Raw genomic sequence first — 57,671 nt, forward strand, 5'->3', positions numbered from 1 at the left:
GCTCTTTTGTCTCAAGATGTAAATGTAGTTAAAATTTTTGCACCCGAGCATGGTTTCAGAGGAAATGCCGATGCCGGAGAGCAGGTTGCCGATGGCAAAGATGTAAAGTCGGGTATACCCTTGATGTCGTTATATGGTAAGAACAAAAAGCCGTCAGCCGAAATGCTAAATGGTATTGATGTCGTGATTTTTGATATTCAGGATGTAGGAGCACGATTTTATACCTATATAAGTACAATGCACTATGTAATGGAGGGTTGTGCCGAAAACAAGAAGGAATGTATAATACTAGATCGTCCTAATCCACATGATTATATTGATGGTCCGGTTTTAGAATTACCCTATAAATCATTTGTCGGGATGCATCCTATACCTGTATTGCACGGTTTAACGGTTGGTGAGTTGGCTCAAATGATAAATGGTCAGGGTTGGTTAAAAGGTAAACTAATATGTGATCTGAAAGTTATTACAGTAAAAGGCTGGAAACATGGCGATCCTTATTCATTACCTATCAAGCCATCACCCAATTTGCCAAACGATCAGGCAATAAAGCTATATGCTTCTCTTTGTTTCTTCGAAGCTACGGGAGTGAGTGTTGGTAGAGGAACTTATTTTCCGTTTCAGGTAGTTGGTTATCCAAATCCTAAATTCGGGTCGTTTACTTTTACACCTGTTTCTTTACCCGGCTTTGAAAAGAATCCGTTGCAAAAAGACAAGCTTTGTTATGGGCATGATCTTCGAAATATTCCGTTTGATAAGGGATTAACGCTTTCCTATTTGCTCGACTTTTATAAGAAATCGGGATTAGGAGTAAAGTTTTTTACATCTCCTCGTTTTATGAATCTGCTATCGGGTACAAGTAACCTGCAAAAGCAGATTATAGCAGGTCAATCGGAAGACGCTATTCGTAAAACATGGCAAAAGGGATTGGATGACTATAAACAAATGAGAAAGAAATATCTTCTGTACGAAGATCAGTACTAAATAAATTGAACTGTATAAATTGCTGTATTTCTTAGCCATGGCTAAGAGTTGCGGTTTAATTATTGAAAACAATAAATAGGTCTGAGACCAGAATTGAAACGAATACCGTAATCGGATAAACATATGTCAGATAGTAAGCAGTGCCCATTTTGTAGCAGACCTATAAGAGAGGATGAAAATATTTGTGAAGAGTGTAAAGATCATATGGATCATCAGTACACTACTGATTTTTTAGATGGAAATTTACCTACGCAGTCAGACAGCGAACCCAAAGCTGAGTCTGAAGAGGTGGTAGAGCCATCAATAGAGATAGAGAATGAAGCAGAAGAAATAATTGTTCCTGTATCAGAAACAACAACTAAGAAACGTTCTAAAATATCTAAAGGTGTTCTCTTTTTAATTTTCGGATCTATCCTTCTTATTATTATAGGAGTTATAGGTGCTTTAAATATTGCTCATACCCGCGATTCGGATGAGCGTCAGGAAATGTTCTGGATGAAGTGTGTTGAAGAGAATACACCATTATCATATTCTAAATATTTGGTGAGATATCCCGAGGGTAACTTTGCCGAAGAGGCCGAGAAACGAATAAGAGCATCGCGTGAAGCCGAAGTGCAAGCATGGGAAAAACTACGAAAATCGTCAGATATAAATGCGTTTTATGCATATCTGAGCGAGAATCCTAAAACACCACATTTGGATCAGATCCGTATAATTATGGATTCGCTAAGCTGGAATACTACGTTGAAAGATAATACAGCGGATGCTTATAAGGCTTATCTGGAAAATATTGATCTAGGTAATATTACAGGTTCTCATAAAAATGAAGCAAAAGAGAAATACGACTATCTGTCTCAGATTGTAGTATTGAGCGGAGCATCACTCGAAAGTCTAAAGCTCGATTTAGGCGATTTCTTTAAAAAACTATCGGAGAATAAGCCGAAAGATTTACTTAAGAAGTTTGCACCTAAAGCATTCTATTATACAGCCGAAATGAGTAGTACCGAGATTGTAGCTACAATAACAAAAGAATACTCGGATAAAAAGATAAAGAAGGTAACTTATACTCTTCAACCTGAATCTATATTGGCTAAGCAAGATAATGCTGGCGTTGTTTTCGTTGAATTGTCTGTGGGAAAAGAAATTGTTTACGACATAAAAAAGAAGAAAAACGACAATTTAAAACAAAACCTGCTACTTGAGTTCAATAGTGATAAGTTAGTACAATCAATAAAAGTAAAAGGTTCTAAATAATATCACTTTGTGTTTAGTTTACTGTTTATAGAACTATAGTATAAACAGGCTTCTGCCTGCTTCCATCCTAAAAATGGCTTCAAATTTTGCTTGTCTCGTTAATGGTTGGTTAAACAATTAAAAGGAAAAATCAAAGATCTTTATAGTTAATTTATGTTTACGGAAATATAAAAAGTGTAAATTTGGTTCGTTTGAGAAAATAACCTCCAAGTATATAGTATGCATCCAGATAATTATTCCGTTCTTTCGTACTAGAAGCAAAAAGTTTATTTTGTTCTTTCTCTTCATTACTTTTCTTAATGTAAACTATTAAGTCTTCTATTGTTGAAATTAGACCTTATTCTACTTCTTGTTTTTAAAATCACTTAATTAAATTATATTGTTATGAACATTTATGTTGGAAATCTTAGCTACGAAGTTAAGGAATCAGATCTACAAGCATTAATGGCCGATTTCGGTCCAGTTGTTTCTGCTAAATTAATTATCGATAGAGCTTCAAATAGATCAAAAGGATTTGGATTTGTTGAAATGGAAAACGAGGCAGATGCAAAAAACGCTATCCAAACACTTAATGGAAAAGAGCATTTAGGTCGCCCTATGGTGGTTAAAGAAGCTATTCCAAAAGTATAATTTGCTTCGCCTTAACGGCTATTTAAAAAATTTAAAGAAGCTTTGGATTAACCAATACAGACAAATTCTGGGCATCTAGATTTGTCTGTTTTTATATTATATATGAAATCATTTTATATAGGAAACTTAGAAATTAAACTTCCAGTTATTCAGGGAGGTATGGGAGTTGGTGTGTCTCTATCGGGGTTAGCATCAGCAGTAGCTAACGAAGGCGGCATCGGGGTTATCTCATGTGCTGGTTTGGGACTTATGTACCGACAACCTGCTTCAAACTATTTGAGCGATTGTATTTGGGGATTGAAAGAAGAAATCAGAAAAGCAAAAGAAAAAACAAAAGGAGTAGTAGGTATCAATATAATGGTAGCCCTTACTAATTTTGCAGACATGGTACGTACATCTATTGCCGAAAAAGCGGATGTGATTTTTGCGGGAGCAGGTCTTCCTCTTGATCTACCGTCTTATCTTAAATCTGATAGCATCACTAAACTGGTGCCTATCGTATCCTCTTCGCGTGCAGCAAAAATAATTTGCGATAAATGGTTTACTAACTATAACTATTTACCGGATGCTATTGTAGTTGAAGGACCTAAAGCCGGAGGGCACTTAGGGTTTAAAACTACACAACTTGAGGACGAGAAATATTCGTTAGAACAAATCGTTCCCGAAGTTGTAGAAGTTGCAATGTCTTACAAAGAGCATAAAAATATACCTGTAATTGCTGCCGGAGGAATTCATTCGGGACAAGATATGTATCGTTTTATTGAAATGGGAGCATCAGGAGTACAAATGGGTACTATTTTTGTGACCACAGACGAGTGTGATGCATCACTTACCTTTAAGAATGTATTTATAGATTCTAAAGTGGAAGATATTAAAATCATTAATAGCCCCGTAGGTATGCCCGGAAGAGCAATCGATGGAATATTTATCAAGAAAGTGGAAAGCGGATCGGAAGTACCCAAAAGCTGTCCATACCATTGTATAAAAACCTGCGATTACTCTAAAAGTCCCTATTGTATTATTTTAGCGCTTTACAATGCTGCTAAAGGAAATATGAATAAAGGATATGCTTTTGCCGGAGTAAATGCCCATTTGGCAAACAAGATAATCAGTGTAAAAGAAACGATTGCTTTGCTTAAAGCTGAGTTTTTACTTGCTAAACAAGCTGTTTTGTAAGTGATTTAGAATTGCACTTGAGATAAAAAATGAGAGGGAGCGAATAATAATATTCACTCCCTCTTTCTCGTATAAAACACTAACACTAGAAAACATAAACTATAAAGAAAAAGGTGAGTTTACTTTTGAATGAAAAACTCGTAATGATGTGGAACACTCTTTTTTTGCTGTGAGAGGCGAACGAATCTCTTTAGCTGTTGTTCCGATTTTCTGAGATACTTACCTCCTTTCATAAGAAAATTAAGTACATACAGTTCGCTCTTTTTTTGTCTCAGTTATTTACCCTCTTTTACTTTGACTTCTTTAATCCCTTTTTCTATCTATTAAACATTGGATCAGTAAGATTAGTTTTAAAAAACGCTTTTTTTTCTAATTGATTTTTTTGATTTATCAATTGATTTTTTTGTATAACTATATGCTCTAAAATAGAAAAAGCGGGGAAAGTCTTTTCCTCGCTTATCTTTAACAATTATAAAATGGTTCAATGAGTTTTATTCTTTTTCAACAAACTTTTTCTTAGGGGTAACTTTAACTAATTTGAAAAGCTTGTCCGATGGACGAATTTTATCAGTAAGCTTTATTGAGAACTTTTCGCCCTTCACAGTTTCTTCTACCGAATTAAGATCTACACGTATTTCATCCACTATTTGAGTAACTGCACCTGTTGTAGGACCGGTGATCAGAATTTCGTCTCCAATCTTCAATGATTGAGTTTCCATTAAGAATTCGGCAACACCAATATTCGAAAAATACTTAAGTCCTTTACCTATATATATCTTTCTTTTGGTTGCTTCCGATCCGTAGTTCATCGACCATTCACCTAAACGTTGTCCCAAATAATAGCCGTCCCAGAATCCTCTGTTGAATACTGTTGCCAAACGTGTATCCCAATCAGCAATCTTCTCTTCTGAGAATGTGCCTTCGCAATGTGCCTTAACTGCTTCTTTGTAGCATTCAACAACTGTGCGTACATATTCTGCACCGCGCGCGCGTCCTTCTATTTTAAAGACACGTACACCTGCATCCATCATCTTGTTCATGAAGTGGATTGTCTTTAGGTCTTTGGGCGACATTATGTATTCGTTGTCTATCTCAAATTCCATATCACTTTCCTTGTCTTTCACAATGTAGCCTCTGCGACACATCTGATTACAAGCACCTCTGTTGGCTGAAAGATCTTTTTCGTGTAGGCTCAAATAACATTTACCCGAAACAGCCATACATAAAGCTCCATGGCTGAACATTTCTATTCGGATAAGTTCGCCGCTTGGTCCTTTTATATCTTGTTCTATTATATCATTATAAATATCAGCAACCTGATCGAGTGTAAGCTCTCGTGCCAATACTACTACATCTGCAAATTGTCCGTAGAATTTTAATGCTTCCGAATTTGTTATATTAAGCTGCGTCGAAAGGTGAACTTCTACGCCTATGCTGCGTGCATACATCATAACCGATACATCGGATGCTATAATTGCCGACAGATTAGCTGCTTTGGCTGCATCTACAATTTTATGCATGAGGCTAATGTCATTATCATAGATAATGGTGTTGACGGTCAGATAACTTTTCATGTTATTCTCCTGACATATCTTAACGATGTTTTTTAAATCGTCCAGTGTGAAATTGTTAGACGATTTGGCGCGCATATTTAAACCTTCGATACCGAAATAAATAGAATCGGCTCCACCTTGTATTGCCGCAGCCAGTGAGTCGTATGACCCAACGGGTGCCATGATTTCGAAATCAGCAATATTTTTCATTCAGAAATGCTATTATTAAGTAGTGTAAATAAAATAGGTCGTTGACCTTAAATCGGATGCAAAGATATAAATAAAAAAAGAGTCGCCCGATTACTCGTTCGACTCTTTACAATATTATATGGAGTGATCGTCCTATCTATTCCCAAGTTTGGGTTTATGGTTTACTTTAAATTTAATCTTTTTGGATATTATGTCGGAAAGAACAATCAGCGAAACGGATATTACAATGAGCAGGATTCCCAATGCCAAATTTTTGGTGAATACTTCCTTGAATGCGAAAATTCCTACACAAACAGCCGTTACCGGTTCCATGGCTCCAAGTACTGCGGTAGCGGTAGACCCAATGTACTGAACGGAATATACCATAGCAATGTTTGATACTACGGTTGCTAATAGTGCTAGCATGAGCAGATCGACTAGGCTTATTGCATCGGGAAACGCTTCTACTCCCCCCGATAAGGATGCTTTTACGAGAAAGAATAATGAACTGAAAATCATTGCATAAAGAGTAAGCTTATATCCAGACATGTTTCTTACGCTCGATTTATTGACTATCACAATATATATGGCATAAAAGAGTGCCGAAAGGAGTAATAGCCCGACTCCAAATAGATTCAACGAAGTACCATTTTCTCCTTTATATAATAGCGACACTCCCAGAAATGCAATGATGATAGCCAGTTGCGACACCTTTGGTATTTTTTCTTTAAAGAGAATAGCCATTAGCAAGGCTACAAATACGGGATAGAGAAAAAGTATGGTGGCAGCAGTGCCTACTGCTATAAATTGATATCCCCAGAATAAGAACTGTGCAGACATAGCAAAGAGTATCCCCAGAGAAACAAGGGGGAGTAATTCTTTCTTGGTGATTGCAAAAGATTCTTTTTTGACCAACATCAGCAAGGCAATCAGTAAAGATGTGCAGGTGAAGCGGTAGAATAATACCGAATCGTAAAGCATTCCTTTCTTTAGTATCGGAATGGCAAATAGGGGAATCAGACCATATGTTGCTGATGATAAACAACCCCAAAAATAACCTTTAACTCTCATTTTTTTTTATAGCCGCTTGATAAATTACTATCAAATAAATACACTATATGATATGCGGTGCAAATTTAGAATTTCTTTCAGATTTCGATCATAAAAATCAGTAATATTTATGAGTGTATTCAAAATTAAAAAGTAGCGGCGAATTTTAGCACAAAAAAAGAGTTGATTCAGAAATACGAATCAACTCTTTTACTCTAATTGTGAGTAGTTTATTTTATTATCCTTTCTTGAGGAAACAAGTTTTGAGAACAATACTTGAACCATCTATTTTGCAATCTACCTCTTCAGGATTTTCTGTCAATCTGATGCTTTTTACTTTTGTACCTCTTTTAATAACCATCGATGAGCCTCTTACTTTAAGGTCTTTTATAACCGTTACAGCATCGCCGTCTATAAGTTCTGCTCCATTGCTATCTCGTGGTGTGTCGTCTGCTTCTACATCATTGCCATCGGTAGACCATTCGTTACTGCAATCAGGACAGATGTATACTGTTCCGTCGAAATACGTATTTTCCATGTCACACTGTGGACAATTAGGTGCTTCTGCCATTCTTTTAAAGTTTTATTAATGAGTTAATGAACTGCAAATATACGGCAAAATGAGATATGAGGCAAATCTTAGTTATTTCAATAAATTGAAGTTATCGATATAATCTATCGTTAATAGATGATTTTCCTGTTTCATAATATTTGTCTTGATTTAATTGTTAAAGCTGTTTCTTTTTGTGGGTTTTAACATTTTAAAAGTGTTTTGTAATTAAAAAAGCGAAAAACAATAGATGTTGTCTATTAAGGTAGGCGACTTATCCTTTGTGCGAATAGAATATATGCATATATTTGTAGTATTAAAATCGCGTATGCGGCAATGATGACAACAATATTTAAAAAGTAGACTAACTGGCAACATGTAAAATTAAACAGCCTACTGGTATCCCATTGTGTTAAAAGTATTAGGTGCATAATTGTTTTTATTCAAGTAAGTTTGAATATATTAACGTGCTATGCTCTTCTCTTTTATGCCTGAACTATCTTTTGTTAAAATAATTGTATACTATTCGACCTTCTTATTGTCGTTTAGCTAATGTATTCTTATGCCCCTATTGATATTGAGATCAATAGAAACTAGTCTTGAGGTTTAATCCCGTCAATTGTTTCTATCGCAATTGCTGGTCAATATATTACAATAACTGTATAGGAAAACTATTTTTTTTGATGATAAACTTATTCTTATGTACTGGTATAGTTGTGTTTAATCAGATTAGAGTAAACATTACTTACCTAAAAGCTTTATTTGATTTTCGGGCATCTATCGTAGATGCTGCTACTTCCGACGATCTTATGGCTTCCTGTCTTGCATTGACTCAACTGGCATCAAAAAACAACAGATGCTTGGTCGCCTCATCGGGTACTTTGGTTTATTAAATAAAGCCTAATATAATTTCCTGTGATTTTGAATATTAGAAACAACCTTTTAAAATAAATATAAAAAAAACTGTTTATGAAGAAAGTATTATTACTACTATCGCTGTCGATTTCTTTGTGTATGCAAGCGCAGGTAACCGTGGGGGTAGGAGAGGCTGCAAACCAGAGTGCCTTATTGGAGTTAAGAGAAAATACGGATGGAACATCCAATAGAGGCTTACTGCTGCCTCGTGTTAAATTGTCATCCTTAAGCCTTTCGTCTCCATTACCCGGACACGTAAATGGTATGACAGTTTTTAATATTGATGGAACGAATGTTCCTCAGGGATTCTATTACAATGATGGTACACGTTGGATACAGATGGTACCTCAAAACAGCATTTTCTTTTATGCTCCGTCTATTGTATTGCCCACTTCTGTGGACGATCCATCTTATAACAAGGATACTCAGGTATTTACTGCTTTTATTTATAATGTCTATAAGAGCCAGTTCGGTATGGGCGATCCTCTTAGCTCAGCCAAAAGTCCTTCGGCAGGAGTTTTACCGATTCTAAAAAGTAATGAACTGGATTATTTTGTGACTTACTACGATAATGCCGTTTTCTCCGAATTGAAAATAACCAATGACGGTATACTTAGCTATAAGATGAAATCGGGGTTTGTTATTACAGCAAAAACATTCGTAAATATTGTGTTTAAAGTACGATAAAAGCTACTTTGTATTTTACAACAACAACTAACTAAGGATTATGAACAAATGTATTGTAGTAGCTACAATTAATATAGTTGAGAGAACGGCTCCGGTTGTTCCTGCCGAACCGGCGGTTGAGATATGCAGATTACCCGTTAACTACTGTTTTGGTAAATGGAGCGGGTTATTACGTTACGCAAACTAAGGATAATTGCGAAAGTGCGCGTGTATATTTTACCGTGAAACTTAGGAATTGTATAAATGTTTATGTGAATCCCAATCTAAGGATGAGAGTTCCATTTTGAATAATATATAATAGTTTTATACTGGGTAACACGTCTTTTAATGGAATTTTTCATGTTAACACTCTACGCTCATCTATAGATCAATAAAAAAGATATTTGTCATTTAAAGCAAATTTCAAATTCTAGATAAATACAAATAATATGTATATCTTTGTTGTGTTAAAATAGCTTTTATAGGAAGAACGACGACAACATCTAAAAAAAGTGGACTAACCGGCAACAATTAAAATAAGATTGACTATTGGTATTCTCTTATGTTAAAAGCATAAAGAGCTTAATTGATTCTATCCAAATGAATTTGGGTATATTATGATATTATGCTTCTTTGTTTCATGCCCGATTTTTCACACTGGTATTAACAATCGTATTTTGTGCGGGGTTATGTCGGTTATCCGCTAATGAACTCTTAATCTTTTATTTGATTGCACAATCAATAGAAATTAGTCTTCAACGTTTTTCTCCAATTGGCTTTTTACACTAATCTTTAACAAGGATATATAAGAGAACACTATGAGGAAATTATTTTTATCGCTAAGCTTATTCTTATGTGCAGGTGTAGCTGGGTTTGGTCAAGTTGGAGTAAACACCGTTGACCCAAAAGTATCGCTCGATGTTCAGGCATTTAACACTGACGCTACTACCGCCGAAGGTTTTATGGCTCCTCGTCTAACATTAACTCAACTGGCTTCTAAAGATGGAAAATATCTGGCTGCTCAAACGGGTACTATCGTTTACGTAACAGATGTAACGGGAACAACTACTGCTAAAACAGTAAAAGTTACTCAGGCTGGTTACTATTATTTTGATGGTACTATCTGGCGATCGGTAGGGTCGGGTGCAGGCTTACAGTTTTTTTATATGCCTCCCTTTAATTTGCCTATAACCGCTGTAGCCAATAATGTAACTTTCGATTTGTATGCCGAGTATAAGAAGCAATTTACTAAAACAGGCAATTCTACTTATATAAGCAGTAATGCAGCTCTGGCTACTATACCCAATTTATATACTGCCGATAAACTCGATTTTGTAGTAACCTATTATGATAACACAGTTGTTAAAGTGAATAGTATATCGGCTGCCGGAGTGCTTAATTACAATGTTCTGAAAACCGAAATTGATGCCGGATCATTTATTACTATCATATTGGTTGTAAAGGATTGAGGTTATGAATGAAGTGATGAGAAAAATATTTTCGTTGAGTGTCTTATTTATGCTCTGTTTAGGTGCAACAGCACAGAAGGAGATTTATAACTGGCATTTTGGTAGCAATTGTGGTATTACTTGGAATGCAACTCGCGATCTCTTAGCTACGGGCTTGTTTGGTGCAAGTGATGTGGTGCTGACGGGGTTACCTACTAATTTAGTAGGTTCTAAAATATCAGCGAGCGAGGGATGTTTCAGTATATCAGATACCGAAGGCAATTTGTTGTTCTATTCGGATGGAAGAACTGTCTGGAACAAGCAAGACTTGCAGATGCCCCTAGGTAGTGGTTTGTTGGGCGACGCCTCTTCGGCCCAAGCGGGTATTGTATTGCCATATCCCGGTAGTACAACTAAATATATAGTAGCCACAGTAGGGCAACAGGGCGCAGATAATGCTGCATACTCTGTTGTTGATATGACAACAAACCCTTTAGGTGAAGTGATGGCTGCATATAAGAATATCAGATTTCAAGGATCAATGGGTATAACGAGTGAAACTATAACATCTATCCGCCATTCCAATAGGCGCGATTATTGGGTGATTGCTCCGGGCGTAGGTAGTCCGGCTTATATGAATGCTTGGTTAATGACTGATGCCGGTGCTGCTGCTCAACCGGTAATATCAGAAGTGCCAGGAGCTGTTACTTCTCTCTCCGCAGGAGGTTATCTAAAAATTACCCCTGATGGTAAAACTTTTGTTTGGGGTAGTAATACCAGTGCAAAACTTGTATTCGGAGACTTTAATAATACAACAGGAGAATGTACTAATATTAGAATGATCTCGATGGCTAATCCCTACGGAGTTGAATTCTCTGAGTCTATGAAATATTTATACATTGGTACGGTTACGGGTTTAGCTGTTTTCGATTTTAGAGCTTTACTTGCGGCTGCCGATCCTTCTAAAGTTCTACCCAAAACTTATGTGATTGGAGGATCGAGTGTGCGTGCTGTACAATTAGGACCCGATGGTAGGATGTATATTCCCGCTCGCAGCACTAAATCTCTTACTGTAATTGATAATCCCGAAGAGGGAGACAATTTGAGAATATATCAGCTTCCTGCCGATTTTTTAACAGGAACTGCTCAGTTTGGTTTACCTTCTTTTGCTGCCTCGTGGTTTAAAGTAGCAATCGATGGAAATAAAACACCTTGTATTGATGGTGAAACCGATTATTCAACTGAGATTAATTATTCGATAGCCGATTCGAGGTACGATAATTTAAGATATTTTGAGTGGAGCTGGGGAGACGGTTCTGCTACCGAAAAAGATTATAATGTTTCGGTAGGAGCAAATCAGCATCGTACACATATATATAGATCGGGTGGAGCAAAAACACTTACTGTAACTCCTTATGTTGAGAACTCACCGGGTGTATTCACTCCTTTGATTAATGCAAGCAGTATAGTGATAAATCCTCGACCTTGTTTCTTACCAGTGAATCCGCATTTACATTCGAATTTTAAGAAATAAATAGTTCAGAATAAATTTTAAAGAAAGAGGATATTTATATCCTCTTTCTTTGTTTTGTGATTTCTGAAATGTTAAGTAAGAATTACTTGGTAATACTCTTTGTTAGTGTTAATCTAATATTAGAGTAGATAATTGCCTGTTTTTACAATAAGATTTGTTTCTGGAATATTTATACAGTTTATGACTAGCGATATGATATAGATGAATAATTATTCTGTTTTATCTGATTAAATTGTATATTAATTCAATTTTAAGCTCTGATTATTAGTTGATTAAGGGTGTTTTTCTTCTTAATTTATTAAAAATAAAATGTTACTTTTTTAATATAGCATGGGGTATTTTGTGTAATCGCAAATAACTTCATATATTTGTCTCTTGGAATGGCTTTTATAGCTAATAATGACAACAGTAATAACAATAACATCAAATAAGAGGGTCGAAGCTCACGAGTAATAGTTAATACACTAACTGCTACATCTGCTTTATTATGTTAACAACATAATGATTCAACTAATTTTGTCCGCACCTAACAGTCTGCGAAAAAAAATAAAATTGAATTAATAGTATACTCTTGTGTTTTTTTTAACGTGTCTATTTTACATATTTGGACATTGTAATGAAAATGATTTTTATGGTTACTTCTCTTGAATTAAGAATTTTAGAATATAGATTTTCTTAACTGTTAATCTGTTTTTTATCTCCTTAGTAGAGTACTGTTTTAATATACTGAAACTAAAATCACTAGAAATAAACATTTTACACTTCAAATTTATTACTAACTATTTATGAAGAAAATATTATTGTTATTGTTGGTATTGATACCTTTATGCACTTATGCGCAGGTGACGATTGGTACCGGAGAAGTTGCAGATAAGAGCGCTTTGTTAGAATTAAGAGAAAATGCAGATGGTACATCGAGTAAAGGGTTATTATTTCCTCGTGTTAAACTAACGTCTCTTACTCTTTCCGCTCCATTAGCTACACACGTGAATGGGATGACCGTTTATAATATCGACGGAACAAATATTCCTCAGGGTTTATATTATAATGATGGTACGCGTTGGATACGTATGGTACCTCAAAACAGCGTATTCTTTTATGCTCCATCTATTGTGTTACCTACTTCGGTCGATGATCCTGCTTACAACAAAGCTACTCAGGTTTTTACCGTTAATATGTATGATATCTACAAAAGTCAGTTTGGGATGAGCGATGCAGCTAGTTCTACAAAAAGTCCTTTGGCAGGATCTTTACCAGTTCTTAAGAGCACTGAGCTTGATTATTTTGTGACCTATTATGACAATAAGGTCTTCACTAATCTGGCAATATCCAATACAGGTATACTTACTTATAAAATTGTTGCAGGATCTGCCATTACTGCAAATACATTTATAAACATAATTTTCAAAGTACGATAAATAGCTATTCTGTGTTTTTCAATAACACCATAAAATAAAATTATGAACAAATTTTTGCTGGTTTTTATTTTTTGTGTTCTGACATCCTTTTCTGTATTTGCAGCCGATTACTATTGGGTAGGCGGTGGCGGTAACTGGTCGGATATCAACCATTGGCGAACCTCTTCGGGAGGGACAGGTATACCGGGTGTAGTACCAGGTCCTACGGATGATGTCTTCTTTGATGCCAATTCGGGATTTACTGCCTCATCTAAAACTGTAACTATAAATGTGGTTGCTAATTGCCGTAACATAACTTTTGCCGGATTAACTATTCTGCCAACTGTGACTTCGGGTTCAGCAAATCATTTAAATATATATGGCTCATCCGTATGGCAAACTGGTATGACGATTAGTACAAGCCAGATAAATTATCAGAATACAGGCACTAATAAAACAATAACCAGCAATGGTGTTTCATCGGGACGAATTGTCTACTTTTTAGAGACTAGTTCGGTTTCGCTTATGGATGATTTTAAAATAACTTCTAACATCTACTTCAATGCAGGTGTTTTCAATACCAATAATCATAATATGGATATTGGGGGTTCTTTTTATGGAGACCAAGGTACTGCTCCTCGTACATTGAATCTGGGCAGTTCCGATATTTACATTCGTAGTTTTTATATGTACATGAACTCAACGCTATTGACACTTAATGCAGGTACATCTACTGTTCACTTCGTTGATAGTAATATAGCATATCTTCACTCAGCAAAAGGACAGACCTATTACAATGTCTTCTTCGAAAACCCAAATTCCACATTGTCAAGTATTCAGGCAGGTGGTGGTACAGCTGCCGATAATGTGAAATTTAATCGTGTAGAGTATAAAGGAGACGGCTCTATCTATGGATATAATACTTTTAAGGAACTTGTTTTCGCTCCAAGTAAAAGTTATTTGCTGGTAAGCTCAGCTACTCAGACTATTACCGGTTCCTTAATTGCCGAATCCGAATGTGTGGGTTGGATTTCTATCCAGTCTGCTACTGAAGGAGTTAATAGTACCTTATCTATGGCTGCTACTGCAGAGGTAAAAGTTTCAGGCGTTGTGCTTACCAATATTAGAGGTATAGGAGGTGCTAATTTTACAGCTAATAATTCGGTAGATAATGGGGGGAATACAGGGTGGACTTTTATTACTTCACCTAGTCCCGATTTGTATTGGGTAGGAGGCTCGGGAGATTGGAACGACAAGGCTCATTGGTCGCTAACTTCGGGTGGTGTTGGCGGCGTCTGCGTACCCTCTCCAACTACTAATGTCTTTTTTGATGCAGGTTCGGGCTTCACATCAAGTTCAAAAGAGGTAACATTTAGAGGGTCTGTATACTGTCGTAATATTGTGTTTGATGGATCAGCAGTTCCACCTACCGTAAATAATCCGAATGTAGTATCAACAATAAATATATATGGCTCATCAGTGTGGCAAGCGGGTATGAAATTCGATGCATATTATGTATATTACAAGAGTACTGGTGTGCCTAAGACCATTAAGAGCAATGGTGTTACAACTGGTGTCTATTATACTCATTTCAACGAGGCAAGTTCTATATCATTATTGGATGATTTCAAAACACCTGTTTATTTGTATATTAATGCAGGTACTTTCAATACCAATAATCATAGAGTAGAGGTGTCTCAGCTTATTGGAAATGTTGGTACTGTCCGTAGAACACTTAATCTGGGTAGCTCACATCTATATATTGATGCTCATTTAAATTTAGCTACTGCTGTTGTAACGCTCAATGCAGGTACTTCGCATATTCATTTCACGGGTACTTCCGGGATTTTTTATCCTTATGCAGGTCAGCAATATTATGATGTAACCTACGAAAATGTAGAGGCTTCTTCGGGAAGCATTGCTGCTTCTACGGCAGGTAGTGTAACTAATACTGTAAAATTTAATCGTGTAGAGTATAAAAGAAGTGGTTATATTTCGGGCTATAATACATTTAATGAGCTGATACTTGCACCGGGAAGAATTTATACGGTACAGAGTGCTACTAACCAAGAGTATATTCAAACTATAAACAAAGGTTTATTTGTTGAAGCGGAGTGTTTGGGATGGGCAAGTATAAAATCATCAGTAGCAGGCTATCCTGCTACCCTGTCTATGCCTGCCTCTGCGCAGGTGAAGGTGTCGGGTACTCTGCTGACAGATATTAAAGCTACGGGTGGAGCTAATTTTACAGCTCGTAACTCGCTAGATAACGGGGGTAATACAGGGTGGACTTTTGTTACTTCAGCCTCTCCCGATTTGTATTGGGTAGGTGGTGCAGGGGAGTGGAACGATGCCAGCCATTGGTCGTTTACTTCTGGCGGTACAGGTGGCGCTTGTGTACCCTCTCCAACAAGCAATGTTTTTTTTGATGCCGGTTCGGGCTTCACACTTACCTCTAAAATAGTAACAATAGAAGGAGCAGCTTATTGCCGTGATATAACATTTGCAGGTGCTGCTACTCCGCCTACTATAAGTGCTCTGAGTTCTACTATGTCACTAAATATATATGGGTCATCCGTATGGCAAAGAGATATGGTTATGGATATTTATACTACTAATTACCAGAATAATGGAACTCCTAAAACCATTACAACAAATGGTGTTAAGGCAGGTCTGAAGATTGGCACACAGAGCTCTGTGCAGATATATGAAACAAGTTCAGTTTCTCTTCTTGATGACCTCTATTTATATGGTCGCTTTCTTTTATATGCGGGTACTTTTAATACTAATAATAATAGGGTAGATGCTCATTACTTTTTTAGTGGGAGTGGTACTGCATCAAGAGCAGTCAATTTAGGTAGTTCTGATATATATGTGTTTAATACATTTAATACAAATAGTTCCTATATCACTGTAAATGCAGGAACTTCGCATATTCATATGACGAACTTAGAAGCAAATTTTATTGCATATACGGGACAGGTATTTTATGATTTAACGTTCGAGTATAAATTTCCTAATATAGCATCTATCACAACTGCATTGACTTCACCAGGAAAAGAGGTTCAATTCAATCGTGTAGAGTTTAAAGGCACATTAGGTTCTCTATCAGGGCATAATGTGTTTAATGAACTATTCTTAACGGCAGGTGGCACCTATACATTAACATGGGGCGAATATGTGCAAACGGTTAAAAACAGACTAACTATGTCGGGAAATACCTGTCAGGTGTTATTTGTGAAAAGTTCGTCAGCAGGTCAGCAAGCAAATTTGAATCTGTTGGGAGGTCGTAGTGACTTTAACTTTGTGAATATAAAAGACATTAATGCAACAGGAGGTTTAACGCTACATTTTAGAGATAAAAGTACCGTTGCTGGTCAGAATAATACTAACATTACTTATGATGCCTATAACTCGGGAGAGTTTAATGGTTTTCCTTCAGATTGGACTTGTCACTTTATAGATACCGATATTTCTACGAGTTACACTCTAACAGCAGACGGTTTCTTTGGAAATGAGTACACAGAGTATATTTGGACAAAGGTTGGAGATCCCAACTTTCCCGATGTAATAGGTACAGAATCCTCTATCGATCTGCGTATATTGGGTTATGGTACTTATAGGGTGCAGGTTAAATACAATGCCACTTGTATAGTATCGGGTTTGGTTACAATAATAAAGAGAACAGACAATGTAGATGGTGGCGTTCAACCAAGTAAAGTTTGTTTGTTACCGGTAAATACTTTAGCTAATGTAAGTGTGGTTGGTGAAAATCTAAAGTGGTATGCAACAGCAGTTTCAACATATGTTTTACCCTTAACGACTGTTCTGAAAGATGGAGCTACTTACTATGTTACTCAAACAATAAATAACTGCGAAAGCGGACGTGTGCCCATTACTATAAGAATTGGTGATTGTACAAGCGTGTATGTAAATCCTAATCTAAGAATGAGAGTACCCATGTAATAGTATAGCTAAAATAATAAAAAAACTGCTATTTAATGTAATATATGTTATTTTGGATAATCGCAAATATCTTTATATATTTGCCGCTTATAATAGATTTTATATATCATAGGTTGATGAACGGCGACAATGACAACAGTAACAACATTAACATTTTATAGAAAGTGAACTTATGAGCAATAGTTAAATAGTTCACTGCTCAGTCTTATCCTTTTGTGTTAATAACAAAAAGATTAGTTAGATTCTATCTAATATAATCGATGTGATAAACAAATTATAATTTCAGTATACTCTTGAATAGATATTCCTATGTCTTTTTTTGAATGACTGTAGATTGACCTAAGTGTTAATCTGGTTTTATCAGTATTGCTAAATTTTCGAAAACGAAATTTTGCGATATAGTTCAATACGTATTGATGTTTTTATAAATGTACTGAAAATAAAACACTTAAAACAATAAAATGATATTTCAAACTTTATTACTTTAACTATTTATGAATAAGATACTATTACTACTATTAGTATTGATGCCTTTGTGCATGCAAGCACAGGTAACTATCGGAGTTGGAGAAGCAGCCAACAACAGTGCTTTATTAGAATTAAGAGAAAATACAGATGGAACATCCAACAGAGGCTTACTTTTACCTCGGGTTAAATTATCGTCACTAACACTTGCCTCTCCATTGCCGACACACGTAAATGGAATGACTGTTTTTAATATTGATGGAACTAATATTCCTGAAGGATTATATTACAACGATGGTACACGTTGGATTCAGATGGTACCTCAAAACTCAATCTTTTTTTATGCTCCTTCCATAGTATTACCTACTTCTGTGGATGACCCTGCTTATAATAAGGCTACAGAAACTTTTACCGTTGATATGTATAACGTCTATAAGAGCCAGTTCGAGATGAGCGATGCTCTGAGTTCAGCAAAAAGTCCTTTAGCTGGAGCTTTGCCGGTTCTTAAAAACAATGAGCTTGATTATTTTGTCACCTACTACGACAATAAGGTTTTCACCAGCTTAGCTATATCCAATATTGGTGTGCTTACTTATAAAATGGCATCAGGATTTACTATTACAGCAAATACATTCATAAATATAGTGTTCAAAGTGCGATAAAACGATCGCTTATATTATCTAAAAACAACACACATAAAAATGAAAATGAATAAGCTACTGTTATTTTTTGCTATACTCTTTTTCTCTTCTCTCTCAGCTTTTAGCGCCAATTATTATTGGGTGGGAGGTTCGGGTAACTGGTCGGATATCAATCACTGGCGAACGTCTTCGGGCGGAGCGGGTATACCAGGTGTAGTACCGGGACCTACTGATGATGTGTTTTTTGATGCCAATTCGGGATTTACCCTTTCTTCTAAAACTATAGCGCTCAATGTGCCTGCTAATTGCCGCAATATTACTTTTGCAGGAGCAGCTATTCCACCGCTTTTAACTTATTCGAGTACTACTGCAAATGCATTAAATATATATGGCTCATCTGTATGGCAGGCGGGTATGACAGTGAGTGTAAACCAGATTAACTATCAAGATACAGGTATACCTAAAACTATTACAAGTAATGGTGTTACATCGGGAGGTAATGTCTATTTATTCGAAACTAGTTCCGTTTCACTTGTAGATAATTTTAAAATTAGCACTAATTTAATTATAAATGCCGGAATCTTTAATACCAATAATAATCGAATAGACGTTGGTTATTATTTTCATGCCACTCAAAGCTCTACTCCCAAGACTCTTAATCTGGGGAGTTCCGATATTTACATTAATTCTTATTATATGTATATGAACTCGGCGTCTATTACACTCAATGCAGGTACTTCTACTATTCATTTCATGGGTACCACAGCATATCTTTATCCTTACGAGGGTCAGGTATATTATAATGTTGTTTTTGAAAACGAGGCTTCCTCCACTTCATGTATTCAATCTGGTGGTACAGCTACTAAAAATATTAATTTTAACCGAGTCGAATTTAAAGGAGATGGGCTTATCTATGGTTATAACACCTTTAAGGAAATGATCTTCTCTCCAGGTAAAACCTACCTGTTGGGTAATAATGTAACTCAGACAATTACGGGTTCATTGTCAGCCGAATCAGAATGTGTAGGGTGGCTTCCTATCCAATCGTCTACAGCCGGAAGCCCAGCTAATCTGTCTATGCCTACTGGTGCAGAGGTAAAAGTCTCAGGTGCTGTATTGACTGATATCAAAGCCTCAGGTGGCGCTACTTTTACTGCTAATAACTCAATAGATAATGGAGGTAACACTGGTTGGAACTTTATAGCTTCTGCTTCTTCCGATTTGTATTGGGTAGGGGGAACGGGCGTCTGGAACGACCCTGCCCACTGGTCTCTCACTTCGGGTGGTGTAGGCGGAGCCTGTGTACCTTCTCCTAGTAGTAATGTATTTTTTGATGCCAATTCGGGCTTTACCTCAGCTTCTAAGACCATAACGGTCAATGGGACTGCCTATTGTCGCAACATTACATTTTCGGGAGCAGCCGTTCCTCCTACTGTAACCTATACAGGTACAGCTTCATTAAATATATACGGTTCGTCAGTTTGGCAACAGGATATGATATTTGGTGTGTATACTATTAATTACAAAGATACAGGTGTACCTAAAACAATTACCAGCAATGGAGTTTCAAGTCTAGGGAATAATGTATACTTCTATGAAACCTCTTCTATTTCTCTCACTGATAACTATAAAGTGGATGGCACTTTGTATTTATATGCGGGGACTTTTAATACGAATAATAATCGAGTTGAGATTGGTTATGCATTTTATGGCGATAGAGGCACTAGTCCTAGAACTCTTAATCTGGGTAGTTCCGAAGTATATATAAGTAATTATTGGTATTCAAACGTTGCTCTTTTAACGTTAAATGCAGGTACTTCGCATATTCATTTCAAGAATACCACTGCAATTCTTTATCCTGCTGCAGGTCAGGTGTATAATGATGTTACTTTCGAACATCCCCTTGCCTCAACAGCATCTCTTGCTTACGCTGGTTTAGCGACTAATAATGTTAGATATAATCGCGTAGAATTTAAGGGTCTTGGAGCTATCTCTGGGCATAATACTTTTAAAGATCTGATATTTGCTCCGGGTAAAAACTATACCATGCAAAGTGCATCTAATCAGGCGTATACTCAGACGATTACAGGAGTTTTTTCTGTAGAGTCAGATTGCTTGGGCTGGGCAGCTATACAATCGACTACCGCTGGGTATGCTGCTGTTGTATCTATGCCCGTTGGTGCTTTACCTAAAGTATCTGGAGTTATGATGAAAGATATTAAAGCCATTGGTGGAGCCTCTTTTGTCGCTAGTAATTCAATAGACAATGGAGGTAATACAGGTTGGAATTTTGCTACATCGGCCTCACCTGATTTGTATTGGGTAGGTGGTAGTGGTGTATGGAACGATGCCAGCCATTGGTCGTTTACTTCCGGAGGTCAGGGTGGAGCTTGTGTTCCCTCACCCAATAGTAATGTGTTTTTTGATGCTGGTTCGGGCTTTACGTCTGCCTCTAAAACTGTAACTATAGAGGCAACTGCCTATTGTCGCAATATTACATGTGCAGGTGCAGTTACTCCACCAACTTTAACATCGACTAGTTCCACTAGTATTTCGTTCAACATATATGGCTCCTCAGTTTGGCAGTCGGGTATGACAATGAGTGTTTATATTGTAAACTACCAGAATACAGGAATACCTAAAACAATTACCAGTAATGGTGTTAAAACCGGTACATATAATGTATATATATATGAAACCTCTTCAATTTCATTGGTGGATGAGCTTAAATTAGGTGCTACTTTATCTATAAATGCAGGTGTTTTTAATACCAATAATAACAGGGTTGAGGGAACTAGTTTTTATATTAATTCAGGTATTGTAGCCCGAACCCTTAATCTGGGTAGTTCCGATATATATTTTACATCAAGTGTTCTATTAAATAGTCAGTATTTAACTGTTAATGCAGGTACTTCACATATTCACCTAACGGGTTCTTCAGGTAATCTTAGTGTGTACGCCGGACAAATATATAACAATGTTACGTTCGAAAATGCAAGTCCTTCTGGTGCAACTCTACAAAGTACTGGTACATCGGTTGGAAAAGAGGTGCAATTTAATCGTGTAGAGTTTAAGGGCACAGTTGGTTCTCTCTCCGGGCATAATATGTTTAACCAATTATTTTTAACCGCAGGTGGTACATATACATTGTCGGTAGGAGGGGATATTCAGACTGTTAAAGAAAGATTGACCATGTCGGGGAATACCTGTCTGATATTGTTTGTGAAAAGTAGTACATCAGGTACACAGGCAAATTTAAAATTATTGGGAGGTCGTAGTGACTTTAACTTTGTCAACATAAAAGATATCAATGCAACAGGGGGGATGACGCTTCATTTCAGAGATAAAAGTACAGTTGCCGGTCAGAATAATACCAATATAACTTATGATGCCTATAACTCAGGAGAGTTTAATGGTTTTCCTTCCGACTGGACTTGTCACTTTATAGATGCTGATGTTCCTGCAAGCTATACTCTTACAGCAGATGGATTCTTTGGTACAGAGTACACGGAGTATGTATGGACAAAAATAGGAGACCCAAATTTTACTGGTACAATAAGTACAGCTTCATTTATTGACTTGCGTACATTTGGCTATGGTACCTATAGGGTGCAGGTTAAGTACAATGCTACTTGTATTGTAACAGGTACAGTTTTAGTCGTAAAAAGAACCGATTCGGTAGATGCTGGTGTTCAACCAAGTAAGGTTTGTCAGTTACCGGTAAATACATTAGCTAATGTAAGTGTAAATGGCGAAAATATAAAATGGTATGCCACAGCTGTTTCAGCAGGAGTTTTGCCCTTAACGACTGTTTTGGTTGATGGAGCTACTTATTATGTGACGCAAACAAAAAATAACTGCGAAAGTGGACGTGTACCAATCACTATAAAAATTGGCGATTGTACAAATGTGTATGTAAATCCTAACTTAAGGATGAGAGTACCCATGTAATATAAATGCAGCTATAACTATAAGAAACCCCGAAAGCAATATATTGGCTTTCGGGGTTTTTCTGTATTGTGAATAAAGTAAACGTAGAGTTACTCAAACAATTTCATTAAATCGAGTTCAGACCAATAGATGTGAGTATAGCCTGCAATTGTATTCTTATATCTTATAAGTTTGGTATCCACCTCAGTTCCTTTAGCATTATGTATTTGGGTTACAGTAGACGTATTGTTGTGGGGGTCTTCTACTTTCGAATAATGAAATTCGTGACCTTTGATACATTGCCCCTTGTAAGTGAAAGATCTGTATCCCAGTTTTAATCTCATGTGTTGCATGGTGGCAGTTTGCTTAAGAATGTCAACCATAGGATATTCAATACCCTCCTTGTCTGCAATCGAAGTACAGAGATACATCATACCACCACATTCGGCTATCAATTTACCCTCGTTTTCTATATATGATCTGATACTTTCGAGCATTGATGTATTACTACTCAATTCCTTCAAATATAATTCGGGATAGCCTCCCGGTAGATATACCAAATCAGAATTTAGAGGTAGTTCTTTATCTTTTATAGGGCTAAAAAATGAAACATTGCCTAGTTTTTTCAGATGCTCAATATTCTCGTGGTAGATGAAATTAAAAGCTTCGTCATAAGCCACAGCAATATTTAGATTACCTTTTGCTTTTTCTTCTTCTTCTTTCGAGGCGTTGGTTATTTTATTGGTCGCAGTAATTTCGAGTAGACGATCAACGTTTATGTGTTTTTCGATAAGTGCAGCCACCTTGTTGGCAAACTCATCAAATATAAATTCCTTTTCGATATTTAATCCCAAGTGACGCGATGGGATTTCAACATTCGTATCCTTCGGTAAATACCCTAAAGCCTCTAGTCCTACATCTTCACAAGCATCTTTCAGATAACTGTAATGACTATCGGAAGCTACAAAGTTAAAGATGACACCTACTACATTTATATTCTTATAGAAGTTCTTGAAACCAAAGAGTAGAGCAGCGGCAGAGTAAGCCATCGATTTAGCATTGATAACGAGCACAACAGGTATATCTAGCAATTCAGCTATCTGGGCACTGCTTCCCTGCATGCGGTTATAGCCGTCATATAAGCCCATGACGCCCTCAACAATACAAGCATCTTTGTTGGTTGCATACTTCGAATAGAGCGATTCTACATGATGCGTGGAGGCAAGAAATACATCGAGATTAATAGAGTGATTACCCGAAGCCATGTCGTGGTACTTAGTATCAATATAATCAGGACCACATTTAAATGGTTGAGTTTTGAGTCCTCTATTTTTCAATGCTCTCAAAAGACCCAGAGTAAGGGTGGTTTTGCCCGAACCGGAGGTTGTAGCCGATATAAGGAAACGAGAAGTCTTATCCATATATAAGTAATTGTGAATATTTAAAGTTTTATCTCGCTGTAATACTGTTGTTTACAGCTAAAAAATTTATGGCTTTATAATTATTATTGTATTGCAAAAATATAAAATTTACATCATAAGCTGTATCTATGATGTTATTTGTTTTATTTATTTTTCTGAATACCGTTTATTTAAAATAGATTAAAAGTATCTTTGCGGTCGTTAAGGTGATGCTGTGAGACACTCGTCTCTCGCATTTAAAAGGGAATTCGGTCAGAATCCGAAACAGTGCCCGCTACTGTGAACTCTTTAAAATTTTGAACAATTCTTTTGCCACTGTTCTACAGCATGAATGGGAAGGCGTTCAAAATAGAGTGAGTCAGGAAACCTGCCTAACAAACCAGTTATTTATATATTCTCGGGGTCAAGAATATTATTATAAACAATTTATTTTCATTTTATAATGAGAAAGAAGCTATTGCTAACAGCACTTGGGTGTTGTATAGTAAGTCTTGCGTTTGCTCAGATGACCTTGAAAGGAAAAGTTCTTGATGAAGAAGGTCAGCCTGTATTGTGTGCAACGGTTCGTTTGGAGAGAACTACAATCGGTGTAGTAACTAACGATCAGGGCGAATTTATGTTTAAAGATGTGCCCAATGGAGAGTATGTGATGCGGACGAGCCGGATGGATTTTGAGACTCAGAAGCAAAACGTAAACCAATCGGATGACAAAATGGTTATCCAATTAAAGAAATCTTACTTAAATCTAAATGAGGTAGTTGTTACCGGAACCGGAACTTATCACCGGTTAAAAGACACACCTGTACCTGTTGAAGTGATTACTGCTAAGGAGATCAGTAATACAGGAACTCTCAATTTCGAAGATGCTTTGGCTGCTCTGTCTACTTCTATTGCAACCAAAGGAGCTTACAACATTGTAATGAATGGTCTTAGAAATAAGCAAATTCTTATTCTAGTTGACGGTAAACGTTTGGCCGGAGACGTGGGTGGCGATAACGATCTGGAACGTATTGATATGAGTAACATCAAGCGTGTAGAAGTTGTAAAAGGAGGAGCTTCCTCTCTATATGGTTCGGAGGCTATGGGTGGTGTAATTAATATTATAACCAATACTCCACAAAGTACTGTAGATGTTGTATCTGCAACACGAGTTTCTAAGTATGGACAATTCAACCAGAATACCAACCTAGGGTTTAAAGTAGGCAAGCTGTTTTCTCAAACTACCTACCAACGCCGACAAACCGAAGGGTGGCAATTGAGTCCGTATGAGATTAAATCTCTGAGTAAACCCACTCGAGATACCTTAGTAGAAACAGGTAAGCAGGCTATGGCAGCTTACAAATCGAATACCGTATCTCAGAAGTTTATGTATAATCCGACCAAGAAATCGTCGATCTATACCAAAGGAGTTTATTTCGATAAGAAAACCGATCGTCCTTATGCTGACTATGCATACGATATGTTTTACAAAGATTACAACTTTGCTCTAGGAGGAGATTATCATTTCAGAAAACACGTCAATTACATCACATTCGATTCCTATTTCGATAACTACGAGTATTATAAAGATTACTTGAAGAAATCAGGAAAGTTTGAAGCCGGAGATCGTGACCTTACCAAGCGTCAACGTCTTTTCAATACCACGATAAAAGGCGTATTCAGCCTCGGTGAAAATCATAAATTAAATACGGGACTCGATTTCATGAACGAGTATATGAAAAATCCCGAAAGTCTAGCAGAGTCCAAATCGGCATATACAATGGCATTTTATGCTCAGGATGAAATCAAGGTAATAGAGCGTTTATCGGTCGTTGCCGGATTTCGTTTGCTGCATCACGAAACATTCAAAAATAAATTCAATCCAAAAGTTTCGGCTATGTATGCTTTAGATCATTTCAATTTCAGAGCATCCTATGCCGCAGGATTCAGAGCCCCCAATCTGCAAGAGTTGTATTACGATAAAATATCGGGAAGCATGGTTAGTCAGGGAAATACAAATCTGAAACCTGAAAGATCTAATTACTACTCTCTTAATACCGAGTATATAAGCGATCATTTTACCCTTTCGATAACAGGTTATATCAATAATATAAAAGATATTATCGACAGACAAGTGCAACCACTCACTCCCGAAGATGAGGCAGGCGGTATTAAAACCCGTTATATGTACAACAATGTATCTAAGGCACGTACTCAGGGTGTAGATGTTTCGATGAATACATTTCTGGGAGAAGGTTTTTCGATAGGCTTGAATTATAGTTACCTGGATGCTCGTAACAGAGTCGAAAATAAACCACTATTCGGGTCGAGTCGCCATACAGGAATTGTAAACGGAAACTGGATGAAGGAATGGAAAACGTATCGTTTGAATGTGAACTTGAATAGTCGCTTACAAAGCGAAACATACTATTCGGACATGAATGCCCGCCCTTTTCAATTGTGGAATCTGGCAACAAGCCATTCGTTTACAGGAGCAAAAAAACTAATTTTTGAACCCGGATTTGGAATCGAAAATATATTCAATTTCAGAGACGAGAAACCTTTTGGAAGTAAATATGCAACTACTTCTCCCGGAAGAACTGTATTTGCAAGCTTAACCTTAAAATTTAAGAACTAATGAAAAATCTACTTTTTATACTGTTAATGCTCGCAGCAATGGTAAATGTATCTGCTCACGGAGGTAAAAACCACGAGCATTCTAATATATTCGAAAATCTGCAAGGACACGATAAAGCAGCAATACTAATGGTCCATTTTGGTACTACACACGATGATACCCGTGCGATGACTATCGATGCCTTGAACAAAAAAGCTCAGGCAGAGTTTCCCGGTGTGGAAGTGCGTGAGGCATATACTGCACGAATTGTAATAAAGCGTTTAGGCGAACGTGGCATCATGAAGCAAAAACCACAAGATGCGTTGGCGCAGTTGAAAAAGGACGGTTATACCCATATTCTAATTCAGCCATCCACTATAATCGATGGAGTAGAAATGGAGTCTATACAGAAAGATGTCGCAGAGATGCGATCGGACTTCAAAGAAATCAGAATTGGAGATCCTTTGCTTTATAGCCCTGAGGATTATGAGAACCTAATAGGTGTATTAACCAAAAATATTGACCCTAATACTGCTTATGTTTGGGTGGGACATGGTACATCCGATTCTAATACTGCTCAGTATGCTATGCTCGACTATATGTTGAAAGCCAAAGGTCACAGCAATTGTTTTGTGGGAACTATTGAGGGATACCCTTCTTTTGATGATATGCATCAACAATTGAAAGCTTCGGGATTGAAAAAAGTAGTACTTGTACCACTTATGTTTGTTGCCGGAGAGCATGCCAAAAATGACATTGCAGAAGACTGGAGAAACGACCTCGAAAAAGAAGGCTATTCTGTGGACGTGAGAATGGAAGGATTGGGACAAAACCCCGAAGTACAAGACTTATACATCTCTCATCTGAAATTTAAATCAGCACATCGTAAAATCGGTATCATAGAAAAGAAAGCAATCTATGAAGTGACCGGCGAAAAGATGGAATAAGGTTGATTTACCTTTTTTATTTAAATACAATAATATACCCATAAACAAGAAATAGGTCTGAGACCTTTTTACAATGGAAATCATGAAAAAAGTAATTTTCTCTGCTATCGCATTGATGGCAGTGAGTGGTATGTCAGCTCAGAATAAGAGCATGGTAGATACAGTATATTCTATCAGTGAAATTGAAGTAGTAGACTTTAGCCGAAAGAAAACAGAAATAGGCAAGCTGAATGTTCCTTTGGAATACTTGCCGATGACAATAAATACAGTTTCTTACAAAGACCTCGAAATAAGAGGGATCGTAAATATAGAAGATGCCGTAAAATTCCTTCCCGGAGTGCGTATGCAAACCTCTTACGGATCGTTTCAAACACTTACGGTACGTGGTTTTAACTATACGCCTATAATGGTGGATGGTATAAGAGATGAGCGTACGATGATAAATTCATATCCCGTAGCAGACCTTACAGATGTTGAATCGATGGAATTATTGAAAGGTCCAGCATCAGTTCTTTACGGACAATCGGTTATAGGTGGCGTTTTGAATATTGTAAGAAAATCGCCAACACCTTACAATGTAGTGAATGCACGCATGGTTTATGGTAGCTGGGACAACAAACAGGCTTCGATGGACTTTGGTGGAAAGCTATACAAATCGGTTAATTATAGAGCCTTGCTAAATTATGCAAATCAAGATGGATGGAGAGATAACGGAAATAAACGTTTTTCAGGTTATTTTGCATTAGCTTCTAAAATAGATGCAACAAGTAATATTGATGTTCGTGCAGGTTTCAATAGAGACTGGTATGGTACCGAGATTGGTTTACCACCCAATATGACAAACGATGTATTTAATACCAGCGATGGTGCATTGTTTTTGAATAAAGGGCAAATGCAACCGGGTTTGAACAGAGAGTCACGCTACAACAGTCAATCTGATTTCTTCAAAAACTACGGATGGAATGTGACTGCAAAATATGATAAAAAGTTTAGCGATCATTTGAAACTGCAAAATCATGCCTCTTATTTTGATGATGATATCAATTATTTCGGAACCGAATCTCTTAAATATCTGGAAAGTGATAAGGCTATTTATGATCACTATTATATGACTAAAAATAAGGCAGGCGAACAGGTGAAGAAATACATTTGCCTCGATAGTGTATACTTAGCATCGCCTTTGAGATTCTCTCACATGGCAAAGACATTCAGTAATCAGCTTGAACTTTCTGGCGATTTTTACACCGGTAGTATCAAGCACAATTTTATTGCAGGATATACATTCTCGCTAATGGCTCGTAACTCTTACACAGGTTATACTCTTGCACCCATAACCGATCCTCTTAATAGCAAGTACGATGTATATGGACCGGGACTTTATTCGCGTGTTGCAGTAAACAACCCTCAAAGTATGGGGTATATGAACTCTTCGTTCAGTAAAGCTATCATCACCAAAAGTTATATGCATAGTATCTACTTTCAAGACTTAGTAGAACTTGATGATAAATGGAAAGTGATGTTGGCAGGTCGTTACGACTTCTTTAAATATATGAGAGCAAATGCGCCTACTTACGATGGTGGAAGACAATACCACAAATCGGAACAGACAGCATATAGTATTAACAATACCTCGTCGTTTACTTATCGTGCAGGTGTTGTATATATGCCAACAAAAGATCTTTCGGTATATGGTTCGATGGCTTCATTCTTTAATCCTTATCGCGATTTTTATGCTGAAAATGTAATCTATATAAACTCAAACGGTGATAGATTTCACCCATCAGATGGTAAGGAAATATTCAAGCCTCAAACAGGTTACCAAGGTGAAGTGGGAGTTCGCTATAACTTGGGAAAATATGTACAGGCAACGGGTAGTGTATTTTACATAATCAGAAACAATGAAAAGAAGACATTAAAGACAGATGAGGTTGATGAGGATGGCATCACTAAATCGGTAGTAGGACAAGTTGGTTCATCCGGATCTAAAGGTTTCGATCTTGATATTACAGTCTTTCCTTTACAAGGTCTTAATGTAATGTTAGGTTATGGCTATACAAATGCTACTATTCGTGAAATGAAAAAGAATGATTATATGGAAAGCGAAGTTCTTAAAGGTAAAAAATTGACGGGTGTTCCTCAAAATACATTTTTTGCAGCAGCCAATTACCTTATACAGAAAGGTGCATTCAAAAACTTAGGATTTGTGACTACCGTTTCGTATATGGATAAAGTATATCGCAATACCGATAACACATCCGAATATCCTTCGTATTGGTTGGTAGATATGGGTGTTTCGTATAAGTTGAAAAACAACGTTCGCCTTTCAGCAAATGTGAATAATGTATTCGACAAAGACTATCTCAACCAGTCACTAGGTTCTCAGATGGTACCAAGTATGCCTCGAAATTTCTTGCTTACAATGGCTTATACTTTAAGGTAATATGCTAAAAAGAATTCTATATTCTATTCACAGGGTGCTGGGGACTTTCCTCAGTATCCTGTTTCTTGTTTGGTTTCTATCGGGTTTTGTGATGATTTATCACAACTTTCCGAGAGTAACACCGCAAGACCGCAACCGAACAACGGAAGTATTATCTTCCGATATGCCCGGAATAGGAGAGGTTCTGAATCGTATCTATCCTGATACATTGATTCAACGAATCAGTCTTAAAATTACCAGCTATGGACAGTCTGTATTCGAAGTCTCGACCAAAGATAGCAGCTATAATCTGGTTGCCGATTCGAGCGAGTTTATAAGAAAAGTGAACTATGCTCAAATAGAGAATTATGCTCGAAAATGGAGTATTGCGGATATTGTAAAAGTAGATACACTGAGCGAAGTAGATCAATGGATACCCTTTAATAGGTTAGCGAAGGATATGCCAATCTATAAATTTTACTTTGGTGATACCAAAAAGCATCAGCTTTATATCTCATCACGTACGGGTGAGGCTCTTCAATTTACCGATAAAGACAGTCGCTTCTGGGCATGGTTGGGAGCTATTCCGCATTGGGTATATTTTACCTCTCTACGTCAGGATGGCGAATTGTGGAATACTACCGTTATCTGGTTATCTGGCTTAGGCTCTATTATGTGTTTGATAGGGTTTGGGCTGGGTATTTATATGCTTGTGAAGCAATATCGAAAGAAGAAAAAAGTAGGTACACCGTATCGTAAGTTCTCTTATAAATGGCATCATGTCTTAGGTTTTGTTTTCGGAATATTTGTATTCACTTTTGTGTTTAGTGGAATGATGTCATTGGCTAGTATTCCCGATTGGGTTATTAGGGAGAGCAAACCGTCAGGTAGACGAGGTATGTTTGGTTCTTCATCCATGCTAAAACTAAAGGAGTACCAGCTTGATTATCGGGCAATCTTGTTATACTATCCTGATGCTGTGAAAGGAATTGAATGGACAGGTTTTGACAAAACTCCTATTTATAAAGTAGTAACCTCAGATAGTATTTATGTGTTAGATGCTTCGGCAAATAATATAGCACCGCTTCTGTTGACAGAGCAAGTCGTAAAGGATAAATACACGAGCCAACATAAAGAACCTATTACTTTATCGGTGATGACCGAATATGATAATTACTATGTCGACCGTAAGAACAAACTACCATTGCCTGTCTACAAAATAGATGTAAACGATGCAGATAAAACAACCTATTATGTGAATCCTCAAACGGGAGATGTGCGTTCCTATACAACAAAATCGCGCGTGCACAAATGGATGTATCACGGATTGCATAGCTTCAACTTTAAGTTTTTGGCAGAGCATCCCATTCTATGGAATATTGTTATGTGGGGAACTATGATTGGGGGAACATTGGTGTCGTTAAGTGGTGTTTTACTCAGCTATAAATATCTGCGACGAAAATTTAAACGGTTAACGAGAAAAAATTGTAAGAAAGAATGATACGAAAGTTTATATATTCCATCCACAGGGTATTGGGAGCAGTAGTTAGTCTACTGTTCCTAATGTGGTTTATTACAGGCTTGGTTTTGGTATACCATCCATTCCCTAATGTAACCCAAGAAGAAAAGAATCAGAGACTCGAAATACTACCCGATTCATTGCCCGATATTATGGCTCTAGTCAATAAATTACCAGAGGGAGAAACCGCCCGAAAGATACAATTGAGCGAGTTGCAAGGGCAGACATTACTATCAGTATTTACTAAAGAAAACCAATATGTATTTAATGCAGATACTACTGAGGAAGTAAAGCCTTTAAACTATCATGCAATAGAACGTATTGCGAAGAATTGGAGTAATGCTCCTATCGAAAGAGTGGATACTCTCAAAGAATTGGAGCAATGGATTATGTACAGCAAGTACGAAAAAGAGCTGCCCATCTATAAATTCTATTTTACGGATGACGAGAAACATCAACTCTATATATCTTCTCGTAGTGGAGAGGTGCAGCAATTTACCGATAAAGATAGCCGCTTTTGGTCGTGGGTGGGTTTTATTCCCCATACCTTTTATATACCTGCATTGCGTAAGCATACACAAACGTGGATTCTTACCATCACCATATTGGCTTCGTTGGGGTTAATAATGTGTATCGCTGGGGTGTATGTGGGTATAGATGCCTATTACAGAAGATATAAACGAAAAGGAAAGTTCGAAAGTCCGTATAAAAAACGTTGGTATTGGTGGCATCATGTAGTCGGACTGATCTTCGGAATATTTCTTCTCACTTGGGCGTTTAGCGGCGTTATGTCGTTACGAAAAGTGCCTCAATGGATGGTGAAAACTCACGAGGAATATAAGATTCCGATGAAGATAAAAGGCAAAAGAATATCACCCGATAAGTATCCATTCGACTACAAATTATTGAAACAGACTTATCCTGAATTGAAGAAAATAGAATGGACTCATTTTCAGGGAATACCTATCTATGAAATAGTTTCGGGTAACCAAACTCTATTTATAGATGCCTCATCAGAAGAAGCTAAAGAATTATTCTTGCCTTCTGACGCAATAGAAAAATCAATCCGTGCCATTCATGGTGACAGTGTTGCTTTTACCGTAAAATTGATAAACGATTATGAGAATTATTATTTGCCCTGGAAGCGAGATTTAGGTTTACCTGCCTATAAAGTAGAAGTTTCCGATGCAGATAAGAGCCTCTATTATATCAATGCAAAAACGGGAGATTATAAATACCTCAATCAGAACCGTAAAGCCCGTAAATGGATGTTTCAGGCATTACATTATTTCCACATCAAGTGGTTGATGGACAGACCTGTTCTTTGGACTATCGTTCTTTGGACATTGTCCATCGGTTGTATCATTGTTTCGGGTACAGGAGTCTGGTTGAGTTGGAGGTTTTTCAGACGAAAATGGAAGCAAAATTGTAAAACAAAGGTGTAGGGGCGAATTTATGTGTTCTATTTTACTAACGCACGCTATTGGGTTTGTTCGTCATTTTGCCTTGGTGCAAAATGAAGCAAAAGATCAAGGCTGTGCCTTTTGCATGACCCGCTCAGACTCGAAAGCTAAAACAAAAGAAAACATTTAAAGCTAATATCCTTTTGTTTCTTAACGCTTTCCTCATCTATCGGGTGCCCCATGCAACCGCCAATGTCGAAAACCTGACGGATAAGAACTTATTACGTGCGTAAGCCTCGGTGCATCAGTGGTACAGCCGTTAGCTGACTGTGAAGTGGGCGTAAAACTAAACGTGCCGTAAGGCAGTAGGTTTAGTTTAGCCTACAAGCTAGTCAGATAGGCGAGCCACGTAGCACAAAGTCTTTTTGGTTCCTTTTGCGGCTTTGGGCAAAAGGAATGCAAGGAATCTTTGATTACGCGCAGCAAAAAAGAATGAAAAGATTAAACGTTTAGAGATATCAACTCTTAATTAACATAATTAATAAAGAATACTTTAAAGAATTTAAAATACGATATGGCAAAAGGAAAAATTATAGTAGCGGGCATAGGTCCCGGATCAAAAGAAGATATTACCCCCGCAGTACTCGAAGCAGTTAAAGTTTCGGATGTGATTGTGGGGTATAAATATTATTTTCAGTTTATCTCCGATTTTGTAAAACCCGATGCACAATGTATAGATACGGGCATGAAGAAAGAACGCCAGCGAGCCGAAGAAGCATTTCGCTATGCAGAACAAGGCAATGCCGTTTGTGTAATCAGTTCGGGTGATTCGGGTATTTACGGCATGGCTCCCCTCATTTATGAGATGAAAAAGGAGAAGCAAAGTGATATCGAAGTAGAAGTATTGCCTGGTATCAGTGCCTTTCAGAAAGCAGCAGCTATTTTGGGAGCACCCATCGGTCACGATTTCTGCATTATCTCAATGTCCGATCTAATGACGCCTTGGGATAGAATCGAAAAGCGTATAATAGCAGCCTCATCAGCCGATTTTGTGACAGCTATTTATAACCCTAAAAGCAATGGCAGATACTGGCAATTGTACCGATTGGTAGAATTGTTTCTCAAAGACCGTTCGCCCGATACACCGATTGGATATGTGCGTCAGGCAGGTCGTGAGGAGCAGGAAGTGAAAGTAACTACCCTTGGACAATTTGACCCCGAAGATGTAGATATGTTTACCATTGTCATTATAGGTAATTCACAATCGTACCGTTTTCAGGAAAATAAGATCATTACCCCCAGAGGATATTATCGGGAAGATGAGGTCGAAGAAGCTAAAAATCTGGGTCAGGATATAATGATCCGCAGTTTCAGAACTATCGAAAGCGAATTGAAGAATAAAGATATACCGCTCGATAAAAAATGGGCACTTCTTCATGCAACACATACTACTGCCGATTTTGATATGGAAGATGTTCTTTATACAGATGAAAATGCAGTAGCCAATCTCTACAAAGAATTTACTGAAGGAACCGTTCGAACCATTATCACCGATGTTACTATGGTCGTTTCGGGCATCCGCAAAGGAGCTTTGGAACGTATGGGCATAGAGGCGAAATGTTATTTGCACGACCCTCGTGTCGCCGAATTGGCACAATCTAAAGGTATTACCCGTACACAAGCAGGTATTCGTTTAGCAGTTGAGGAATATCCCGATGCTTTGTATGCTTTTGGAAATGCACCGACAGCCTTGATAGAGTTGTGCGAATTGGTACGTAAAGGCAAAGCAAATCCCATCGGCATTATTGCTGCACCCGTTGGTTTTGTGAATGTGCGTGAATCGAAACACATGACTAAACCATTTAAAAATATCTCTAAAATAATTATCGAAGGACGAAAAGGAGGTAGTAATTTAGCTGCAACACTAGTCAATTCAATTCTTACCTTTGATGATGCAGAACAATTAAAACCGGGCAGAGATGTATAAATTGCTAGTATTCTTATTTATAGTATTCATAATTCAGTCTTGTTCCGTTTCCCAAAAAGACATTGAAAGCCAAGGATGGAAATTGTCCGATATCCGACCCGCTTCAAATAGAATTGACAGTTTGGTGACAGGTCGTGATGTTCTCGATTTTAGAGATTATATGAATTTAAGAGGAGATACCATCTTTGAGGGGGATGTACCCTATGCCGTGATAATTGATCGAAAAACAGGATTGTCACTTTTAGAGTCAAATAGTATTGAAGTCGTAGACTTAATAACAAAAGATACGTTGAGATATGTCGGAAAATGGTCGAATTAAATTTTATGTAATAGGTATAGACGATAATCAGCAACAATATTTCTCACCCGAAATAAAGGAGGTGATAAGCTCTCATACTGTTTTTTCGGGGGGAGCACGTCATCACGAAATTGCAGAATCGTTTCTACCAAAAGAATATACTTGGATTGATATAGTTGTGCCTTTGAAGAATGTATTTCAGCAATACCAATCGCATAACGAGATAGTTGTTTTTGCTTCGGGCGATCCCCTTTTCTTTGGATTTGCAAATACAATTCAACGGGAAATGCCAGAAGCTGAAATTATAGTATATCCTTCTTTCAATTCATTGCAAATGTTGGCTCACCGATTGGTGTTGCCTTATCAAGATATGCACATTGTTTCGCTGACAGGTCGTCCTTGGCTCAAATTCGATCAGGCTTTAATTGAAGGACAATCCAAAATAGGAGTTTTGACCGATAACAAAGTGCATATTCCATCGGCTATTGCAGAACGAATGCTCGAATATGGCTATGATAACTACATAATGCACATTGGAGAACTGCTCGGTAATAAAGAAAAAGAGAAAATCTCCACTTTAGAGATGAAAGAGGTAATAGGAAAGATATTTCAATTTCCCAATAATCTCATTCTGACAAAAACAGAGTCACGAAACCGCCCGTTTGGTATTCCCGAAAGTGATTTTCACTTATTAAATGGAAGAGCAAAAATGATAACCAAAATGCCTGTTCGATTGTTATTACTTAGTATGTTAGATTTGAGAGATAAGTCCGTCTTTTGGGATGTAGGATTTTGTACAGGATCGGTATCAGTCGAAGCTAAAATGCAGTTTCCCCATCTCGAAATTTTTGCATTTGAGCAAAGAGAAGAAGGCAAAGAACTTATACGAAATAATGCACGTAGATTTGGAACACCCGGAATAACGTCATTCATAGGCGATTTTACTCAAACTGATATATCCCGATTACCTCTGCCCGATGCCGTATTTATTGGTGGTCATGGCGGTAAAATGAATGAGATAGTACAAAAGCTTACCGAAGTTCTGAATCCCAATGGTGTAATTGTATTTAATTCAGTATCGGACGAAAGCCGGAATCTGTTTTTGGAAGCCATCGAAAATAATGGTTTGAAACTCGAACAAAGTATAACAATAAAAGTAGACGATTTCAATGCAATTGATGTAATGAAAGCTATTAAAAGTCTCAATTAAAATATAAGAAAGCAATGACAAAAACAGCAATCATACTAACCTCCGAAAGCAGTTTAGGGTTAGCGCAAACCATAAAGAAAGATCTGCCGAATGCCCGTATTTACACAAAGGCAGAGATTGAAGGTACAGTACAAATAACATCCATCAATGAATGTGTAGAAGAGCTCTTTACTAAAGTAGGATCTCTTGTTTTTATCGGTGCAATGGGTATTTGTGTGCGAAGTATTGCGCCCTATATCGTAGACAAATATACCGATCCAGCTGTTGTAAATATCGACAGTACAGGTAAATATGTAGTATCTGTTCTTTCGGGGCATGTAGGCGGAGCCAATGATTTATCGAAGCAAATCGCCAATATTATAGGCGGGGAGGCGGTAATAACTACCCAAAGCGATAATATAAACCTTTGGGCATTAGATACTATCGGGCAGAAATACGGATGGGAAACTGTTTCCAATGCCGCCAATTTTAATTATCCGTTGACTTCTTTTGTCAATAAAAAACCGACAGCTCTCTTGCTCGATATTAATGATGAGGGAACTACGTATTTGGAACGTACAGCTCCCGACCACATAGACGTATATTACAAATACGAGGATATCAAATTGCATAAATATGAATTGCTGATTGCCGTTACGCCCTATCTTTATCCCGATGCAGGCATTCAGATAATCTATTATCATCCCAAAGTATTGCATTTAGGTGTCGGTTGCCGTAAAGACTGCGACTCTAAGGGAATTACCGATTACCTTGCTGCCGAAATAAAAGGGTTGAATATTGCAATATCTTCCATTAAAGATATTTCCTCAATAGACTTGAAAAAAGATGAAACTTTATTAGAAGATATTCAGGTTTATTTAAAAAACATTCCGGTCAATATTTATTCAGCTGATGAACTGAAAGACATAGAAGTACCCAACCCATCGCAAAAGGTAAAAGAAGTAACTACGGTATCGAGCGTATCGGAAGCCACGGCAATCAAAAGTGCCAATGGAGGTTTACTTATCCTCGAAAAGCAAAAAGCAGTTTTAAGTCCCGGTAACGATTTTACCTTTGCCATTGCCATGGATCGAGAAGCTATTCGACAAGGGCATATCGAAATAGTGGGAGCAGGACCCGGCGATCCCGATTTAATCTCCGTAAAAGGACGTTATTTCTTGGAAGCTGCTGACTTGATTCTATATGCAGGAAGCCTTGTACCTGTCGAACTTACCTATTGTGCCAAACAAGGAGCAGTAGTAAGAAGTTCGGCATCGATGGATTTAGAAGAGCAATTTTCAATCATGAAAGAATTTTATGACAAAGGAAAATTAGTAGTTCGTCTGCATACCGGAGACCCATGTATTTACGGAGCTATACAAGAGCAGATGGCATTTTTTGACGAATATAAAATGTCGTATCATATTACTCCCGGCATATCTTCCTTTTTGGCTGCGGCTGCCGCTTTGGAGTCGCAATTCACCATTCCCGAGAAAGTGCAGACTATTATATTGACTCGAGGGGAGGGGAGAACGCCCATGCCCGAAAAGGAAAAATTGCACCTTTTGGCTCAATCGCAAAGTACCATGTGTATATTTCTCAGTGCAACCATAGTAGATCAGGTGCAGGAAGAATTATTGATGCATTATCCGCCTGCAACACCCGTAGCGGCATGCTATAAACTGACATGGAAAGACGAGCGTATTTATCGGGGTGAGTTAAAGGATTTAGCCAAGATTATCAAAGAAAACAATCTGACCTTAACTACTATGATCGTTGTGGGCGATGCAATCGGGAATCGTGAAGGCTTATCGAAATTATACTCTAATCAGTTTAAACATTTGTTCAGAAAATAGCGTATAAGACCTGATTTTACATCAGATAAATGCAGGAGTTTTTTCTATTATTCGTAATTTTGAGAGAATCAACAAAAAATGAATATATCCGTTATTAACCACAGTTAATTGAGGGGGAATTATTACTAAAAAAAGAAACATAAAATACGATGTTACAATTCAATATTGAAAAACCAAAGGACGAAGTCCGTTCTTATTTACAAGAAAAAATAGATAATCTGACCAAACCAAAAGGTTCGTTGGGAGTATTGGAAGATTTAGCCATGCAAATCGGTTGGATTCAGCAGACGTTAGAACCTAAACTGAGTAACCCACATCATATTGTTTTTGCCGGCGATCATGGAATTGCAGCCGAGGGTGTAAGCCCATCACCACAAGAAGTGACCTTTCAAATGGTGGCTAACTTTTGGGCAGGAGGAGCAGGAATTAATTTTTTGGCTCGTCAACATAAAATCGAACTACAGATTGTAGATGCAGGAGTGAATTTCGATTTCAAATCCGAAGATCCGATTATAGATAAAAAGATCCGAAAAAGCACACGTAACTATCTGCATGAAGCAGCTATGACTCACGAAGAAATGGATTTGGCAATACAACGTGGTGCAGATTGTGCACAGGCTTGTTTCGACAAAGGGTGCAACATCATAGGCTTTGGCGAAATGGGTATAACCAATACTTCAGCATCGGCTTTATGGACAGCTTGTTTGACTGATATTCCGTTGAAAGATTGTGTAGGTGCTGGATGCGACCATACAGGAAACATTCTGGAGCATAAATACAATGTTCTGAAACAAGCCAAAGAAAACTACAAAGGAGACAATTCGCCCGAAGATATTATCCGTTATTTCGGAGGTTATGAAATGGTAATGGCTGTAGGTGCTATGCTGAAAGCTGCCGAACTGAAAATGATAATTCTGGTAGATGGTTTTATTATGACTAACTGTATGCTGGCTGCATCTAAATTGAATGCGAATGTGTTGTATTATGCTATTTTCGGACATCAGGGAGATGAGGCAGGACATAAGCTTGTCCTTAAATACTTAGATGCAAAACCCATATTGCACTTAGGCTTCCGCTTAGGAGAAGGTACGGGTGCTTTGTGTGCCTATCCGATAGTGGATTCATCCGTTAGAATGATCAATGAAATGAATTCTTTTAAAAAGATTCAGGTGACAAAATATTTTTAATACAATAAAAAAGAAGGAGCATATTCAACTATGCTCCTTCTTTTTTTTGCTCTTTACTCTTTGCTGTTTTTCTTTTTCTGATTTACTACTGCACGCATAATAAACTCAGAGGACGTATTGGCAGATTGTACTGTCCCATAATCTAGATTTTCAATCTGTCCCTTAAGTACCGAATCTTCCGAAATAGAAATGTTTTTATCTAGCATATAGGCATTTGCATTTGTCTTCTGTTTCGCATCTTTCGTTTCGGTTCTTTGTAAATAGAAATGTGAAATCATATGATACACAACGCCTTTTCCATGATTGAATTTAATGAGAACCGCTTCTTCTCCATATTTGTCTTTCAATTCGTTCGATCGTATTAAGACTTTTACTTTATCTTTATTTAAGACCTTGATAGGGTAGGAAGATCCCTCGAGCCACCAAACAGGAGCCGTCTTTTCGTCCAGAAATCCGTTTATAACAGGGTCGTCCTTATCCATTACCTCTACCCGTACTACCTCATCAGCGGTTAATTTCTCATTAAAAGATACATATCCGGGAAAACCGACTTCCAAAACGTTTTTCAATGCCCAATCACTGGTAATTAATTGACCTCCCTGAGCAACAAAAGTTGCCAATTTTCGGGCTTGATCTTCGGGGAAATTTGTTGCACAATTAACAAAAACGGTCTGATGAGGTTCCAGTTTTACATCTTTTAGTTGATGCTGAGATATTCTGATAAAAGGTAGTCTAAGAGACGAGAGTACAAGGTGCATATGATCGTAAGTGCCGTTAACCACAATCAGATCGTTTTCCGAAATATCATCAATGATTTTTATATTCTCTTTATCTTCCGATAAAAGTCGTTCTTTTACCATATAACCAGAGACTTCGTAGGCACTTTGCATGGGATTGGATTGCAACGAATCATTAATCGTAACATTAGACATTTGCAATATATTGTTACTTAGCGGTACTTGTGCCTGTGAATCTACATTCAGAAGAAACAGGCATGCTGTTAAGGTAAGTGTGGGTAGTGTTTTTGCTTTCATATCCTGAAGTTTTATTTAAATAATCGAAAGTATTTAAAGATCCATTCTGATTTGTATGATCAGACCTGCGTGTTTGTTCTTTTTAGATGAACAGTGAATATATCGACTCAGACTTACAACGAAGTAATAAGAATATCTGAGAATTTTAAATTATCACCTCTGAAGTCTGTTTTCCATAAAAATGAGGAAACGATGACTTACTCCATTGGCGAAGCAGTCGGTTTATTTTATAGAGCAGCAATATACTGAAATTCCATAATTAGATTATTCTTTTATTATTCTGCCCTCCTCATCAATCAGAAAAACGGTTAATTCGCCATTAGGAAGGAGAGGGGCACATACCTTGTGACACTTTTGTATGATCCGTGAAAAGAAGTTGGCTTTGGGAATAATTTCCCATAATTGACGAGCTAAAGTGATACCTTGTATTGCTGTGATAATGTCATCCGAACAACCACTCTGTCGGGCGATATCCGAAAGAAACTCTTTATTCATCACCACTTTTTTGCTGTGTGTATCGAGTGAACCTTCGGCAAGTTTAACCGCTTTTCCGAGCATAATCCCCATAGTTAGGTATTTGAAACCTAGATCGGAGGCGATTTTGATAGTCTCACCAATAAAATTGCCATAATGAATAAATGCCTGACTAGGCAATTCGGGGTATATCTGCTTTACGAATTTTTCGCTCTTTGCTCCCGAGTTAATAACTACACGCTCACAATAAAGAGCTTTTGTAACACCCATTTCTCTACGGATAGATCGAATGAAAGCATCCGAAGAAAACGGTTTTACGACTCCCGAAGTTCCGATAATGGATATTCCCCCAATAATTCCCAACTTAGGATTGAATGTACGTTTGGCTATTTCTTCGCCATTGGGAACCGAGATAGTTACATCTACACCAATGCGAATACTTTGATTGGGCAGCTTATACTGATTGTGCCGAAGCACTTTGAATACTTCACGTTTTATCATTTTTCGAGGCGTGGCATTGATGGCAGGACCTCCGATCTCCAATCCTAAACCGGGAAGAGTAACCACTCCTACACCTTTTCCCTGTAAGAAATGTACGCCCCGTTCCACCTGATTTAATCGTATGGTCGATGTTATTTCCTGTTTGTTGGTAACATCGGGGTCGTCTCCTGCATCCTTAATCACGGTGCAGGTAACTTCGTTGTCGCCAAACGATGTGTCGGCAATTGGAATGTATATCCATTCGCCACTCGGCAAGGTTATGCTTATTTCATCCAGCGAATTTCCAGTCAATAGGGTAGTGAGGGCGGCTTTAGTGGCAGCCGTTGCACAAGTTCCCGTAGTATATCCCGTGCGTAATTCGAAGAAATCGGGAACCAGTTTTTCGATCATTTTTCTCAATCCGTTTTCACCATGAACTGGTATAAAGTTGGGCGATAGCGGCGGACGTTTTACTGCCAATATAGGTATATTCAGCTTTCGGGCAACGGCTACTTTTTCATTAAAGCCTCCCGATTCGCCGCTTTCTTTGGTTATTATCGCCTCGGGATTTAGCTTCTCAAACAGGGGTGTATCGTCTTCCCCCTGCTGATAATAAATGATTTTTTCGAAAGGGAATTTTGCTTCATCGACCAGCAGTCTCGATTCTTCCCGATCTAATATTCTGAACCAGCAATTATGCGATTGCCAATACGGTTTTAATTTCACAAGAGTATTTACTCCTGTTAATGCCAGAAGGTTATCAATCTGATGTCTTTCCAGATAATTAATAGCATCGTCATACGAATCGCACCATATAATATCTTCGTCATGCTCTGCATAACTTCTCTCGTAACGAACCACCGGAATATTTAATTTCTCCGATACCTTAGCTATTGTCTGATGCAGAACAACTGCAAAAGGATGGGCAGCATCTACCAAAAGGTGGATGTTTTTTTCTATACAAATGGCTTCCATTGCATTTTCGTTTAATGCTCCTGTCAGGCGAATGCCATTTGCACAAACAATCTCCTGCAATTCGCCTTTAGTAGAATAATAATAAGGCTTTGAGGCTTCATCGCAAACCGTTACAGCATGCCGTCCTTCGGTAGTTCCCCCTAATATAAGTATCATAGTTTTAATGTTTCCAGTAGTGTTTCTATACTATAAACCGAAATGGGTTCTTTCTCTGATTGATATATTCTAATCTCTTTGTTATCAATGTTGTAAATCTCTATATAATCTTCCGAGTCTATATTTCGGGTAGCCAATATGCCGTTGCGAAGCAAAGCTTTACGAACCATAGAGTACATTTGTCCATGCCCTGTCAATTTAATTTGTTTGGTATAAGTGTTTTCGATTCGAAACAATCCCGTTTCCTCATCAAATATAATTCCCTTTCGGGCAAAAAAAGAGGTGAGATGTCCGTTTAGCGAAAGATCTTCGGGAGTGCCGATATTGATGCCCGAATGTTTGTCAATCAGCCATATTTTATCAGCTATCTGAAGAGCCAATTCTAAATCGTGAGTCGATAAAAATATCGTTTTATTCGTTTCTCTAGATAAGCGATGAAGTAATTGCATAATTTCCACTTTACTCGGAAAATCGAGAAATGCAGTAGGTTCGTCTAAAAATATAATGGGTGTTTCCTGTGCCAAAGCTTTTGCAATCATTACTTTTTGACGTTCGCCATCGCTTAATGTATGCACCATTCGGGAGGCTAGGTTTTCGATTTTCACCATTGATATAGACTTGTCAACGATTGCTCTATCCTCATCACTGAGTGTTCCCCAAAAACCTGTATAAGGGCTTCGACCTAAGCCTATCAGTTCTCGTGCCGACATGTTTTTGATATCGCATTTTTCGGTAAGAACTACACCTATCAATGTAGAGAGTTGTTTCTCCGAATATGTTTCTATTTCTTTTCCCTCGATGTTTATTTTCCCTTCCAGTTTGGGCTGAAAGGCGGATAATGTGCGCAGCAAAGTCGATTTTCCGATACCATTAGCACCTAATAAACAGGTCAGTTCACCACTGAATATATCTGCATTAATATCCGATGCAACTACCTTTCGGTTATTCTTGGTGAGGTAACCGATGGATAGATTTTTTAATTCTATGGTTTTTTGTTTAGAGTTTGCCATCAATAAATTATTTATTTCCCATTTGCAGGAGCGAATTGCATTCGCCCGTTAAACATTACATTTGGCGAATGAAGGTCGTTTCTGTTAGGTAATTTCATTCCTTCTTTTTCCGAATAATACCGAAATCACAATAGGAGCTCCGATTAATGCCGTTACCGAATTGATGGGTAATGCACCCTCCATTCCCGGCATACGGGCAATCAGATTACAAAATAGCGATAATGAAGCTCCCGCCAAGGTTACGGCAGGCATAAGTACACGGTGATCGGATGTCTGAAATATGGTTCTGCACAAATGAGGGACAGCCAATCCTAAGAATACAATAGGACCACAATAGGCGGTTATGATTGCCGTAAGTACACATGAACAGGTAATGACGTACAATCGTGACCGCTTGATATTCAACCCTAAGTTACGAGCATAGCTTTCGCCCAATAACATGAGGTTTAGTGTTTTGATCAACAGGAAAGACAGAGGTATAAGCACAAGCATAATGCCTGCAAATGTATAAACCTGATCGCCTGACACTTTCGAGAAACTGCCCAATCCCCAGATAACATATGCCCGCACATCCTCATCGTTGCTAAAAAACTTAAGCACACCTATGATGGCATTGGCAATATACCCTATCATCACACCGATAATAAGGAGAATTACATTACCCCTAATACGTTGCGATATGGCTATGATAATCCCCATCACAGCAAACGCTCCTACAATGGCAGCAAATGAGATAGCCACTTCACCAAAGAATCCTACTTTGCTGAGGGCAACACCACCCAGACTTCCCGAAAGCAGTATCATAAGGGCAACACCGAGGCTTGCCCCCGAACTTATTCCCAATTCGGAAGGTCCAGCCAATGGATTTCTGAAAACAGTTTGCATTTGCAATCCGCTGATAGCTAATCCTGCTCCTGCAAATAAGGCGGTTATGGTTTGTGGAAAGCGTGATTTCCAGACAATGTTTTGCCAGATAATAGATTCCTCTCCCGTATTCCAGATAATATTCCAAATGGAGCGCAAGGGGATTGATATAGTTCCTAAAATGAGATTCAAGAAAAAGAATGCCACGATAGAAACAAATATGATTGCAAATGATGTAAAATGCTTTTTGCTCATTTCAATAGTTCGTAATACACAGGTTTGTGATCGGGTAGCAATTCGGGATGAAAAGCCTTTATCAGATCAGCCAAAACAACTTCGGGTTCAACAGGCGCTTTTTCGTAGAAAGGCTTTTGACGAAGATTACAGCACACTACTTTTTTCTCTTTAAAAGCTTTAAAATCGGCATAGCGAGCATCACTCTGTTTCATGGCTTGGTATGAATAATCGCCATCGTGACTCACCAGCATACGCCAGAAATCGGCATCAGCACCTTTAGAATATACCGATTCGAAATCCATATTGATACCACCCGTTTCGTTGTTGTCTTTCAAGAAATATTCTGCTCCTGCATCACGGAATTGTTGTGCCAGAAAACTCTTTCCTCCTACTACATACCAATTGCCTGAACGCATTTCGCCACTCAATACAATAGGTTTTTTATCAGCCTTTGAAGCCAAAGTAATCAGATCCTGATATTTCTTTTCTATTTCAGCGAATTGTAGGTTTGCCTGTTGTTCAATGCCTAAAAGCATAGCAGTAAACTTAATCCATTCTGCTTGTCCCAAAGCTGTAGTTTCTTTGTAGCCTAAGAAAGTAACCAGAGGAATGTTCAAATCTTTTATAGATTCATAACCTCCACGTTTAAATGGTGATACGAATATAACGTCAGGATTGAGTGCCATAACCACCTCGTTGTCAAAATTACCTTCGATACCTATTTGACTGGCTTGTCCGCTTTTGATACGGTCTTTCATCTGTTGGTTGAAAAGGTAATGCGTGCTGGTCATTCCCACCACCTTGTCTATAGCATCCAACTTGATAAAGTTCGAAAGTTGCAGAGTAGTCATACAAACCACTTTCTGAATAGGAACTTCTATAACGATGTAATCTTTAGGTATGCCCTCGTGACTTTGCCCCCGATTGACAAGTGCATAACGATATACCGTTTCGTTTTCGTGTTGAGGGTCTTGAATATCAACCAACCTGTAATTATCGTGATACGAGACATTGAAACCTTGTGCGTATTTAACTTCAATACGAACTGAATCGAATGAGTTGACAGTTGATGAAGCGATTTTATTTTCAGTCTGTTGATTGTTTTTACAGCTAAAGAAAAAAGTGCAAGTAAATAGTACTAAATAAATAATTATTGAGTTTTTCATTTTATTGATGTATTATCATTAAGGAAAAATAAGGGAATTTCCGGACGATTATTTCTTGAATATCGTTAGTATAATATTCCTTATCCTTAACACCCACATTCTCGAAATAATGAAATGTTGCCGTTGGAATCTTTGAAATACATTCCTTTACAGCTTCCTGACATTGTGACACTTTCATAATAACGACGACCTTACCCGATTCTATTTTTCCGATAAGATCGTTTGCCGATATAATCCCCGGAATCACATTCAGCTCTTCCTCCTGTTTCACAATGTGAATGCCTGCCAAAGCACCACTTGCAATAAATGCAGGAATGCCTGCAATATGTTCTACAGGAATATTCTGATTGGTAAGCGTATCGAATATATAATGAATAGACGAGTAAAAACCTGCATCGCCTTCGGCTACAATGGCTACCTTCAATCCTTTAAGGTATTGTTGCTCTGCCTCCTTCGATACTCGGTTGTATGCCTCAATCGCCAGAGATCGATCTTTACTCATTGGAACATGAAACGGAATTGCTTTCTTACTGTCAATCTCCAATTCAACCATAATATCTAATGCTCTCGAAGACAGGGCGCTTTCTTTAACAATGGTTGCAGGATAGAAAATACAATCGGCAGCCTCTAAAGTCTTTAACCCTTTGAGGGTGATCAAGTCGGCTTCGCCCGGTCCTAACGATACAAATGCAATTGGATACATTTCTCTTGAATTCTTTTTATTCAATTAAACAATACTCAGAATTAAGAGGATACGAAACATAGAGCCGCAATATGCCAAGCATATCTTGAATATGAATGTTCTTAAGCCTTAACCTCGAGCTTTAAACTATATACATATTTGGCAGGTCTTCTGACTTACTCCATCTTTGGAACTCCTTCCCGTTTCTCAGTAGAAACAGTGGATCAGTATTATCCAAAGATTGTTTGGCGGAGCTTACAGCAGCGGGTCTGTTCAGGATTTACACCTGATTCCCTTTTCAGCACTTTTCCGTAGATATGGAATTGTGCCACCAAAACGTGTGCAAAAATATGGAATTAAAAGGGAATTATTCTGAAATTCAAAGAAAAAATGACTTGTATTCTTACTATTCGGAATCTATTGATGAGCTAAACATTTCGCTTTCTCTTTTTCCAGAATGATATCTACCGTGCGTTGAGCTAAAGATGAGATAGAAACCTCATCGAAACCCCTTACACCCGAACAAACTGTATCATTAAGTGGAGCTGTCCATTTCAGCGGAATTTGAGAAGCTCCGCTAATCAGCCCGATGATAGAACCAACAGTGGCAGCATTACAATCGGTATCGAAAGCCGGCATTATGGCTAAAGACAAAGACTTTTTAAAATCCTTATTTCCATAGAGTAAGGCAAAGCATACAATCATAGCATTGGGTATGGTATGACACCAATGATGAATTTGTTTTTCATCAAACGAAGTATGAATATGGGCAATAACCTGTTCCTCGTCCCACCCGTTATTTTTAGCAGATACAATTATGTTCACATACTCTGTTAAACGACAGGTTGCAGGAATTTGAGATAATCCGCAATTGATTATAAACTCAATATCGTCCGATGTCATGGCTGCTGCTATCATAGCTGAAACAAACATCTCGCCATATATACCATTCTTTACGTGAGATACAGATGCATCTCTGAATGCCATTTCTGCTGCCATTTCAATATCACCGCCATTTATGTAGCCCCAGAAATCACCTCTGATTTGCGCCCCAATCCATTCCCTGTAAGGGTTTCGATAGACTGCCGATAATGGTGGAAACTTATACAAAGACAGATTGCGATAAGCTATCCGTTCAGCCGTATAGGTATGAAGCAAAGGTATATTCAAAAGCAAGCTTTCTGCAACATCATCCGAATTGAAATCCCATCCATAAGTTTCAAGAATATGCAGTGAAGCAATCGTATAATTTATATCGTCATCTTCGGGCATTCGAGTAATATTATTGATCCAATTTATTGTGATTGGCTTATTTCCAAACAAATAATATTGGTCTGCAATACTGTGCTTTTCTTTGATGCTATCCTTTATATTCGATGAAATGTAATCTGTTAAGGGATAATTGTTTGTGTCTTTTAGGAGTTCTCTGATCTGTGCAAGTTTCCATCCTTCAATTGGCTGACCCAATAAGCAACCTGTACATCTACCTAACCACGCTCCATAGATTTTATCGAATAATTTGTCAGGTGAAATTTTGGTGTTACTATTTTCGTATGCAAAAACTGGACGAAGAGCTTTTATCTCCTTTAAAGTAGATGGCTCTTTGTAAGGAAAAGATTCATCTATTGGTAAATTGTACATCTCATCGAGTAAATTTCCTGCAAATTCCTCTTTCTGTAAGTCACAAGTATCTGACTGCATGATCTCATCTATGCGTTGCTGATAATTCAGTATATTCTTGCCCTCTTCTTTTGATTGCAAGTATTCGATAGGTAATACTCGCAGATGATCCATTATCAGACTTTTTCTTAGCATGGCAGTATATCGTGTTGTATTATTATATGGCAAATTTAAGCTAAAATGTTTGTCTGGTTACGTCTGCCTCTCATCTTTTATGGTTGCGTCAATTTCACTCTCTCTAAAAGTATATCTATCGAAAATAAAAACTACATTTGAAAAAATGAATCTATTAAAATAATAACATGAAAAGAATACTTTTTATACTAGCTATATGCTTGATAAGCGTAGGCTTATCTGCACAGCAGAATCTCGATTTTTCGAAAAAAGTAGAGATTGTCTCTCCTGAGATTAATTCTGATAATAGTGTTACCTTTAGATTGCTGGCACCTAGTGCTCAGTCGGTAAAACTGCAAGGCGATTGGATGCCATCGGAGGGATGGACTCCTAAATTACAAGATTTAAAGAAAGATGAAAATGGACTTTGGTCTTTTACAACATCCACTTTACCATCAGATTTGTATAGCTATACCTTTATTGTAGATGGTTTGAAAGTGCTTGATCCTAATAATGTATATCAAATAAGGGATGTGGCTACAGTAATGAATATTTTTTTGATTGAAGGCGGTTTAGGTGACCTTTATAAAGTGCAGGACGTACCTCATGGAACGGTTGCCCGTCGTTGGTACGATTCACCTAAGTTAGACAGCCCCCGTCGTATAACTATATATACACCTGCCGGATATGAGGCTAGCAAAGATAAATATCCCGTATTATATCTCCTGCACGGTATGGGAGGCGATGAAGAGGCTTGGATCGCTTTGGGACGTGCTTCGCAAATATTAGATAATCTTATTGCTCAAGGCAAGGCAAAACCAATGATTGTAGTTCTGACCAACGGGCATACAAGCAACACCGCTGCTCCCGGAGAATCAAGTAAAGGTTTTTATAAACCCGATATGAGAGCGCCCGATATATTCAGTGGCGACATGGAAGCTAATTTTGGAGATGTAATTAAGTTTGTAGAGAATAATTACAGAGTGAAGGCTGATAAACAAGATAGAGCGATTGCAGGTCTTTCTATGGGAGGATTCCACTCGTTGTATATCTCGGCTAATTATCCCAATACATTCGACTATGTAGGGTTGTTTTCACCAGCTATTCTACCTCCTGCAAATGCAGCTTCGCCTATGTATACAGATTTGGATACTAAATTGAAAAAACAACAAGAAAATGGCTATAGTCTTTATTGGATAGCTATTGGTAAAACAGACTTTTTGTTTCAGAATGTGGTAGATTACAGATCGAAATTGGATAGTATGAAGTTTAAGTACCAATATCGTGAAAGCGAAGGCGGACATACTTGGGCAAACTGGAGGCTATATTTATCGGAGTTTACACCTATGCTATTTCAAAAATAGTGTAAGGTATTTTCTTGATTCGTAGCTGGTTATTTGTTGTTGTACTAGTTTGCATCTTCTTAATTTTAACTTTATAAATCTTAAAAAAGATCATATTGTACAACTATTTGAGCGATTTTATGTTTATAGTATGTAGTTTGATATTAACAGCAACGAAGAGGTCTTTTTCTTAATTTTATCTAGAGTTGAAGCCAGATAGAGCGTCATTAATTTGAATTTTTATGTTTTTCTGTTAAAAAAAGCAAAACGTGATATTTTTGACAATCCTTTTCATAACTTTGTTGTTATATAAGTGTAGACTTATAGCCGTGTAGCGCTGTGAATATCTACTAAATAATAAGAAAGAGTTCTTTTACAACTTTAATTATATCCATAAAAACAATCTATTCATCGATTAGATATTGGTTTTTGTAGAAAAATTTATTCTGAGGAAATAATTTGTTGTAACTTTATGCTTAATGAATCAAATTTTATATAACTTTGTGCCACAAATCAGAATTATATAAAAGAAAAAATATTTTCAACTAAGAAGTGATATAAATCCTTTTTAGGTTAGTGTTAGTTAGTGTGTTTGTAGGAAGCCCGTGTCGCGAGACAAGGGCTTTTTCGTTTTCAGATCTTTCTGTTCATAATTTTATTATATAATTGGTTGTTATTTGGTAAATTACAAAATATTCATTACTTTGTAATTAAATATTCTAAGCTAACCATATCATATAAATAATGACTACCAAATTAAATGTACAGTGGAGTACATACGTAAAATGTATAACTTTTTTAGTTGCTATTATCATAGTAGCCGTAGAAGCAGGTATAGTTTACAAACTATTACATTCTTTTGATTGGCTTCTTTTGATGGTGGGAATCTTTTTTCTGTTGATTTTTATCTATAATGTATTTGAATCTCCTCTTTCGATAGAAGTGACCGATTCTCAAATTGTATTGAATAAAATAACCACTCAGATAAAGATTGATTTTGATGAAATTGAGACCATAAGAATATACAAGCGTGGCACTTTTGATATAAGGTTGTTTGGAAGTGGTGGCTTTTGTGGATTTATTGGTCATTTCTCGAGTAAAGAAATAGGGAAATACAGAGCCTATGTAGGTAACTATGATCAGGCTTTTTTGATAAAAACAAAGAATAAGAAGAATTATGTCTTGAGCTGCGAAGACCGAGACACTATTATATCGCGAGTGAAAGCCAAAATCGGCTAATATACTTGCCCCTTTACATCTACATTAATTATTTTATATGAATCACACTGTAAATCTTCCGATTTTCAGTGTGATTTTCTTTTTGTCGATAGAATTATCCTCTTTGTCGATTATGATTGGCATACTTTAGCACTACCTATATATTTGGATCAGTAATTTATTAAAAATACTGATTATGAAAAAAATACTCTTAGTTATAGCAACCGTTACCATTTGTTTTAATTTATCTGCACAACCACCTATGGGAGGGGGCAGACCGGGTGGCGGAGGACGTCCTCCAAGAGGAGAATTTTCGCAGCGTGGCGAAAGTAGCAGTCAGGTGATAGGGATAACCAAACTTCCCGAGATTGAGGGTTTGACCGATCAGCAACGAGAAAAACTGGTAAAGGCTTTGACGGACGAGAGAAAGAGCGTAATGAAACTAACACGTGAGAAACATCAACTTCAGATGGTTATAGACAGTATTCCCAACTCTAAGGATACAGAAAAGAATATCAAAAACATTAATAAAATAGACATCAAGATTCAGGAAGAACAAGCCAAGTATAATAAAAAAATCCGTTCGATACTTTCAGTTGAACAATATGCAATATTCAACGAAAAGCGCGATCAGATTGAATTTAGCAGACCCGAAAGACGAAGCAGACCCGATGGTGAGCGTCGTGGCGGTCGTGGCAATCGTCCTGACAGAGAGGGAACACCTCCTGAAATGCCTATGAATAGTGATTTTGAAATTGAATAAGAAATAATCGATGAAAAGATATTATACAATAACTATTCTGATTGTAATCTTCGGCTTGTTTATCGTTGATACTCTTTCGGCTCAAAGTAACTGGACATTGAGATCGTGTATAGATTATGCTCGTGAAAATAATATTCAGGTACAAAAGTCGCAGATAACAGAGGATAGCTATGCCGTAGACGAATTACAATCGAAAGCGGCACTTTTTCCAAGTCTTTCGGGTAATGTTTCACATGGTTTCTCTAATACTCAGGTTATCAATACCGATGGTCAATATAAATTCCAAGGATCTCTAATTGGTCAATACTCATTGAATACGAGTCTGACCATTTATGATGGCAAACGTAATCTGAATAACATAAAAGAAGCTCGATTAAAGAAACAAGCACAAGAGTATAATACGCTCGAAACACAGAATAATATTGAGATTTCTATTACTCAGGCTTATTTGCAGATGCTATATGCACGTGAGGCTATAAAGAATAGCGAAAACATACTCGAATCGACAGCCGCACAGCTAAAGCAAACCAAAGATTTTCTGGATGCAGGAAGTATTACACGCAGCGAGTATGCGCAAATTGAAGCCCAGTACAGTGCAAATAAATACGATGTAGTATTGGCTCAAAATTCGTTTGATGATTATAAACTTCAATTAAAACAGTTGTTGGAGTTAGATATCGATGTAGATTTTCAAGTAGAATTTCCCGAATTGAAAGATGACAATGTGATGCGCATGGTTCCTCAAAAGGAAGATATTTATCGTATTGCTTTGAATATTATGCCCGAAATAGAGAACAGTAAACTGGGTGTGAAGATAGCCAACCTGAACAGGGCATCTGCTAAGGCTGGATATTTGCCTACACTATCGCTTTCGGGAAGTATCGGTACGGGTGATACATATACTCAGCCGTCGTCATTCTTTACTCAGATCGGACGAAATTTCAATCAGAATATAGGTCTTACATTGAGCATTCCGATATTTGATAACAGACAAAACAAATCGAATGTCGAAAAAGCAAGTCTGGATATAAAAACTGCCGAATTGGCTTTACTAGATGAGCAGAAAGCACTGTTCCGTACCATTGAAACTTTGTATCAGGATGTAGTCTCGGCACAAAGTAAATATATAGCTGCTAAAGATAAACTGGGATCATCAGAACTAAGCTACCATCTTGTAGCAGAACAGTATAATCTGGGAGTGCGTAATATAGTGGAGCTTACTACCGAAAAAAATAATTATGCAAATGCTTTACAAGAATTTATACAAGCAAAATATTCAGCCTTGCTAAGCTTGAAATTACTGAATTTTTATCAGGGAGAAGAAATCAGTCTTTAAGGTATCAGGTCTGATTTTATTTGACAGGCAGATCTATAAGGCTATTTTTTTGAGTGAATACATTGATTCAGCCCTACATCAAAGTAATAAAAAGGTCTGAGACCTTATAACGAAATAAACAATGAACAAAAAAATAAAGAAATATCTAATTATTGCAGCTGTGATTGTTATTGCCTGTGGTCTTTATTTCTTCTTACCCGGAAGTAAAAAGTCTGTAACGGTTTTAGATACGGCTAAAGTAGAGAAAGGAGACGTATCTACATCAGTAACAGCTACGGGAACTATCGAACCGATTAAACTCGTAGAAGTGGGTACGCAGGTATCGGGGGTAATATCGAAAATCTATGTAGACTTTAATTCGGTAGTAAAGAAAGGCGATATATTAGCCGAACTGGATAAAAATCTGCTTAACTCAGAATTGGAAAATGCTCAGGCTAATTTGATGACAAATAAAATCGAATTGGAGCATGAGCAACGTAACTACGATCGTCAGAAAGGTCTTTGGGAAAAGCAGGCAATAAGCAAAGTAGATTGGGAGAATGCTCAAACAAGCTACGAGACTGCAAAATATGCCGTAACCTCGTCTAAAGCGGCGGTCTTCAAAGCTCAAACTAATCTGGGATACGCAACCATATCTTCAACTATAGATGGAGTTGTAATATCGAGGGCAGTAGAAGAAGGTCAAACAGTTGCAGCATCTTTTAGTACACCAACCCTGTTTACGATTGCGAATGACCTGACCAAGATGCGTGTGATTGCCAATGTTGACGAAGCTGATATAGGTGGCGTAGTTGAAGGACAACGCGTATCGTTTACAGTAGATGCTTATCCAAACGATGAGTTTGATGGTAAGGTAGTGCAAGTACGTCTCGAAGCTACAACAACATCTAATGTAGTAACTTACGAAGTGGTGATAGATGCACCTAATCCCGATTTGAAATTGAAACCGGGCTTAACTGCCAGCGTGAATATCTATACTATGGAGGAAAAAGATGTTCTTAAAGTTCCCTCTAAAGCCTTGCGTTTTATGCCCAATCCCGATCTTTCGAAAGAGATAAAAGATTTGGTTGTGGAACATCCTATACAAACCGATCCAAAGAATAAAAATCAAAAGCTTGTTTGGGTTAAATCTGACAATAAATTATCGCCCCGATTGATTACTGTAGGAGTATCAGATGGTATTTCGGTGATGGTTAAAGAGGGATTGAACGAAGATGATGTGATTGTGACAGGTATCTCTCAAAAAGCCGCTAAAGGTGCAGAGCCTGAAGCCACGGCAGCTAATGGAGAATCGAGCCCTTTTATGCCGAAACGTCCCGGTGGAGGTGGCAGAAGGTAAATAAGATTTGATACTTACTATAACTCAAAATAATACAAACAACAAAAAACGATAATAAGAATGAAAACGAAGAATAGAATTACAATAGCATTGCTATTTATAAGCCTCATTATACCGATTGCGGGTTATGCACAATCTAAAACCGCTAATCGTGAGAACAAATCGAATAGAAAAGAGCAGGCTGAATATTTAACGGAAACGTATCGTTTTACGCGAAACAATTTCAAGGAATACGAATTGAGAAAACAGATAGAAGATTTACCCGGAGTTATAGCCGTTCAGGTGAATAATGGAAGCTCTACGGTGGTCGTTAAATTTGATAAAAGCCTCAACAGTAAAAAGAAACTGAAAAAGTCGTTCACGAAAATAGGTGTTCCTGGCGACTTTGAGGATAGCAGTAAAACAAAACGCAGAGAAAGTAGTACGAGAGAGACGAGCGGAAGAGATTCCAATGGACGCAGTGAGGCAAGTGAAAACAATACTAGACGATAAGTATCTGCTATAAAAAAGAAACAATGGCAAAAGAAATAATAAAAGTAGAGAATCTGAAACGCGACTTTGTGGTAGGCGACGAAACTGTACATGCCCTACGGGGAGTAAGTTTCTCGATCTACGAAGGTGAGTTTGTTACCATCATGGGAACAAGTGGTTCGGGTAAATCTACATTGTTGAATATTCTCGGTTGTTTAGATACCCCTTCGGTAGGCGAGTATTATTTGGATGGAGTATCGGTCAGAACAATGGACAAAAACAGCAGGGCTACACTTCGCAACCGAAAGATAGGTTTCATATTTCAGTCATACAATCTTTTGGCAAAAACAACGGCTGTCGAAAACGTAGAACTGCCCTTGATGTATAACCCCACAGTATCATCCAAAGAGAGACACGAACGTGCCATAAAAGCGTTGCAGGATGTAGGCTTAGGCGATAGGCTCAATCATAAGTCGAACCAAATGTCGGGAGGTCAGCAGCAGCGTGTGGCAATAGCGCGTGCTTTGGTAAACGAGCCTGTTATTATATTGGCAGATGAGGCAACGGGGAATTTGGATACACGTACTTCGTTCGAAATACTAACCCTTTTGCAACGAATGCACAAGGACGAAAACCGAACTATTATTTTTGTAACTCACAATCAGGAGATTGCCGATTTTAGCAGTCGTAATATTGTGATTCGCGATGGACGTATCAAAGAAGATACCTACAATACAAACATTAGGTCGGCAAAAGAAGTCTTACAGAGTTTACCTAAAGAAAACTAAGGTGTCAAACTTTTCTTGCATATTCGGCAAGAGCGAGAGTCTTAGTAGGTTATAGTATAGCATATAGAGTTAAGTAAGTAGTCTTACTTACAATAGGTTTCAGACCTTAATCAACGGAAAGAATGAATTTTATCAATCTATTTAAAATAGCACTTCGGGCACTGAGTGGCAATAAATTCAGAGGTTTTTTAACCATGCTGGGTATTATTATCGGTGTGGCGGCAGTAATTACCATGCTAGCCATAGGGCAGGGATCGAAGCGTAGCATACAAGATCAGATTTCGACTATGGGATCGAATATGATAAATATCCGACCCGGGACGGGTCAGTTTGGCGGAGTGCGTCAAAGTGCCTCGAGTATGCAAACTCTCAAGCTTGAGGATTACGAAGCCATTGCCGATCAGGCTCAATATATTTCGGCAGCTTCGCCCGAGGTATCCTCATCAGGTCAGGTTATTTATGGAGCAAACAACTCGCCCACATCTATATACGGAGTCAATCCCTCGTATCTTGAGATTCGTAAATATACAGTTGCTCAGGGAGAAATGTTTACCGAGGCAGATGTAAAAGCCTCAGCTAAAGTATGTCTTATAGGGCAGACGGTAGTAGATAACCTTTTTACCAATGGCGAAGATCCCGTAGGGCAAACTATCCGTTTCAATAAAATACCTTTCAAAGTGATTGGTGTATTGACTTCAAAAGGAGATAATACAATGGGTATGGATCAGGATGATCTTATTCTTGCTCCTTACACAACAGTTCAGAAACGTATCTTGGCAATTACGTATATACAGTCAATATCAGTTTCGGCAGAAAGCGAAGATGCAACCGAAAATGCTATTGCAAGCATAGAAGATATACTTCGTCAGCGTCACAAGATAGGAGCAAATGACGATGACGACTTTAATGTACGTTCACAAAAAGAGCTGATTACAATGATGAGTTCTACAACCGATATGATGACTATACTATTGGCTTGTATTGCAGGTATCTCGCTCTTAGTAGGTGGCATTGGTATTATGAATATTATGTATGTGTCTGTAACAGAGCGTACCCGCGAGATAGGTTTGCGTATGTCGATAGGTGCTAAGGGTATAGATATACTGATGCAATTTCTGATCGAGGCTATTCTATTGAGCGTTACGGGCGGTTTAATTGGTGTTGCAATAGGCATAGGGAGTTCGTATTTGGTGAAAAATATATTGTCGTGGCCAATCGATATTGAGGTTTATACCATAGCTTTGTCTTTTCTTGTATGTACAGCTACGGGTATATTCTTCGGATGGTATCCTGCAAAGAAAGCTTCGGATCTCGATCCGATAGAAGCCTTACGATACGAATAATTATTGTAATTAGAGTTTAATAACTATGAGCCTGAAATTCTTTATCAAAATATTTTCACATATACTCATCTGGTGTATTGTCTTACTCGTGCCGGTGTATATTATGTCGCGCGAGGGAACTTTCGACAGTAGACCGTATATGTCTTACCTAACACAGCTGAGTATATTTGCCTTGTTGTTTTATGTCAACTATTTATACCTGATAGATAAGCTGTTGTTTCATAAACAGTTTTTGACTTATATCTGTGTAAATATTGTACTTATAGCAATGCTCGTGGGTATTCAGGCAATGGTTATGGATGTTATTTTCACTTCGGCTTACGATGGCACTCCACCGCCTATGGAAGAGAGAGGTGGGAGAGGTGGAGGTCCACGCCGACACAAGCCACCTTTCGGGATGCGTATTTTTACCGATTATCTGCTAATAGTATTTGTCATCGGGTTGAGTGTTGCCATAAAAATGACAGCTCGCTGGTATCGCGATTCTATTAATTACGAGAAAGTAAAGAGTACTCAACTCGAAGCCGATCTGAGGAATTTAAGAAGTCAGCTTAATCCTCATTTTCTGTTCAATACGCTTAATAATATTTACTCGCTGATAATGATAGATCAGCCTAAAGCACAAGATTCAGTTCATCGGTTAAGCAATCTGTTGCGATACGTATTGTATGACAACGATCGAAAGTTTGTACCCATCGATAAGGAACTCGAGTTTACACGTAACTATATCGATTTGATGAAATTAAGAATCAGTTCTAATGTTCATCTCAATGTCGTGATCGAGAATAAAGGCAGTAAAGATATGGTGGCATCGCTGATGTTTATGACCCTTATCGAAAATGCCTTTAAGCATGGGTTGAGTACTCATAAAGACAGTTTTATTGATATAAAAATATTGGTAGAAAAAGAAAAAGGTGTACTTTGCACAGTCGAAAACAGCGTATCGATCTCAGAAGCAAATATAGAGGTACGCAATTCGGGTATAGGATTGGCTAATCTTACGAAAAGACTCGAATTGATTTATCCTC

Annotated in this window: 43 protein-coding genes and 2 riboswitches (2 of these 45 only partly in view); of the genes, 32 read left to right on the plus strand and 11 right to left on the minus strand. The window is 37.7% G+C overall.

From position 1 onward, the window contains the following. From IR022_RS00500 to IR022_RS00515, 4 genes are all read left to right on the plus strand, one after another. A protein-coding gene (locus tag IR022_RS00500; RefSeq protein WP_194202213.1) for an exo-beta-N-acetylmuramidase NamZ domain-containing protein crosses the window boundary here: on the plus strand, positions 1 to 984 show its 3' portion. The gene continues 183 nt to the left of window position 1, outside the view; only the last 984 of its 1,167 coding nucleotides appear in the window; its start codon lies beyond the left edge, outside the window; the stop codon is at positions 982 to 984. A 123-nt stretch (positions 985 to 1,107) separates the two neighbouring features. Then, on the plus strand, positions 1,108 to 2,238 hold the full coding sequence (locus tag IR022_RS00505) for a hypothetical protein (protein WP_194202214.1): 1,131 nt from the start codon (positions 1,108 to 1,110) through the stop codon (positions 2,236 to 2,238). A gap of 384 nt (positions 2,239 to 2,622) precedes the next feature. After that, positions 2,623 to 2,868 carry an RNA recognition motif domain-containing protein gene (locus tag IR022_RS00510; RefSeq protein ID WP_050710757.1) on the plus strand — a complete coding sequence of 82 codons (246 nt, stop codon included), beginning with the start codon at positions 2,623 to 2,625 and terminating at the stop codon, positions 2,866 to 2,868. A gap of 102 nt (positions 2,869 to 2,970) precedes the next feature. Further along, positions 2,971 to 4,044: an NAD(P)H-dependent flavin oxidoreductase gene (locus tag IR022_RS00515; protein ID WP_050710756.1), complete on the plus strand. Its 1,074-nt coding sequence runs from the start codon at positions 2,971 to 2,973 to the stop codon at positions 4,042 to 4,044. A gap of 491 nt (positions 4,045 to 4,535) precedes the next feature. Here IR022_RS00515 and IR022_RS00520 read toward each other — a convergent pair whose 3' ends face one another. The 3 genes from IR022_RS00520 to IR022_RS00530 form a co-directional block, all read right to left on the minus strand. Next, positions 4,536 to 5,807, minus strand: a complete 1,272-nt coding sequence (locus IR022_RS00520; RefSeq protein ID WP_194202215.1) for a peptidase U32 family protein — start codon at positions 5,805 to 5,807, stop codon at positions 4,536 to 4,538. A 132-nt stretch (positions 5,808 to 5,939) separates the two neighbouring features. Then, entirely contained in the window at positions 5,940 to 6,857 is a 918-nt protein-coding gene (locus tag IR022_RS00525; protein WP_194202216.1) for a DMT family transporter, read from the minus strand. Between the two features lie 217 nt (positions 6,858 to 7,074). Further along, positions 7,075 to 7,407: a zinc ribbon domain-containing protein YjdM gene (locus IR022_RS00530; RefSeq protein ID WP_050710753.1), complete on the minus strand. Its 333-nt coding sequence runs from the start codon at positions 7,405 to 7,407 to the stop codon at positions 7,075 to 7,077. A gap of 662 nt (positions 7,408 to 8,069) precedes the next feature. Here IR022_RS00530 and IR022_RS00535 point away from each other — a divergent pair. From IR022_RS00535 to IR022_RS00575, 9 genes are all read left to right on the plus strand, one after another. After that, positions 8,070 to 8,279 carry a hypothetical protein gene (locus IR022_RS00535; RefSeq protein ID WP_194202217.1) on the plus strand — a complete coding sequence of 70 codons (210 nt, stop codon included), beginning with the start codon at positions 8,070 to 8,072 and terminating at the stop codon, positions 8,277 to 8,279. A gap of 76 nt (positions 8,280 to 8,355) precedes the next feature. Continuing rightward, positions 8,356 to 8,988 carry a hypothetical protein gene (locus IR022_RS00540; protein ID WP_194202218.1) on the plus strand — a complete coding sequence of 211 codons (633 nt, stop codon included), beginning with the start codon at positions 8,356 to 8,358 and terminating at the stop codon, positions 8,986 to 8,988. A gap of 40 nt (positions 8,989 to 9,028) precedes the next feature. Next, entirely contained in the window at positions 9,029 to 9,175 is a 147-nt protein-coding gene (locus IR022_RS00545; RefSeq protein ID WP_194202219.1) for a hypothetical protein, read from the plus strand. A gap of 610 nt (positions 9,176 to 9,785) precedes the next feature. Then, positions 9,786 to 10,436 carry a hypothetical protein gene (locus IR022_RS00550; protein ID WP_194202220.1) on the plus strand — a complete coding sequence of 217 codons (651 nt, stop codon included), beginning with the start codon at positions 9,786 to 9,788 and terminating at the stop codon, positions 10,434 to 10,436. Between the two features lie 16 nt (positions 10,437 to 10,452). Beyond that, on the plus strand, positions 10,453 to 11,949 hold the full coding sequence (locus IR022_RS00555; RefSeq protein WP_194202221.1) for a hypothetical protein: 1,497 nt from the start codon (positions 10,453 to 10,455) through the stop codon (positions 11,947 to 11,949). Between the two features lie 785 nt (positions 11,950 to 12,734). Beyond that, a complete protein-coding gene (locus IR022_RS00560) occupies positions 12,735 to 13,367 on the plus strand; it encodes a hypothetical protein (RefSeq protein WP_194202222.1) in 633 nt (210 codons plus the stop codon). Positions 13,368 to 13,409: 42 nt separating this feature from the next. Continuing rightward, positions 13,410 to 17,312, plus strand: coding sequence for a hypothetical protein (locus IR022_RS00565; protein WP_194202223.1), 3,903 nt, complete (start codon positions 13,410 to 13,412; stop codon positions 17,310 to 17,312). A 494-nt stretch (positions 17,313 to 17,806) separates the two neighbouring features. Continuing rightward, a complete protein-coding gene (locus IR022_RS00570) occupies positions 17,807 to 18,439 on the plus strand; it encodes a hypothetical protein (protein WP_050710081.1) in 633 nt (210 codons plus the stop codon). 45 nt (positions 18,440 to 18,484) lie between these two features. Then, positions 18,485 to 22,369: a hypothetical protein gene (locus IR022_RS00575; RefSeq protein ID WP_194202224.1), complete on the plus strand. Its 3,885-nt coding sequence runs from the start codon at positions 18,485 to 18,487 to the stop codon at positions 22,367 to 22,369. An 89-nt stretch (positions 22,370 to 22,458) separates the two neighbouring features. Here IR022_RS00575 and IR022_RS00580 read toward each other — a convergent pair whose 3' ends face one another. Next, complete coding sequence (locus tag IR022_RS00580; protein WP_050710083.1) at positions 22,459 to 23,769, minus strand: cobyrinate a,c-diamide synthase; 1,311 nt, start codon at positions 23,767 to 23,769, stop codon at positions 22,459 to 22,461. A gap of 187 nt (positions 23,770 to 23,956) precedes the next feature. Continuing rightward, a riboswitch (cobalamin riboswitch) is annotated at positions 23,957 to 24,159 on the plus strand. Between the two features lie 52 nt (positions 24,160 to 24,211). On the opposite strand from IR022_RS00580, the gene IR022_RS00585 reads away from it, so the two are divergent. The 10 genes from IR022_RS00585 (at position 24,212) to cobT (ending at position 39,170) form a co-directional block, all read left to right on the plus strand. Beyond that, a complete protein-coding gene (locus tag IR022_RS00585; protein ID WP_194202225.1) occupies positions 24,212 to 26,386 on the plus strand; it encodes a TonB-dependent receptor in 2,175 nt (724 codons plus the stop codon). Next, a complete protein-coding gene (locus IR022_RS00590) occupies positions 26,386 to 27,312 on the plus strand; it encodes a sirohydrochlorin cobaltochelatase (protein WP_194202226.1) in 927 nt (308 codons plus the stop codon). The genes IR022_RS00585 and IR022_RS00590 overlap by 1 nt, the downstream gene beginning before the upstream one ends. Before the next feature lie 82 nt (positions 27,313 to 27,394). After that, positions 27,395 to 29,752, plus strand: coding sequence for a TonB-dependent receptor (locus IR022_RS00595; RefSeq protein ID WP_194202227.1), 2,358 nt, complete (start codon positions 27,395 to 27,397; stop codon positions 29,750 to 29,752). Position 29,753: 1 nt separating this feature from the next. Then, on the plus strand, positions 29,754 to 31,232 hold the full coding sequence (locus IR022_RS00600) for a PepSY domain-containing protein (protein ID WP_194202228.1): 1,479 nt from the start codon (positions 29,754 to 29,756) through the stop codon (positions 31,230 to 31,232). Then, positions 31,229 to 32,695 carry a PepSY-associated TM helix domain-containing protein gene (locus IR022_RS00605; protein WP_194202229.1) on the plus strand — a complete coding sequence of 489 codons (1,467 nt, stop codon included), beginning with the start codon at positions 31,229 to 31,231 and terminating at the stop codon, positions 32,693 to 32,695. The genes IR022_RS00600 and IR022_RS00605 overlap by 4 nt, the downstream gene beginning before the upstream one ends. 532 nt (positions 32,696 to 33,227) lie before the next feature. Further along, entirely contained in the window at positions 33,228 to 34,640 is a 1,413-nt protein-coding gene (cobJ, locus tag IR022_RS00610) for a precorrin-3B C(17)-methyltransferase (RefSeq protein ID WP_194202230.1), read from the plus strand. Next, positions 34,633 to 34,959 carry a hypothetical protein gene (locus IR022_RS00615; protein ID WP_050710089.1) on the plus strand — a complete coding sequence of 109 codons (327 nt, stop codon included), beginning with the start codon at positions 34,633 to 34,635 and terminating at the stop codon, positions 34,957 to 34,959. The genes cobJ and IR022_RS00615 overlap by 8 nt, the downstream gene beginning before the upstream one ends. Beyond that, a complete protein-coding gene (gene cbiE / locus IR022_RS00620; RefSeq protein ID WP_194202231.1) occupies positions 34,937 to 36,148 on the plus strand; it encodes a precorrin-6y C5,15-methyltransferase (decarboxylating) subunit CbiE in 1,212 nt (403 codons plus the stop codon). Before IR022_RS00615 ends, cbiE begins: the two co-directional genes overlap by 23 nt. A gap of 14 nt (positions 36,149 to 36,162) precedes the next feature. After that, positions 36,163 to 37,983, plus strand: a complete 1,821-nt coding sequence (gene cobM / locus IR022_RS00625; protein WP_194202232.1) for a precorrin-4 C(11)-methyltransferase — start codon at positions 36,163 to 36,165, stop codon at positions 37,981 to 37,983. A 149-nt stretch (positions 37,984 to 38,132) separates the two neighbouring features. Beyond that, a complete protein-coding gene (gene cobT / locus IR022_RS00630; protein ID WP_194202233.1) occupies positions 38,133 to 39,170 on the plus strand; it encodes a nicotinate-nucleotide--dimethylbenzimidazole phosphoribosyltransferase in 1,038 nt (345 codons plus the stop codon). A 53-nt stretch (positions 39,171 to 39,223) separates the two neighbouring features. On the opposite strand, the gene IR022_RS00635 is transcribed toward cobT, so the two are convergent. From IR022_RS00635 to IR022_RS00665, 7 genes are all read right to left on the minus strand, one after another. Beyond that, positions 39,224 to 40,204, minus strand: coding sequence for a hypothetical protein (locus tag IR022_RS00635; RefSeq protein WP_194202234.1), 981 nt, complete (start codon positions 40,202 to 40,204; stop codon positions 39,224 to 39,226). Positions 40,205 to 40,468: 264 nt separating this feature from the next. Beyond that, complete coding sequence (cbiD, locus tag IR022_RS00640; RefSeq protein ID WP_050710094.1) at positions 40,469 to 42,289, minus strand: cobalt-precorrin-5B (C(1))-methyltransferase CbiD; 1,821 nt, start codon at positions 42,287 to 42,289, stop codon at positions 40,469 to 40,471. Beyond that, positions 42,286 to 43,299 carry an ABC transporter ATP-binding protein gene (locus IR022_RS00645; protein WP_194202235.1) on the minus strand — a complete coding sequence of 338 codons (1,014 nt, stop codon included), beginning with the start codon at positions 43,297 to 43,299 and terminating at the stop codon, positions 42,286 to 42,288. The genes cbiD and IR022_RS00645 overlap by 4 nt, the downstream gene beginning before the upstream one ends. A gap of 84 nt (positions 43,300 to 43,383) precedes the next feature. Then, positions 43,384 to 44,418 carry an iron ABC transporter permease gene (locus IR022_RS00650; protein WP_194202236.1) on the minus strand — a complete coding sequence of 345 codons (1,035 nt, stop codon included), beginning with the start codon at positions 44,416 to 44,418 and terminating at the stop codon, positions 43,384 to 43,386. Continuing rightward, positions 44,415 to 45,566, minus strand: coding sequence for an ABC transporter substrate-binding protein (locus IR022_RS00655; RefSeq protein WP_194202237.1), 1,152 nt, complete (start codon positions 45,564 to 45,566; stop codon positions 44,415 to 44,417). Before IR022_RS00655 ends, IR022_RS00650 begins: the two co-directional genes overlap by 4 nt. Position 45,567: 1 nt before the next feature. After that, positions 45,568 to 46,269 (minus strand): precorrin-2 C(20)-methyltransferase, encoded by a 702-nt coding sequence (locus IR022_RS00660; RefSeq protein WP_194202238.1) that lies wholly within the window; start codon positions 46,267 to 46,269, stop codon positions 45,568 to 45,570. 122 nt (positions 46,270 to 46,391) lie between these two features. Continuing rightward, positions 46,392 to 46,599, minus strand: a riboswitch (cobalamin riboswitch). 66 nt (positions 46,600 to 46,665) lie between these two features. Further along, positions 46,666 to 48,042, minus strand: coding sequence for an ADP-ribosylglycohydrolase family protein (locus tag IR022_RS00665; protein ID WP_199330237.1), 1,377 nt, complete (start codon positions 48,040 to 48,042; stop codon positions 46,666 to 46,668). Between the two features lie 188 nt (positions 48,043 to 48,230). Between IR022_RS00665 and IR022_RS00670 the strand changes: the two genes are divergently transcribed. The 9 genes from IR022_RS00670 to IR022_RS00710 all read left to right on the plus strand — a co-directional run. Beyond that, positions 48,231 to 49,406, plus strand: coding sequence for an esterase (locus IR022_RS00670; RefSeq protein ID WP_194202240.1), 1,176 nt, complete (start codon positions 48,231 to 48,233; stop codon positions 49,404 to 49,406). Between the two features lie 723 nt (positions 49,407 to 50,129). Further along, on the plus strand, positions 50,130 to 50,624 hold the full coding sequence (locus IR022_RS00675; RefSeq protein WP_194202241.1) for a PH domain-containing protein: 495 nt from the start codon (positions 50,130 to 50,132) through the stop codon (positions 50,622 to 50,624). A gap of 175 nt (positions 50,625 to 50,799) precedes the next feature. Further along, complete coding sequence (locus IR022_RS00680; protein ID WP_194202242.1) at positions 50,800 to 51,366, plus strand: hypothetical protein; 567 nt, start codon at positions 50,800 to 50,802, stop codon at positions 51,364 to 51,366. Positions 51,367 to 51,376: 10 nt separating this feature from the next. Next, positions 51,377 to 52,702: a TolC family protein gene (locus IR022_RS00685; protein ID WP_194202243.1), complete on the plus strand. Its 1,326-nt coding sequence runs from the start codon at positions 51,377 to 51,379 to the stop codon at positions 52,700 to 52,702. A gap of 121 nt (positions 52,703 to 52,823) precedes the next feature. Next, positions 52,824 to 54,041: an efflux RND transporter periplasmic adaptor subunit gene (locus tag IR022_RS00690; RefSeq protein WP_194202244.1), complete on the plus strand. Its 1,218-nt coding sequence runs from the start codon at positions 52,824 to 52,826 to the stop codon at positions 54,039 to 54,041. A 60-nt stretch (positions 54,042 to 54,101) separates the two neighbouring features. Beyond that, positions 54,102 to 54,533 carry a hypothetical protein gene (locus tag IR022_RS00695; protein WP_194202245.1) on the plus strand — a complete coding sequence of 144 codons (432 nt, stop codon included), beginning with the start codon at positions 54,102 to 54,104 and terminating at the stop codon, positions 54,531 to 54,533. A 23-nt stretch (positions 54,534 to 54,556) separates the two neighbouring features. After that, positions 54,557 to 55,300 carry an ABC transporter ATP-binding protein gene (locus tag IR022_RS00700; protein ID WP_050709341.1) on the plus strand — a complete coding sequence of 248 codons (744 nt, stop codon included), beginning with the start codon at positions 54,557 to 54,559 and terminating at the stop codon, positions 55,298 to 55,300. A 122-nt stretch (positions 55,301 to 55,422) separates the two neighbouring features. Continuing rightward, positions 55,423 to 56,643, plus strand: a complete 1,221-nt coding sequence (locus IR022_RS00705; protein ID WP_194202246.1) for an ABC transporter permease — start codon at positions 55,423 to 55,425, stop codon at positions 56,641 to 56,643. Positions 56,644 to 56,782: 139 nt separating this feature from the next. Then, positions 56,783 to 57,671, plus strand: the 5' portion of a protein-coding gene (locus tag IR022_RS00710) for a sensor histidine kinase (RefSeq protein WP_242052998.1). 77 nt of this gene lie beyond the right edge of the window; the window shows 889 of its 966 coding nt (coding positions 1-889); its start codon is at positions 56,783 to 56,785; its stop codon lies off the right edge, out of view.

The organism is Dysgonomonas sp. GY617 (genome assembly GCF_015233815.1).
Taxonomy (GTDB): Bacteria; Bacteroidota; Bacteroidia; order Bacteroidales; family Dysgonomonadaceae; genus Dysgonomonas_A.

What these genes read in the sequence shown, in the direction of transcription:
- IR022_RS00645 (WP_194202235.1), bottom strand. Translation starts at nt 43,299, where the DNA reads ATGGCAAACTCTAAACAAAAAACCATAGAATTAAAAAATCTATCCATC.
- IR022_RS00615 (WP_050710089.1), top strand. Translation starts at nt 34,633, where the DNA reads ATGTATAAATTGCTAGTATTCTTATTTATAGTATTCATAATTCAGTCT.
- cobM (WP_194202232.1), top strand. Translation starts at nt 36,163, where the DNA reads ATGACAAAAACAGCAATCATACTAACCTCCGAAAGCAGTTTAGGGTTA.
- cobJ (WP_194202230.1), top strand. Translation starts at nt 33,228, where the DNA reads ATGGCAAAAGGAAAAATTATAGTAGCGGGCATAGGTCCCGGATCAAAA.
- IR022_RS00540 (WP_194202218.1), top strand. Translation starts at nt 8,356, where the DNA reads ATGAAGAAAGTATTATTACTACTATCGCTGTCGATTTCTTTGTGTATG.
- cobT (WP_194202233.1), top strand. Translation starts at nt 38,133, where the DNA reads ATGTTACAATTCAATATTGAAAAACCAAAGGACGAAGTCCGTTCTTAT.
- cbiD (WP_050710094.1), bottom strand. Translation starts at nt 42,289, where the DNA reads ATGATACTTATATTAGGGGGAACTACCGAAGGACGGCATGCTGTAACG.
- IR022_RS00635 (WP_194202234.1), bottom strand. Translation starts at nt 40,204, where the DNA reads ATGAAAGCAAAAACACTACCCACACTTACCTTAACAGCATGCCTGTTT.
- IR022_RS00595 (WP_194202227.1), top strand. Translation starts at nt 27,395, where the DNA reads ATGAAAAAAGTAATTTTCTCTGCTATCGCATTGATGGCAGTGAGTGGT.
- IR022_RS00565 (WP_194202223.1), top strand. Translation starts at nt 13,410, where the DNA reads ATGAACAAATTTTTGCTGGTTTTTATTTTTTGTGTTCTGACATCCTTT.
- IR022_RS00570 (WP_050710081.1), top strand. Translation starts at nt 17,807, where the DNA reads ATGAATAAGATACTATTACTACTATTAGTATTGATGCCTTTGTGCATG.
- IR022_RS00575 (WP_194202224.1), top strand. Translation starts at nt 18,485, where the DNA reads ATGAATAAGCTACTGTTATTTTTTGCTATACTCTTTTTCTCTTCTCTC.
- IR022_RS00605 (WP_194202229.1), top strand. Translation starts at nt 31,229, where the DNA reads ATGATACGAAAGTTTATATATTCCATCCACAGGGTATTGGGAGCAGTA.
- IR022_RS00670 (WP_194202240.1), top strand. Translation starts at nt 48,231, where the DNA reads ATGAAAAGAATACTTTTTATACTAGCTATATGCTTGATAAGCGTAGGC.
- IR022_RS00580 (WP_050710083.1), bottom strand. Translation starts at nt 23,769, where the DNA reads ATGGATAAGACTTCTCGTTTCCTTATATCGGCTACAACCTCCGGTTCG.
- IR022_RS00560 (WP_194202222.1), top strand. Translation starts at nt 12,735, where the DNA reads ATGAAGAAAATATTATTGTTATTGTTGGTATTGATACCTTTATGCACT.
- IR022_RS00675 (WP_194202241.1), top strand. Translation starts at nt 50,130, where the DNA reads ATGACTACCAAATTAAATGTACAGTGGAGTACATACGTAAAATGTATA.
- IR022_RS00650 (WP_194202236.1), bottom strand. Translation starts at nt 44,418, where the DNA reads ATGAGCAAAAAGCATTTTACATCATTTGCAATCATATTTGTTTCTATC.
- IR022_RS00685 (WP_194202243.1), top strand. Translation starts at nt 51,377, where the DNA reads ATGAAAAGATATTATACAATAACTATTCTGATTGTAATCTTCGGCTTG.
- IR022_RS00705 (WP_194202246.1), top strand. Translation starts at nt 55,423, where the DNA reads ATGAATTTTATCAATCTATTTAAAATAGCACTTCGGGCACTGAGTGGC.
- cbiE (WP_194202231.1), top strand. Translation starts at nt 34,937, where the DNA reads ATGTCGGAAAATGGTCGAATTAAATTTTATGTAATAGGTATAGACGAT.
- IR022_RS00700 (WP_050709341.1), top strand. Translation starts at nt 54,557, where the DNA reads ATGGCAAAAGAAATAATAAAAGTAGAGAATCTGAAACGCGACTTTGTG.
- IR022_RS00655 (WP_194202237.1), bottom strand. Translation starts at nt 45,566, where the DNA reads ATGAAAAACTCAATAATTATTTATTTAGTACTATTTACTTGCACTTTT.
- IR022_RS00600 (WP_194202228.1), top strand. Translation starts at nt 29,754, where the DNA reads ATGCTAAAAAGAATTCTATATTCTATTCACAGGGTGCTGGGGACTTTC.
- IR022_RS00515 (WP_050710756.1), top strand. Translation starts at nt 2,971, where the DNA reads ATGAAATCATTTTATATAGGAAACTTAGAAATTAAACTTCCAGTTATT.
- IR022_RS00520 (WP_194202215.1), bottom strand. Translation starts at nt 5,807, where the DNA reads ATGAAAAATATTGCTGATTTCGAAATCATGGCACCCGTTGGGTCATAC.
- IR022_RS00530 (WP_050710753.1), bottom strand. Translation starts at nt 7,407, where the DNA reads ATGGCAGAAGCACCTAATTGTCCACAGTGTGACATGGAAAATACGTAT.
- IR022_RS00680 (WP_194202242.1), top strand. Translation starts at nt 50,800, where the DNA reads ATGAAAAAAATACTCTTAGTTATAGCAACCGTTACCATTTGTTTTAAT.
- IR022_RS00510 (WP_050710757.1), top strand. Translation starts at nt 2,623, where the DNA reads ATGAACATTTATGTTGGAAATCTTAGCTACGAAGTTAAGGAATCAGAT.
- IR022_RS00505 (WP_194202214.1), top strand. Translation starts at nt 1,108, where the DNA reads ATGTCAGATAGTAAGCAGTGCCCATTTTGTAGCAGACCTATAAGAGAG.
- IR022_RS00695 (WP_194202245.1), top strand. Translation starts at nt 54,102, where the DNA reads ATGAAAACGAAGAATAGAATTACAATAGCATTGCTATTTATAAGCCTC.
- IR022_RS00585 (WP_194202225.1), top strand. Translation starts at nt 24,212, where the DNA reads ATGAGAAAGAAGCTATTGCTAACAGCACTTGGGTGTTGTATAGTAAGT.
- IR022_RS00590 (WP_194202226.1), top strand. Translation starts at nt 26,386, where the DNA reads ATGAAAAATCTACTTTTTATACTGTTAATGCTCGCAGCAATGGTAAAT.
- IR022_RS00525 (WP_194202216.1), bottom strand. Translation starts at nt 6,857, where the DNA reads ATGAGAGTTAAAGGTTATTTTTGGGGTTGTTTATCATCAGCAACATAT.
- IR022_RS00545 (WP_194202219.1), top strand. Translation starts at nt 9,029, where the DNA reads ATGAACAAATGTATTGTAGTAGCTACAATTAATATAGTTGAGAGAACG.
- IR022_RS00535 (WP_194202217.1), top strand. Translation starts at nt 8,070, where the DNA reads ATGATAAACTTATTCTTATGTACTGGTATAGTTGTGTTTAATCAGATT.
- IR022_RS00665 (WP_199330237.1), bottom strand. Translation starts at nt 48,042, where the DNA reads ATGGATCATCTGCGAGTATTACCTATCGAATACTTGCAATCAAAAGAA.
- IR022_RS00660 (WP_194202238.1), bottom strand. Translation starts at nt 46,269, where the DNA reads ATGTATCCAATTGCATTTGTATCGTTAGGACCGGGCGAAGCCGACTTG.
- IR022_RS00555 (WP_194202221.1), top strand. Translation starts at nt 10,453, where the DNA reads ATGAGAAAAATATTTTCGTTGAGTGTCTTATTTATGCTCTGTTTAGGT.
- IR022_RS00690 (WP_194202244.1), top strand. Translation starts at nt 52,824, where the DNA reads ATGAACAAAAAAATAAAGAAATATCTAATTATTGCAGCTGTGATTGTT.
- IR022_RS00550 (WP_194202220.1), top strand. Translation starts at nt 9,786, where the DNA reads ATGAGGAAATTATTTTTATCGCTAAGCTTATTCTTATGTGCAGGTGTA.